This is a genomic window from Burkholderia sp. NRF60-BP8, from assembly GCF_001522585.2.
GTDB lineage: Bacteria > Pseudomonadota > Gammaproteobacteria > Burkholderiales > Burkholderiaceae > Burkholderia.
This window is the reverse complement of the sequence record NZ_CP013373.1, coordinates 2894596-2951504: the sequence shown is the minus strand read 5'-3', so window position 1 is coordinate 2951504 and position 56909 is coordinate 2894596. Positions and strand designations below refer to the sequence as shown.

Here is a 56909-nt window from a genome sequence, read left to right as displayed (position 1 = left end):
CCTGATCCGCGAATCGGCGAATACGTCGGCCGCGCCGTTCGACGAGGTGTGGAACCTGTCGAAGTCGGGCGGTCAGGGCTGGCTGCTCGCGGGTATCCAGCAGATCAACACGCACTGAGCGTGGCCGGCGGCCCGCGCCGCCGGTACCCGGGCGACGGCCGCCGCACTGCGACCGCTTGCCGCCCGGGTGTACGGTCAGGCACGGTCCGCCGCCGATCCGACGTTACAATAGAAACCCGCGTGGGCGCCCGGCCTGCGCGGGTTTTTTCTTTCCCAGCCCGATGACCTTTGCCGCCAAGCCTTTTGCTGCTGCCGTCAATCACCTGCTCGCGCGCGAATCATGGGCGCGCGATCGCCTGATTCCCTATGCGGGCAAGACTGCCCGGATCGACGTGTCTCCCGTCACGCTTACGCTGCTGGTGCAGCCCGACGGCTATCTGTCGGCCGTCGACGCGCACGATGCGCAACGGGTCGACGTGTCGATCGCGCTTGCCGGCGACACGGTCGCCGCGTTCCTGCAGGGCGGCCAGGCGGCCGTGATGAAGCACGTGAAGATCGAAGGCGACGCGGAATTCGCGACGCAGATCGCGAAGCTGGCCGAGCACCTGCGCTGGGAACCGGAAGAAGATCTCGCGAAGCTGGTCGGCGACGCGGCGGCGCACCGGATCGCGACGGTCGTGCGCGACGCCGGCGCGCGCGCACGCCGCACCGGCCGCAACGTGCTCGATTCCGTCGCCGAATACTGGCTCGACGAGAACCCGCAAGTCGTCCGGCGCACGTCGCTCGGCGGTTTCGACGCCGAACTGGCGCGCGCGCGCGATGCGCTCGCGCGGGTCGAAAAGCGGGTCGAGCGACTCGAACAAAAAATCGGCGCGCGCACGGGTTCCGGCCCGCGCGGCGCGCACTGAGGGCCGCAGGGCATGCGCATTTTCCGTTTCATCAAGATCGTCTACACCGTCATCCGCTTTGGTCTCGACGAAGTGATGCTGTCCCGGATCGACGACCGGCGCGTGAAGCTGCTGTTGCGGATCACGACGATCGGCCGCCGCTACTCCGATCCGCCCGCCGTGCGGTTGCGCCACGCGCTCGAAAGCCTCGGCCCGATCTTCGTGAAGTTCGGCCAGGTGCTGTCCACGCGCCGCGACCTGCTGTCGGTCGATTTCGCGAACGAGCTCGCGAAGCTGCAGGACCAGGTGCCGCCGTTCGATTCGGCGGTCGCGATCGCGATCATCGAGAAGTCGCTCGGTGCGCCGGTCGACGAGCTGTTCGACGAATTCGAGCGCGAGCCGATCGCGAGCGCATCGATCGCGCAGGTGCATTTCGCGAAGCTGAAGCAGGGCGCGCATGCGGGCAAGGCCGTCGCCGTCAAGGTGCTGCGCCCGAACATGTTGCCGGTGATCGATTCCGACCTCGCGCTGATGCGCGACATCGCGACGTGGACCGAGCGCATGTGGGCCGACGGCCGGCGCCTGAAGCCGCGCGAGGTCGTCGCCGAATTCGACAAATACCTGCACGACGAGCTCGACCTGATGCGCGAGGCCGCCAACGGCAGCCAGCTGCGCCGCAACTTCGCGGGCCTCGACCTGCTGCTCGTGCCCGAGATGTTCTGGGATTTCTCGACGTCGCAGGTGCTCGTGATGGAGCGCATGACGGGCGTGCCGATCAGCCAGGTCGAGACGCTGCGCTCGGCCGGCGTCGACATCAAGAAGCTCGCGCGCGAAGGCGTCGAGATCTTCTTCACACAGGTGTTCCGCGACGGCTTTTTCCACGCGGACATGCACCCCGGCAACATCCAGGTGAGCCTCGATCCGAATACGTTCGGCCGCTATATCGCGCTCGATTTCGGGATCGTCGGCGCGCTGTCCGATTTCGACAAGAATTACCTCGCGCAGAACTTCCTCGCGTTCTTCAAGCGCGACTACCATCGCGTCGCGACGCTCCACCTCGAATCGGGGTGGGTGCCGCCCGAGACGCGCGTCGAGGAGCTCGAAAGTGCGATCCGCGCGGTGTGCGAGCCGTATTTCGACCGCGCGCTGAAGGACATCTCGCTCGGCCAGGTGCTGATGCGGCTGTTCTCGACGTCGCGCCGCTTCAACGTCGAGATCCAGCCGCAGCTCGTCCTGCTGCAGAAGACGATGCTGAACGTCGAAGGGCTCGGCCGCTCGCTCGACCCCGAGCTCGACCTGTGGAAGACCGCGAAGCCGTATCTCGAGCGCTGGATGACCGAGCAGATCGGCCTGCGCGGCTGGTACGAGCGGTTCAAGGTCGAGGCGCCGCAGTGGAGCAAGACGCTGCCGCAACTGCCGCGCCTGATCCACCATGCGATGGCCGCCCGCCACGACGCGCCGCGCGCCGCGAGCGAGGAGTTGATGCGTCAGATTCTCGTCGAGCAGAAGCGGACGAACCGGCTGCTGCAGGCGTTGCTGGTCTTCGGCCTGGCCGTCGGCGTCGGCGCGCTCGTCGCGCGCGTGCTGCTCGCGCTCGCGTACGGCGCTTGATCGAAAGGAGCACGGCGATGTCCGATCCGAAGCGACCGGCCGCACCGTCGGCCGCCGATTTCGCGACGCGCGACCCGGGCAGCGCGTCGTTCTGGGACGAGCGCTTCGAACGCGGCGTGACGCCGTGGGAGTTCGGCGGCGTGCCGGACGGGTTTCGCGTGTTCGCGCATCGGCTCGAGCCGTGCGCGGTGCTGATTCCCGGCTGCGGCAGCGCGCAGGAGGCCGGATGGCTCGCGCAGGCCGGCTGGCCGGTGCGTGCGATCGATTTCGCCGCGCAGGCGGTCGCTGCTGCGAAGGCGCAGCTCGGCGCGCATGCGGGCGTCGTCGAGCAGGCCGATTTCTTTCAGTACCGTCCGCCGTTCGACGTGCAGTGGGTGTACGAGCGGGCGTTCCTGTGCGCATTGCCGCCGAGCCAGCGCGCCGGCTATGCGGCGCGGATGGCCGAGCTGCTGCCCGCGGACGGATTGCTGGCCGGCTATTTCTTCCTGGTGGCGAAACCGAAGGGGCCGCCGTTCGGGATCGAGCGGGCGGAACTCGACGCGTTGCTCGCGCCGCACTTCGAGCTGGTCGAGGATTTGCCGGTGACCGATTCGCTGGCCGTGTTCGACGGGCATGAGCGCTGGCTCACGTGGCGTCGCCGCTGATGCACGGGCGCCGCGACCATTGCCGGAGCGCGCCGGGGTTTCGGCTATAATTCAAGGTTTTGCAAGCCGTTTCCAGTTTCTGCGGGAAAAATATCATGCCGATCTACGCCTATCGATGCGAAGCGTGCGGTTTCGCGAAGGACGTGCTCCAGAAGATGAGCGACGCGCCGCTGTCGCAATGCCCTGAATGCGGGAAGGATGCTTTCCGCAAACAGGTGACCGCCGCCGGTTTCCAGCTGAAGGGTTCGGGGTGGTATGTCACCGATTTCCGCGGCGGCTCGGGCGGCGCCAGCGCACCGGCGACGGCGTCGGGCGACGCGGCGCCGGCAGCACCCGCGGCGCAAGCCGCACCCGCCGCGGCCGCGCCGGCTGCGGCGAGCGGCTCGGGCAGCACCACGACGACGAGCGCCGCGCCGGCTCCGGCCGCGACGCCCGCCGCCGGCAGTTGACCGTCGCGGCCCGGCCGGGCCGCGACCAACCCGCGCTTCCGGCGCGGTTCATTGACGGCAGATGATGAAAAAGACGACCCTGAAAACGGTGTTCCTGACCGGCCTGCTGGTTCTCGTCCCGCTCGCGATCACGCTGTGGGTGCTCGGCCTCATCATCGGCACGATGGACCAGACGCTGCTCCTGCTGCCCGAATCGTGGCAGCCCGAGCGGATGCTCGGCTTCCATCTGCCGGGAATCGGCGCGGTGCTGACGCTCGCGTTCATCTTCGTGGTCGGGCTGGCCACGCAGAACTTCATCGGCCAGAAGCTCGTCACGTGGTGGAACGCGGTCGTGCGTCACATCCCGGTCGTCGGGCCGATCTACACGAGCGTCAAGCAGGTATCGGACACGCTGCTGTCGAGCAGCGGCAATGCGTTCCGCAAGGCGCTGCTGATCGAATACCCGCGCCGCGGCTCGTATACGATCGCGTTTCTGACCGGCACGCCCGGCGGCGACGTGGTCAACCATCTGACGGAAGAGTACGTGAGCGTGTACGTGCCCACGACGCCGAACCCGACGTCGGGCTTCTTCCTGATGCTGCCGAAGAGCGAAGTCATCGAACTCGACATGTCGGTCGATGCCGCGCTCAAGTACATCGTCTCGATGGGCGTCGTGGCGCCTTCGGCGCCGGTTCCGGCGCCCGCCCGCCGTCCCGTCGAGCCGCCGCTGTAAGTAAAGAATCATCGCCCGGGCCGCGCGTTGCGGCGCCCGTTGATCAAACCGAACGAAAGCAAACATCATGTCGATGCGTACTGAATACTGCGGTCTCGTGACCGAACACCTGCTGGGCCAAACCGTGTCGCTGTGCGGCTGGGTGCAGCGCCGCCGCGATCACGGCGGTGTGATCTTCATCGACCTGCGCGATCGTGAAGGCCTCGTGCAGGTGGTGTGCGATCCGGATCGCGCCGAGATGTTCGCGACCGCCGAAGGCGTGCGCAACGAGTTCTGCGTGCAGATCAAGGGTCTCGTGCGCAATCGTCCGGAGGGCACGGTCAACGCCGGCCTGAAGAGCGGGAAGATCGAAGTGCTGTGCCACGAACTGAACGTGCTGAACGCGTCGGTCACGCCGCCGTTCCAGCTCGACGACGACAACCTGTCCGAAACGACGCGTCTCACGCATCGCGTGCTCGACCTGCGCCGCCCGCAGATGCAGCACAACCTGCGCCTGCGCTACCGCGTCGCGATCGAGGCGCGCAAGTACCTCGACGAGCAGGGCTTCATCGACATCGAAACGCCGATGCTGACGAAGAGCACGCCGGAAGGCGCGCGCGACTATCTCGTGCCGTCGCGCGTGAACGCGGGCCAGTTCTTCGCGCTGCCGCAGTCGCCGCAGCTGTTCAAGCAGTTGCTGATGGTCGCGAACTTCGACCGTTACTACCAGATCACCAAGTGCTTCCGCGACGAGGACCTCCGCGCCGACCGTCAGCCGGAATTCACGCAGATCGACTGCGAGACGTCGTTCCTCGGCGAGCAGGAAATCCGCGATCTGTTCGAAGACATGATCCGTCACATCTTCAAGACGACGATCGACGTCGAACTCGACGCGAAATTCCCGGTGATGCCGTACTCGGAAGCGATGGCGCGTTTCGGTTCGGACAAGCCGGACCTGCGCGTGCAGCTCGAATTCACCGAGCTGACCGACGCGATGAAGGACGTCGACTTCAAGGTGTTCAGCACGCCGGCCAACGCGAAGGACGGCCGGGTCGCGGCGCTGCGCGTGCCGAAGGGCGGCGAGCTGTCGCGCGGCGACATCGACGGCTACACGGAATTCGTGCGCATCTACGGCGCGAAGGGCCTCGCATGGATCAAGGTCAACGAGAAGGCGAAGGGCCGCGACGGCCTGCAGAGCCCGATCGTCAAGAACCTGCACGACGCGTCGATCGCGGCGATCCTCGAGCGCACCGGCGCCGAAGACGGCGACATCATCTTCTTCGCGGCCGACCGCGCGAAGGTCGTCAACGACAGCCTCGGCGCACTGCGCCTGAAGATCGGTCATTCGGAATTCGGCAAGGCGAACGGTCTCGTCCAGGCCGGCTGGAAGCCGCTGTGGGTCGTGGACTTCCCGATGTTCGAGTACGACGACGAAGACGCGCGCTACGTCGCCGCGCACCATCCGTTCACGAGCCCGAAGGACGAGCACCTCGAGTACCTTGAGACCGACCCGGGCCGCTGCCTCGCGAAGGCGTACGACATGGTGCTGAACGGCTGGGAAATCGGCGGCGGCTCGGTGCGTATCCATCGCGAGGAAGTGCAGAGCAAGGTGTTCCGCGCGCTGAAGATCGGCGCCGAGGAAGCGCAGGCGAAGTTCGGTTTCCTGCTGGACGCGCTGCAGTACGGCGCGCCGCCGCACGGCGGTATCGCATTCGGTCTCGACCGCATCGTCACGATGATGGCCGGCGCCGATTCGATCCGCGACGTGATTGCGTTCCCGAAGACGCAGCGTGCGCAGGATCTGCTCACGCAGGCGCCGAGCCCGGTCGACGAGCGTCAACTGCGCGAACTGCACATCCGTCTGCGTCAGCCGGAGCAGCCGAAGGCGTAACGCGCTCCTCGCAGGTCGTGTGTGCGGTGACGCCCACACGACACCCATGAAAAAGGCGCAGCGATGCGCCTTTTTCATTTTTTGCGGTACAGTCGCAGCACTTGCCGCACGTTCGGAGCACGGGCCCATGCACGGCCCCGTGCCGCATGAAACAAAGATGACGAAGCCGCCGAAAATCCCCGAATCCGTTCTCGTCGTGATCTACACGCCCGACCTCGATGTGCTCGTGATCAAGCGTGCCGACCAGCCCGATTTCTGGCAATCGGTCACCGGCTCGAAGGACGCGCTCGACGAGCCGCTCGCGCTCACCGCCGCGCGCGAAGTGGCGGAGGAGACCGGCATCGCGATCGGCACGCCGGACGTGCCGGCCACCGCGCTCGTCGACTGGCATCACCGGATCGAATACACGATCTATCCGCAATACCTGCACCGCTATGCGCCGGGCGTCACGCGCAACGTCGAGCACTGGTTCGGCCTGTGCGTGCCGCATCGCGTCGACGTGACGCTGTCGCCGCGCGAGCATGTCGATCATGCGTGGCTGCCGTTCCGCGAAGCGGCCGCGCGTTGCTTCTCGCCGTCGAACGCCGAAGCGATCCTGCAATTGCCCGCGCGCGTGGCGCTCGCGCGCGCGCCGCACGGCTCGTCCGCATGAATGCGGAGACCCGCAAGCGCTTCGCGCAATTGCGGCAGATGTTTCTGCAGGAGCGCGGCTCCGCGTCGCGGCTCGCGTTTACGGCCGGCAATACGGTGCGGCTGTGCGAAACTGGCGGCGCATTCTTCCGGGCGCTCATCGAACGGATCGACGCCGCCCGCGAGCAGGTGATGCTCGAAACCTACATCTTCTGCGACGACGAGGCCGGTCGCCCGGTGTCGGACGCGCTGATTCGCGCGGCGCAGCGCGGCGTGCGCGTGCGCGTGATCACCGACGGCATCGGCACCGCGCGCCTGCCGCTGTTCGACACGTGGGCCGAGTCCGGCGTCGAGCACTGCATCTACAACCGCTACCTGTTCGGCCGCTTCGGCTTCTCGCGCACGCACCGCAAGCTCGCGGTGATCGATCATGCGGTCGCGTTCTGCGGCGGCATCAACATCGTCGACGACTACACGCAGGGCAGCGCGACGCTGCCGTTCCCGCGCTGGGATTTCGCGGTCGAGATGGCCGGGCCCGCGGTGTCCGACGTGCGCGCCGCATTCGAGCTGCAGTGGCACCGGATCCAGTTCGGCCACAAGCCGTATGCGCAGTACGCGGCCGGGCTGCACGGCGGCGAAGCGTTCCCGGACATGTTCCGGCGCTGGATGCGCAGCCACCGGTGGATCAAGGCCGGCGCGCTGCGGGTCGTGACCGAGCCGAGCGTCGCGTTCGTCGCGCGCGACAACGTCGTGAATCGCCGCGCGATCGAGAAGGCCTATCTCGCGGCGATCGGCCAGGCCCGCCAGCGGATCCTGCTCGCGAATCCGTATTTCATGCCGGGCCGCAAGCTGCGCCGCGCGCTGACGGGCGCGGCGCGACGCGGCGTCGACGTGCAGGTGCTGATCGGCCGCAAGGAGTTCGCGGCGCTCGATACGGCCGTGCCGTTCCTCTATCACACGCTGCTGCGCGCGGGCGTGCGCGTCGCCGAATACGACAAGACGATCCTGCACGGCAAGGTCGCCGTGATCGACGACAACTGGGCGACGGTCGGCTCGTCGAATCTGGACGCGCTGAGTCTGATGCTGAACAATGAAGCGAACGTCGTGCTGGTGCGCTACGATGCAGTGACGAACCAGTTGCGCGACGCGATCGCCGCTGCGTTCGCCGAAGGCCGCGAGATCGACGCCGCGCGCTACGCCGCGCGCCCGCGCGTCGAGCGGCTGCTGAACTGGCTCGCGTACACCGCGTATCGTGTCGTGATGAAGGCGCTGACGGTCGGCGGTTACGACTGACGCAGACTAAGCATTCGCTTCAAAAAATCTGTCCGCACGTTCGTGCGGAAAAGCCGCTCCGGTCCCGCCGGAATCGCGCAAAATAGCGGCTCGGTTAGACACCGGTTTCTAATAATTTCCTTGTTTCGCGAGCGGCCGCACTCAATAATAGTACGGCCGTTCGATTTTATTCGAACCCCCGAACGGTTACAGAAAAAGCTATGCGAAAAGGCGAACAGACGCGTGCCGCGATACTCGAAGCTGCTTTGGATCTCGCCAGCCGTGACGGGCTGGAGGGGCTGACGATCGGCCTGCTGGCCGAGCGCATGCAGATGAGCAAGAGCGGCGTGTTCGCGCACTTCGGTTCGCGCGAAGACCTGCAGGTCGAGGTCGTCCGCGAGTATCACCATCGTTTCGAAAACGAGGTGTTCTTTCCGAGCCTGCGCGAGTCGCGCGGTCTGCCGCGTCTTCGGGCGATGCTGGCGCGCTGGATCGAGAAGCGCATCCAGGAGGTGACGACCGGGTGCATCTACATCAGCGGCGCAGTGGAGTACGACGACCGGCCGGACAGCCCCGTGCGCGAGCAGTTGATCGCGAGCGTGACCGCCTGGCGTGCCGCGTTGCTGCGCGCCATTTCGCAGGCGATGGAAGAAGGGCATCTGCGCACGGACACGGATCCGGAACTGATGCTCTTCGAGTTGTACAGCTTCACGCTCGGCCTGCATCACGACGCACGCTTCCTGCATTCGCCGGACGCGGTGCGCCTCACGTGGGCCGCGCTGGAAAAGACGATCGTTTCGTATCAGAGCGAGAGCCGTTAGCGGCGCGTGATCCGCCCGCCAGGAGCTCGAGCCGTTTTGCCCACCTTTGGAGAGAGTCATGGGACAGTACGCCGCGCCGCTGCGCGACATGCAATTCGTGTTGCACGAGCTTCTGAACGTCGAAGCCGAAGTCAAGCAAATGCCCAGGCATGCGGACCTCGACGCCGACACGATCAACCAGGTCCTCGAGGAAGCGGGCAAGTTCTGCTCCGAGGTGCTGTTCCCGCTGAACCAGGTCGGCGACCGCGAAGGCTGCACGTATGAAGGCGACGGCGTCGTGAAGACCCCGACCGGCTTCAAGGAAGCGTATCGGCAGTACGTCGAGGCCGGCTGGCCGGCGCTCGGCTGCGATCCGGACTACGGCGGCCAGGGCCTGCCCGCGTTCGTGAACAACGCGCTCTACGAAATGCTGAACTCGGCGAACCAGGCATGGACGATGTATCCGGGCCTGTCGCACGGCGCGTACGAATGCCTGCACGCGCACGGCGCGCCGGAACTCCAGCAGCAATACCTGCCGAAGCTCGTGTCGGGCGAATGGACGGGCACGATGTGCCTGACCGAGCCGCACTGCGGCACCGACCTCGGCATCCTGCGCACCAAGGCCGAACCGAACGGCGACGGCTCGTACTCGATCAGCGGCACGAAGATCTTCATCTCGAGCGGCGAGCACGACATGTCGAAGAACATCGTCCACCTCGTGCTCGCGCGCCTGCCGGACGCGCCGCAAGGCACGAAGGGAATCTCGCTGTTCATCGTGCCGAAGTTCATTCCGGACGCTTCGGGCGAACCGGGCGAACGCAACGGCATCAAGTGCGGCTCGATCGAGCACAAGATGGGCATCCACGGCAACTCGACGTGCGTGATGAACCTCGACGGCGCGAAGGGCTGGATGGTCGGCGAGCCGAACAAGGGCTTGAACGCGATGTTCGTGATGATGAATGCCGCGCGCCTCGGCGTCGGCATGCAGGGCCTCGGCCTCACGGAAGTCGCGTACCAGAACTCGCTGGCGTATGCAAAGGAACGCCTGCAGATGCGCTCGCTGACGGGCCCGAAGGCGCCGGACAAACCAGCCGACCCGATCATCGTGCATCCGGACGTGCGCCGCATGCTGCTCACGCAGAAGGCCTACGCGGAAGGCGCGCGCGCGTTCACGTACTGGTCGGCGCTGCAGATCGACAAGGAGCTGTCGCACGCCGACGAAGCCGTGCGCAAGGAAGCGGCCGACCTCGTCGCGCTGCTCACGCCGATCATCAAGGCGTTCCTGACCGACAACGCGTTCGAGTCGACCAACCACGCGATGCAGATCTACGGCGGCCACGGCTTCATCTCCGAGTGGGGCATGGAGCAGTACGTGCGCGACGCGCGGATCAACATGATCTACGAAGGCACGAACTCGATCCAGTCGCTCGACCTGCTGGGCCGCAAGGTGCTCGGCGACATGGGCGCGAAGCTGAAGAAGTTCGGCAAGCTCGTGACGGAATTCGCGGAAGCCGAAGGCGTGAAGCCGGAGATGGCCGAGTTCATCAACCCGCTCGCCGACATCGGCGACAAGGTGCAGAAGCTGACGATGGAAATCGGCATGAAGGCGATGCAGAACCCCGACGAAGTCGGTGCTGCGGCCGTGCCGTACCTGCGTACCGTCGGCCACCTGGTGTTCTCGTACTTCTGGGCGCGCATGGCGCGTCTCGCGCTCGACAAGGAAGCGTCGGGCGACCCGTTCTACAAGTCGAAGCTCGCGACGGCCCGCTTCTACTTCGCGCGCCTGCTGCCCGAGACGGCCGCGACGATCCGCGCCGCGCGCGCGGGTTCGAAGACGCTGATGGAAGTCGACGAATCGCTGTTCTGACGCGAGTCCGGGCGGGGCGCGCCGCGCGCCGCCCGAACGCAACGGTTCCTGGTACTCACTTCGCCGTGCAGCTCTCACATTCTGCGCTGCACGACACTATCCGGAGACATCCCGTGAGCAATTTCCTGATTCGCAAGGTCGCCGTGCTGGGCGCCGGCGTGATGGGCGCGCAGATCGCCGCGCACCTCGTCAACGCGCGCGTGCCGGTGCTGCTGTTCGACCTGCCGGCCAAGGAAGGCCCGAAAAACGCGATCGCGCTGAAGGCGATCGAGAACCTGAAGAAGCTGTCGCCCGCGCCGTTCGGCGTGAAGGACGATGCGAAGTACCTCGAAGCGGCCAACTACGAAGACGACATCGCGAAGCTGGCCGAATGCGACGTCGTGATCGAGGCGATCGCCGAGCGGATGGACTGGAAGCACGACCTGTACAAGAAGGTCGCGCCGCACATCGCTCCGAACGCGATCTTCGCGACCAACACGTCGGGCCTGTCGATCACGAAGTTGTCCGAAGGTTTCTCGGACGAGCTGAAGTCGCGCTTCTGCGGCGTGCACTTCTTCAATCCGCCGCGCTACATGCACCTCGTCGAGCTGATTCCGACCGCGCACACGCGTCCGGAGATCCTCGACCAGCTCGAAACCTTCCTGACGAGCGTCGTCGGCAAGGGCGTCGTGCGCGCGAAGGACACGCCGAACTTCATCGCGAACCGCGTCGGCATCTTCTCGATCCTCGCGGTGATCACCGAAGCCGCGAAATTCGGCCTGCGCTTCGACGAAGTCGACGATCTGACGGGCAGCCGCCTCGGCCGCGCGAAGTCGGCGACGTTCCGCACCGCGGACGTGGTCGGCCTCGACACGATGGCGCACGTGATCAAGACGATGCAGGACAACCTCGCCGACGATCCGTTCTTCCCGGTCTACCAGACGCCCGCCGTGCTCGCCGAGCTGGTGAAGCAGGGCGCGCTCGGCCAGAAGACGGGCGGCGGCTTCTACAAGAAGGAAGGCAAGGCGATCAAGGTGCTCGACGCGAAGACGGGCACCTACGTCGATTCGGGCGCGAAGGCGGACGAAACGGTCGGCCGCATCCTGAAGCGTCCGCCGGCGGAGCGCCTGAAGCTGCTGCGCGAGACGAATCATCCGCATGCGCAATTCCTGTGGTCGATCTTCCGCGACGTGTTCCACTACATCGGCGTGCATCTCGAGTCGATCGCCGACAACGCGCGCGACGTCGACCTCGCGATCCGCTGGGGCTTCGGCTGGAACGAAGGCCCGTTCGAAGGCTGGCAGGCCGCCGGCTGGAAGCAGGTCGCCGAATGGGTGCAGGAAGACATCGCGGCCGGCAAGGCGCTCGCGAACGTGCCGCTGCCGTCGTGGGTGCTCGAAGGCCCGGTCGCCGAGAAGGGCGGCGTGCACACGGCCGAAGGCTCGTGGGCGCCGGCGTCGAAGCGCTTCGTGCCGCGTTCGGACCTCGCGGTCTACGACAAGCAGGTGTTCCGTGCGCCGCTGCTCGGCGAAACCGGCCCGTCAGCGGGAGCCGACCCGAAGACGTACGGCAAGACGCTGTTCGAAACCGACGCGGTGCGTGCATGGGTCGACGACCGTGCGGGTGAGGACGACGTCGTGATCGTGTCGTTCAAGTCGAAGATGAACACGATCGGGCCGAGCGTGATCGACGGCCTCGTGCAGGCGATCGAACTCGCGGAGAAGGACTACAAGGGCGTGGTGATCTGGCAGCCGACGTCGCTGAAGCTCGGCACGCCGGGCGGCCCGTTCTCGGCCGGCGCGAACCTCGAGGAGGCGATGCCTGCGTTCATGATGGGCGGCGCGAAGGGCATCGAGCCGTTCGTGAAGAAGTTCCAGGAAGGCATGCTGCGCGTGAAGTACGCGAACGTGCCGGTGGTGGCGGCCGTGTCGGGCATCGCGCTCGGCGGCGGGTGCGAGCTGATGCTGCACAGCGCGAAGCGCGTCGTGCACGTCGAGAGCTACATCGGTCTCGTCGAAGTGGGCGTCGGCCTCGTGCCGGCGGGCGGCGGCCTGAAGGAAGCGGCGCTGCGCGCGGCGGAAGCGGCGACGGCCGCGAATGCGACCACCGACATCCTGAAGTTCGTCACGAAGTCGTTCGAGAACGCGGCGATGGCGAAGGTGTCGTCGTCCGCGCACGACGCACGTGCGATGGGCTACGTGAAGCCGTCCGACACGATCGTCTTCAACGTGTTCGAACTGCTCGACACCGCGAAGAAGGAAGCGCGTGCGCTGGCCGACACCGGCTACCGCGCGCCGCTGCGCGCGAAGGACGTGCCGGTCGCGGGCCGCTCGGCGATCGCGACGATCAAGGCGCAGCTCGTCAACATGCGCGACGGCCGCTTCATCAGCGACCACGACTTCCTGATCGCGAGCCGCATCGCCGAAGCCGTGTGCGGCGGCGACGTCGAAGCCGGCAGCCTCGTCGACGAAGAGTGGCTGCTCGCGCTCGAGCGCCGCGCGTTCGTCGAGCTGCTCGGCACGCAGAAGACGCAGGAACGGATCATGGGCATGTTGCAGACCGGCAAGCCGGTGCGTAACTGAGCGAGCGGACAGAGCGGACAAGGAGTCTGAAATGAGCAAACAATTGCAAGACGCATACATCGTCGCCGCCAGCCGCACGCCGATCGGCAAGGCCCCGCGCGGTGTCTTCAAGAACACGCGGCCGGACGAGCTGCTGGTCCACGCGATCAAGTCGGCGGTCGCGCAGGTGCCCGGTCTCGACACGAAGGTGATCGAGGACGCGATCATCGGCTGCGCGATTCCGGAAGCCGAACAAGGGCTGAACGTCGCGCGGATGGGCGCGCTGCTCGCAGGTCTGCCGCAGACGGTCGGCGGCGTGACGGTCAACCGCTTCTGCGCGTCGGGCGTCACCGCGCTCGCGATGGCGGCCGACCGCATCCGCGTCGGCGAATCGGACGCGATCTTCGCGGGCGGCTGCGAATCGATGAGCATGGTGCCGATGATGGGCAACAAGCCGTCGATGTCGCCGCACATCTTCGATCGTAGCGAAGACTTCGGCATCGCATACGGGATGGGCCTGACGGCCGAGCGCGTGGCGGAACAGTGGAAGGTGAGCCGCGAGGACCAGGACGCGTTCTCGGTCGAGTCGCACCGCAAGGCGCTCGCCGCGCAGCAGGCCGGCGAGTTCGGCGACGAAATCGCCGCGTACACGATCACCGAGCGCTTCCCGAATCTCGCGACGGGCGAAGTCGACGTGAAGACGCGCGAGATCAAGCTCGACGAAGGCCCGCGCGCGGATACGTCGCTCGAAGGCCTCGCGAAGCTGCGCACAGTGTTCGCGAACAAGGGTTCGGTCACGGCCGGCAACAGCTCGCAGACGTCGGACGGCGCGGGCGCGCTGCTCGTCGTGTCGGAGAAGGTGCTCAAGGAATTCAACCTGACGCCTCTCGCGCGCTTCGTGAGCTTCGCGGTGCGCGGCGTGCCGCCGGAAATCATGGGCATCGGCCCGAAGGAAGCGATTCCGGCCGCGCTGAAGGCCGCCGGCCTGAAGCAGGACGATCTCGACTGGATCGAGCTGAACGAGGCGTTCGCCGCGCAGTCGCTGGCGGTGATCCGCGATCTCGGCCTCGATCCGTCGAAGGTCAACCCGGTCGGCGGCGCGATCGCGCTGGGCCACCCGCTCGGCGCGACCGGCGCGATCCGCGCGGCGACCGTCGTGCACGGCCTGCGCCGCCGCAACCTGAAATACGGGATGGTCACGATGTGCGTCGGCACCGGCATGGGCGCGGCGGGCATCATCGAACGCCTGTAAGCGGGACGCGACGAAAAACGACGACGGTGCGCGGGCCACGAGCTCGCGCACCGTTTTTCATTCCGGTAGAGGACAGTTCAAGGAGACGGTTGTGGCCGACATTCAAGTGGAACGCGCCGACGGCGTGATGACGATCACGATCGCGCGCCCGGCGAAGAAGAATGCGCTGACGGCGGCGATGTACCAGACGATGGCCGATGCGCTCGCCGACGCGCAGGAAGACAAGGCGGTCCGCGCGATCCTGCTGCGCGGCAGCGACGGCAATTTCAGCTCGGGGAACGATCTCGAGGACTTCCTGAAGTCGCCGCCGAAGGACGACACCGCATCGGTCTTCCAGTTTCTGGCGCGGATCAGCGGCGCGAGCAAGCCGATCGTGGCGGCGGTGCCGGGCATCGCGGTCGGGGTCGGCGTGACGATGCTGCTGCACTGCGATCTGGTCTACGCGGCCGACACCGCAACGTTCTCGCTGCCGTTCGTGCAGCTCGGGCTGTGCCCGGAAGCGGCGTCGAGCGCGTTGCTGCCGCGCCTGGCCGGCCATCAGGTCGCCGCCGAGAAGCTGTTGCTCGGCGAGGCGTTCGACGCGCTGGAAGCGCACCGGATCGGCATCGTCAATCGCGTGCTGCCGGCGGCCGAACTCGACGCATTCGCGGCGAAGCAGGCGGCGAAGCTGGCGGCGTTGCCGGCGGCTTCGCTGCGTGTGACGAAGGCGCTGTTGAAGGAGACGGGCGGCGTGGCGACGCCCGCGCGGATGGCCGAGGAAGCGCGCCACTTCGCCGAGATGCTGCGCGCGCCGGAGGCACGCGAGGCGATGACGGCGTTCTTCGAGAAGCGCAAGCCGGATTTCCGTCAGTTCGACTGAACGGAGCAGGCCGCGCGGCGGTGCATCGCGCGTTGCGCGGCCGCGACCGCGATCAGGCCGTGCCGTAGTCGACGTAACCCGTTTCGCGGCAGAAGCTGACGAGCCGCAAGCCGGCCGCCTTCGCGATCTCGATCGCGAGCGACGACGGCGCGGAGATGGTCGCGACCAGCGGGATGCCGACCCGCGCGGCCTTGCGTACGAGCTCGTAGCTCGCGCGGCTCGACAGGAACACGAAGCCGTCGGTGGGATCGGCGCGCGACAGCACGAGCGAGCCGATCAGCTTGTCGAGCGCATTGTGGCGGCCGACGTCCTCGAATGCCGTCCGGATCGCGCCTGTTGCGTCGCACCATGCGGCCGCATGCAGGCCGCCGGTCAGTTTCGTGAGCGCCTGGTGTGCCGGCAGCGCATGCGCTGTACGCGCCAGCGCGTCGGGCGCGAGGCGCGCGAGAAAGCCGGTATCGGGCACGCGTTCGGGCGCAAGGTCGAGCAGGTCGATGCTTTCGATTCCGCAGACGCCGCAGCCGGTGCGCCCCGCGAGCGCGCGGCGCCGGTCCTTCAGCGCGGCGAACGCCTGCTGGACGACTTCCAGGTGGACTTCCGCATGCGGCAGCGGCGCGTCGGCGTGCAGGATCACGTCGATGTCCTTGATGTCGCTGCCGCGCGCGACGATCCCTTCCGAGATCGCGAAGCCGACCGCGAACGCTTCGAGATCGCACGGCGTACACATCATCACCGCGTGCGAGATGCCGTTGAAGACGAGGGCGACCGGCCATTCCTGGCCGACGAAGTCGTGCGCGGCCTCGACCGCGCCGCCGCGCGTGCGGCTCACGAGCAGCTCGATCGCGCCGCGCGGTTCGTCGCGAAGTTCGTCGCGCGGTGTGTCTGATTGGGTCGGATTCACGAGCACTCCCGTTGATTCGAAGCACGGCCGGCGACGATCGTGCCGCCGCCCGCGCGCAGAGGTTCTAAAATACCCCAGGCAAGCCGGCCGCGCCGGCATCCGCCACGTCAGGTAACGACCATGGGACTCAGCGACGCTCCGTTGCTCTTCAACTTCGAACACGATTCGTCGGAAAACTTCACGTACATCCCGATGATCGTGCGTTTCAATCTCGACCGCTTCGGGCTGTGGATTTCGCTCGAACAGTGGCAGCTGCTGCCGCTCGAGGACCGCAAGCTGCTCGCGCGCTTTCCGGCCGACGACGACACCGCGATCGAGCCCAACTTCGATCACGCGCTGTTCGAAATGCTGCGCACGCACGCCGACCTCGAACCGTCGTGGTTCCAGCCGGACCAGCAGCCGAGCTGGCGCGCGACCGACACCGTGCCGGACGCGCTCGTGCAGCAGAGCGCGCTGGCCGGGCTGCCGGCGCCCACGCTCGAGCAGTGGCAGCGGCTCGCGCCGTTCCAGCGCTACGTGCTGACGAAGCTGTCGCGCAAGCCGACGCTCAATCACGACTTCGTGCCGGCGATGCGGGAGTTCGGGCTGACGGCCACGCACTGACGGGCCCCTGGGGAGCGCCGCGCGGACGGACCGGTCGGCGCCGCGCCGGTACGCGGTTACAGCGGCGGCAGTTGCCGCGGCTTGCGGTCGGGGCCGGTCGCGACGTACGTGAGCGTCGCTTCGGTGACCTTCACGATTTCGCCCATCAGGCGCATGCGCTGCGCATACACCTCGACGTCGACCGTGATCGACGTGTTGCCGGTGCGCGTGATGGTCGCGTAGAAGCTCAGCAGATCGCCGACGAATACCGGCTGCTTGAACACGAACGAATTGACCGCGACCGTCGCGACGCGGCCGTTCGCGCGCTGGCTCGCGGGGATCGAACCGGCGATGTCGACCTGCGACATGATCCAGCCGCCGAACACGTCGCCGTGAACGTTCGCGTCGTGCGGTTGCGGGACGACGCGCAGCGCGGGCTGCTTCTGCGGGAGTTCGAGGGTCGAATCGGTCATGGCGGGGCTTTCATCCTGTAATAAATGGGCCGCCGCGCGCAGCGTGGCCGGCGAGGGCGCCGGCAGCGGCGCGAAGCGGCTTCTGCGACAATACAACGTTCGCAAATTGTACGAGAAAGCGCGCGAGCTGGCCGCCGATCCGCGCGGCCCGTACCGCCGCACAACCCTTCCCCCATGCGCCGATTTCCCGCTTCCGGCGAGCCCGCGCCGGCTTCGACCGGGCCTCGCAACGACTGGCAGACCATCCGGTCGCTGCTGCCGTACCTGACCACCTACAAATGGCGCGTCGCACTCGCGCTCGGCTGCCTGATCGGTGCGAAGGTCGCGAACCTCGGCGTGCCGGTCGTGATGAAGCGCATCGTCGATCATCTGTCCGCCGTGCAGCAGCTCACCGCGCTCGGCCGTGCCGAGCAGTCGGCCGGGATCGTGCTCGCGGGCGGCGTCGGGCTGCTGGTCGTCGCGTATGCGCTCGTGCGGCTGTCGACGTCGCTCTTTACCGAGCTGCGCGAAATCCTGTTCTCGAAAGTCACCGAGAGCGCGGTGCGCCAGCTCGCGCTGCAGGTGTTCCGGCATCTGCACGGGCTGTCGCTGCGGTTTCACCTCGAGCGCCAGACGGGCGGCATGTCGCGCGACATCGAGCGCGGCACGCGCGGCATCCAGCAACTGATTTCGTATTCGCTGTACAGCATCCTGCCGACGCTCGTCGAGGTCGGGCTCGTGCTCGGCTTCTTCGTGGTCAAGTACGAGGCCTACTACGCGTACGTGACGTTCGCGGCGCTCGTCACGTACATCGTGTTCACCGTGAAGGTCACCAACTGGCGCACGCATTTCCGCCGCACGATGAACGAACTCGATTCGCGCGCGAACTCGCGGGCGATCGACTCGCTGATCAACTACGAGACGGTGAAGTACTTCGGCAACGAGGAGTGGGAGGCGCAACGCTACGACGAGAACCTGAAGCGCTACCGGAAGGCCGCGATCCGTTCGCAGAACTCGCTGTCGGTGCTGAACTTCGGCCAGCAGGCGATCATCGGCACGGGGCTCGTGTTCATCCTGTGGCGCGCAACCCAGGGCGTGCTCGCGGGCAAGCTGACGCTCGGCGATCTCGTGCTGATCAACACGTTCATGCTGCAGCTGTACATTCCGCTGAACTTCCTCGGCGTCGTCTATCGCGAGCTGAAGCAGAGCCTGACCGACATGGACCGGATGTTCGGGCTGCTGTCGGCGCCGAAGGAAGTGGCCGACCGGCCCGATGCGCCGCCGCTCGCGGTGGCCGGCGCGCAGGTGCGCTTCGAGCACGTGAACTTCGCGTACGAGCCGTCGCGGCAGATCCTGCACGACGTGACGTTTACGATCGAGGCCGGCACGACGACTGCGGTGGTCGGCCACAGCGGTTCGGGGAAGTCGACGTTGTCGCGGCTGCTGTTCCGCTTCTACGATCTCGACCGGCAGGCGGGCGGCGCGATCCGGATCGACGGCCAGGACATCCGCGACGTCACGCAGGAATCGCTGCGCGCATCGATCGGGATCGTGCCGCAGGACACCGTGCTGTTCAACGACTCGATCTACTACAACATCGCGTACGGCCGGCCGACGGCGACGCGCGACGAAGTGGTCGCGGCCGCGCGCGCCGCGCACATCCACGATTTCATCGAGGGGTTGCCGAAGGGCTATGACACGCCGGTCGGCGAGCGCGGGCTGAAGCTGTCGGGCGGCGAAAAGCAGCGCGTCGCGATCGCGCGGACGCTGCTGAAGGATCCACCGGTGCTGCTGTTCGACGAAGCGACGTCGGCGCTCGATTCGCGCTCGGAACGCGCGATCCAGCACGAACTCGACCAGATCGCGCGGCATCGCACGACGCTCGTGATCGCGCACCGGCTGTCGACGGTCGTGCACGCGCAGCAGATTCTCGTGATGGACCACGGGCGGATCGTCGAGCGCGGCACGCACGACGAACTCGTGCGCGCCGACGGGCTGTATGCGCAGATGTGGGCGTTGCAGCAGCGGAACCGCGAGCAAGCCGAGTATCCAGCGGGCTATTGAGCAGCAGCGTGTCGGTCTAGACCAGCGTTTGCAGTCTAGCGCGAGCGCGTGACAAGCTTGGCGAACGCGCGGACGCTCTTTCCGGGCACCATGCAGTGCTGATCAATTGGCTTAGTCGAGCGTTGTACCCGAAGCCTTGCGAGGAGACACTGCCTTGGGAAACAACCAAGTCGTCCCGTACGTCGCGGTGCGCTTTTTGAGCCAATGCTAGCAACGTCTGCTTAGGGTCTGCTAATTCGTCAGGGGTTTGCGGAAGTTTCGAAACCTTAGGCCCCAGCAACGTTCGCATGGCTACGTGGTCAGCAAGTATCCAGGACTCAATTTCACGAACCGCTACTCTGAACACCAAATTCTTGGATGGTTTTTTCGTGCCGAGCCATTCCTTGATCAAAATTTTCGGATGGGCGATCTGATCAAGATCCGTGATTAATAAAACGGGTTGCTGCTCGGACATTTGGCATAGGTTTGGAATGCGCTTCCTTAAATATCCATTGCCCTGCTTGCCTATACAAAGACCGACCTCAAGGCCGGCCTCCTGTGCCAAACGTTTTCCGATCTGCTCACTTACCTCATCTTCCGTTGCTATAACTAGCCACGTCATTGCCACAGTCCCAATTGTTCGGCGGTTTTGGGGTGCGTTTTAGGAAGCACTACTTCTGCGACCGACAGCCCATTTTTAAGCGCGAATTCTTCCTGTGCATTGATAGGTCGAACACGAGTTCCCTCTTGCGCAGGCTCAAGTAGCAGAACTCCGCGGCCATCGATGGCAGGATTGCTCAGCAGCGCCTCGCTGTGCGTGCTAATCAGCACTTGCCGGGGACGCCGCTTTCTATCTCGTTGAATGCGATGCAGTAGCCGAGGGATTTCGCGGACAATGGCGTCATTTAGAGATAGCTCTGGTTCCTCTAGCAGCAGTAAAGAATCTCCCTCAAGGAGCACCCATAGAAGCGCTAGTAGTCGCAGGGTGCCATCTGAAAACTGCTCTTCACGCTGCCATCCGGCATTTGGTCGATAGTGCGAATATTTTGCTTCCAAATGTGGTCGGCCGTTTATTTTGTCAGGAGCGAAGCGCAATTCTTTGAACTGAGGAACAGCCAACTCTAAAGCAGCACCAATTTTTTTTAAGCGTGAATCGCGCGTTTTTTCGGGTGTTTTCGCGATGCGCTCAAGGAAGCCTTGTCCAAAAGGATCTTCTTCGAGACGTTGTCCGCCAATTTTGTCACCGTACTTGAGTAGTTGAGGAACGAGATGCAGATAGGTCGTTTCTGCGAAGAATGCGGCGAGTTCGCGGAACTTTGCATTACCCTGGATTTGCTCGAGTGCTGTCTGCGTTAAACGGACTGCGTCCTTTTTGTCGTTCTCATCTGGTCGATTCAGTAAACATTTTTCGCCTTGCCATACCTGCTCTATCGAAATCAGTGTGCGTTGGGCGCCTTTTCCTTCGGGTTTAAATCCCAATATATATCGCCAGAGTGGTTTGTCGTCGTCCACATTTTCGGCGACATGGACTTCGATACTAACTTCCGGGTCCCTGCGTGCATGCAGGCAGCGGAGTTTCTGAATTCCCTCGCGATCATGAATGGCCTTTTGTAGTCCGCCGCCTTGCGGCTTGCTCACATCTCTCAGAAACCGAAATGCATCGAGTAGATTCGATTTTCCGGAAGCGTTTGCTCCGAGTAGGTAGGTGCGGTCACGTAGTGGAACGTCAACTTCGCGAAAATTGCGCCAATTTTTTAATTTGAGATGAGTGACGATCATGAAGGCTTCCTCGATGGAGGAGGTGATTATAAGCTTACTGCCATTCTAGCGTTACGAGGTTGTCTCAAATTAGTGTGCAAGAAGGGGCGATTTAGTTCGAGTTCAACGAATCTTTGAGTTTCCGATCCAGCTCGCCGAGCTGCGCGGGCGTGCCGACGTTCTCCCAGATCCCTTCGTACAGCTCGCCGCTCGCGCGGCCGGCTTCGATCGCCGCGCGATAGTACGGCGTCAGCGCGCGCCGCGTGCCGGGCGCGAGGTCGCGGAACATCCGCGTGTCGTACAGGCCGATGTTGCCGAACGTGAAGCGCGCGGCGCCGTCGAGCGCGAGACGGCCGTCGTCGCCGAGCGCGAAGTCGCCGGCCGGATGGAACGGCGGGTTCGGCACCATCACGAGGTGCATCGCCGGCGTGTCGAGCGCGGCCATCCGGGCGGCGCGCGGCGCGAGCGTCCGGTAGTCGAACGCGCAATACACGTCGCCGCTGACGGCCGCGAACACGGCCGGCTGTCCGTCGCGCTCGAGCAGCGGCAGCGCCTGCGCGATGCCGCCGGCGGTTTCCAGCGCGTCGCCCTCGGCCGAATACGCGAGCCGCACGCCCCAGCGCGAACCGTCGCCGAGCGCGGCCTCGATCTGCTCGCCGAGCCACGCGTGGTTGATCACGATCGTCTCGATGCCCGCACGCGCAAGCGCCTCGATCTGCCAGACGATCAGCGGCTTGCCGCCGGCTTCGAGCAGCGGCTTCGGGCAGGTGTCGGTCAGCGGGCGCATCCGCTCGCCGCGTCCGGCGGCGAAGATCATCGCCGTGGTCAGGGTAGGGCTCATGTTCGACGAGGCGTGAGGACGGTCAGAACGTATAGCCGACGTCGGCCGGCGCGTTGCCCTCGAGCTCGTCGAGCAGCTTCGCGAACGGCACGAGCGGGCGATAGCGCAGCGCGACCTTGCGCGCATACGCGAGAAAGCGCGGCAGGTCGTTCAGATAGTGCGGCTTGCCGTCGCGGTAGTTGATGCGCGCGAACAGGCCGAGGATCTTGATATGGCGCTGCAGCCCCATCCATTCGAGCTGGCGGTAGAACTCGCCGAAGTCGGGATCGACCGGCAGGCCGGCCTTTTTCGCCTTTTCCCAGTAGTACGCGAAGCAGTCGAGCTCGAACTCTTCGTCCCAGCTGATGAATGCGTCGCGCAGCAGCGACACGACGTCGTACGTCAGCGGCCCGTACACGGCGTCCTGGAAGTCGAGCACGCCCGGGTTCGGCTCGCACACCATCAGGTTGCGCGGCATGAAGTCGCGCAGCATGAAGCCTTGCGGCTGCGCATGCGCGCTCGCGACCAGCAGCGCGAACGTGCGGTCGAGCGTGCCGCGCATCGCGTCGGTGACGGGCTTGCCGAGGTGGCGGCCGACGAACCATTCGGGCAGCAGCTCCATTTCGCGGCGCAGGAACGCTTCGTCGAACGGCGGCAGCACGTCCGGCTTCGACGTGAGCTGGAAGCGGATCAGCGCATCGAGCGCGGCGCGCATCAGCGTTCGCGCGGCGGCCGGATCGGCCGGATCGAGCACCGAGATGTACGACGTGCGGCCGAGGTCGGTCACGAGCATGAAGCCCGCGTCGAAATCGTGGGCCAGCACGTCCGGCACGTGGTCGCCGGCCGCGGCGAGCAACTGCGCGACCTGGACGAACTCACGGCACTTCTCGGGCGGCGGCGCATCGACCGCGATCAGCGTGCCGCCCGCGCTGGCGGCCGATGCGACGCGGAAATAGCGGCGGAAACTGGCGTCCGACGACGCGGGCGCGAGGGTCGACAGATCGAGCGCGTAGCGCTCGGCGAGCGGGCGCAGCCACGCGGTGAGCGCTTCGAGGCGGGCGTCGGGCTGGGATGCGGCGGATGGGGGCGTCATGAAACTCGGCGGAGGGGGGAACGTCTTGCCATATAATACCCCACGACTTTTTTGACGCGCCCCGCGTCAGCTTCCGCCGTGCAGGCTCGCCGCCTGTCGCGCCGCCCGTGCGATCGCCTCCCCGGTTTGCGAAGAGCCGCAGTCGCGGCTCGACGGCGCGGCCCGCCGCGCGACGGTGCCGCGCAGGCGCGGTTGACAAGGGGCGATTCGCCAAACGATAGATGCCGCCCAAACCGCTATTCCCGAATGTTTTCCCCGGTGACGGGGCGCCGCGCAAACGGCGGCTCGCGCTCGCGCTCCTGGCTGTGCCCGGCCTCGTGCCGGCCGTGTCGTACGCGCAGCTGACGGGTGCGGCTGCGCAGCCGCAGCCGCTCGACTCGCCGTGGGATCTGCGTCTCGCGCCCCAGCTCGAGGATCATCCGCTGAAGGACGGCGCGAAGCCGGCCGCTTTCGTGATCGCCGACCACACGAGCGGCACCGCCGAGCAGGACCTCGCCGCGAAGGGTTCGGCCGAGCTGCGGCGCGGCGACGCCGTCGTGAAGGCCGACGCGATCCACTACGATCAGGATACCGACATGGCCGATGCGTACGGCCAGGTCAAGGTGGTCAACGGCGGTACGTCGTTCGCGGGCCCCGAGGCGCACCTGAAGATCGAGGCGAACCAGGGCTTCATGACCGCGCCGAAGTATCACTTCAACGTGACGGGCGGGTCGGGCAGCGCGGAGCGGGTCGACATGGTCGACAACGAGCGCTCGGTGTTCGTCAACGGCACGTATACGGCGTGCCAGTGCTCGACGAACCCCGCGTGGTACATCAAGGGCAGCCGCTTCGATTTCGATACGGGCGCCGACGAGGGCACCGCGCGCAACGGCGTGCTGTTCTTCCAGGGCGTGCCGATCTTCGCGAGCCCGTGGATGACGTTTCCGCTGTCGGGCGAGCGGCGCAGCGGCCTGCTGCCGCCGACGTTCTCGATGAACTCGAGCAACGGCTTCGAGCTGACGCTGCCGTACTATTTCAACATCGCGCCGAACCGCGATCTCACGCTCACGCCGCGCATCATCTCGCGGCGCGGCGTGATGACCGAAGCGACGTTCCGCTACCTGTCGCCGTCGTATTCGGGCACGTTTACGGCCAATTACCTGCCGGATGACCGGCTCGCGCACCGCAACCGCTACGCGATCTACTGGCAGCACCAGCAGAACTTCGGCGGCGGTTTCGGCGGTTACGTCTACTTCAACAAGGTCTCGGACAACACGTATCCCGAAGACCTCGGGTCGTCGAACCAGTTCATCAACGGCACGCAGACGCTGTACCAGCAGGAAGCCGGCCTCACGTACAACAACGGCCCATGGTCGGTGCTCGCGCGCTACCAGCACTGGCAGACGCTGCCGCCGTCGATCGCGCCGTACAGCCGCGAGCCGCAGTTGAACGTGAAGTACACGAAGTACAACGTCGGCGGCTTCGACTTCGGCGCGGAAGCCGACTATTCGCGGTTCCGCATCACGACCGCCGATGCGACCCAAGGCGACCGGATCGTCTTCAACCCGTACATCGCGTACGGCGTGTACGGCCCCGGCTACTTCGTCGTGCCGAAGGTCCAGTATCACTTCGCGTCGTACGACCTGAACTACCTGTCGTCCACCACGCCGAACAACCCGAAGCGCTTCACCGAGTCGATCCCGACCGTGAGCTTCGATTCGGGCCTGATCTTCGATCGTTCGGTGCGCCTGTTCGGCCAGGACTTCATCCAGACCCTCGAGCCGCGCCTGTACTACGTGTACACGCCGTATCGCGATCAGTCGAACGCGCCGCTGTTCGACACCGCGGAATCGGACTTCGGCCTCGCGGAGATCTACCAGCCGAACACGTTCGTCGGCAACGACCGGATCGCCGATGCGAACCGGATCACGGCCGGCCTCACGTCGCGCTTCATCGATCCGCGCACCGGCGACGAGCGCGCGCGCTTCGTGATCGCGCAGCAGTATTACTTCGCCGATCAGCGCGTCACGCTGAACCCCGGGCAGAGCGCCGTGCTGGCGCGCCACTCGGACCTGATCGTCGGCGCCGCGCTGAAGCTCGGCTCGGGCTTCATGTCGGAAACGGCGTTCCAGTACAACCAGAACAACAACCAGCTCGTGAAGTCGAGCGTCGGTTTCGGCTACAGCCCGGGCGAGCGCCGCGTGATCAACGTCGGCTACCGCTATACGCGCGCGAACACCACGCTCGACAACCAGCCGATCAACCAGTTCCTGGTGTCCGCGCAATGGCCGCTCACGCGCCGCCTGTATGCGATCGGCCGTTTCAACTACGACCTCGCCGGAGATCGCGTGGTCGACGGTCTGGTCGGCTTACAATACGACGCGGATTGCTGGGCGCTCGGGGTCGGGGTGCAGCGGGCCGCGAACGGCATCAATTCGTCGGGACAGCAGAACTCGTCGACGCGATTCATGATGCAGCTGACGCTCAAGGGCTTGTCGACCATCGACAACGGCCTCGTGTCCGCATTCCGCGCCGGGGTGCCGGGCTATACGCCGTTGCCGCCGCCGCCGCCGCCGATGTCCCGCTTCAGCAACTACGAGTAACGCCGGCATGTCTGCACCGGTCAGCACGATTTCAATGGAGTTTCAGTGGCAATGAAGAAAACCCTTCGCTTCGCGGCAGTCGTGTCCAGCCTCGCCGCGTCCGCCGCGCTGCTCGCCGCCGCGCCGGTCGCGGCGCAGGCACTCGGTTCGCAAGGTGCGCAGCTCGCCGACGAAGTCGTCGCGGTCGTCAACAACGACGTGATCACGGGCCGCGAACTCGACCAGCGCGTGGGCCTGATCGCTCGCCGGCTGCAGCAGCAGAACGCGCCGGTGCCGCCGGCCGACCAGTTGCGCGCGCAAGTGCTGAACCAGATGGTGCTCGAACGTATCCAGGTGCAGAAGGCCAAGGACGACGGGATCCGCATCGACGACGCGACCGTGCAGGCCACGCTGCAGCGGCTCGCGCAGGCGAACGGGATGACGCTCGACCAGTACCGCGCGCGTCTCGAGGCGCAGGGCGTGCCCTGGAGCATCTTCACGAACGACGCACGCACCGAACTGATGCTGTCGAAGCTGCGCGAGCGCGAGGTCGACGGCAAGATCACGGTGTCGGACGCCGAAGTCGCGAACTACATCGCGAGCCAGCGCGGGCCGAACGCGTCGCAGCAGCAGGACCTGCGCTTCCAGCACATCTTCATCAAGGCGCCCACCAACGCGCCGCAGGCCGACATCGAAGCCGCGCAGAAGAAGGCCGAGGCGCTGCTGCAGCAGGCGAAGTCGGGCGCCGATTTCGAGCGGCTCGCGAAGAACAACTCCGAAGCGAACGACGCGAAGAAGGGCGGCGATCTCGGCTTCAAGGCGCCGAGCGCGCTGCCGGCCGACGTCGTCGACGCCGCGTCGAAGCTGCGCCCGGGCCAGGTCAACCCGACGCTGATCCGCGTGCCGGACGGCTTCGAAATCGTGCGCCTGGTCGATCGCCGCCAGAGCCAGGGCGCGAGCGCCGCCGCGCCGAAGATCGTGCAGACGCACGTGCGCCACATCCTGCTGCGTGTCGGCGAAGGCAAGTCGGAAGGCCAGGCGCGTCAGCAACTGATCGACATCCGCAACCAGGTCGAGGCCGGCGGCGATTTCGCGAAGTTCGCGCGCACCTACTCGCAGGACGGTTCCGCATCGCAGGGCGGCGACCTCGGCTGGATCAGCCCGGGCGAGACCGTGCCGGAATTCGAGCGCGCGATGAACAACCTGCAGGACGGCCAGATCAGCCAGCCGATTCGTACCGAGTACGGCTACCACCTGATCCAGGTGCTGAACCGCCGCGAGGCGGAAGGGTCGGTGCAGCAGCAGATGGACATCGCGCGTCAGGCGATCGGCCAGCGCAAGGCGGAACAGGCATATGCCGACTGGCTGCGCGAGCTGCGCGATTCGTCGTACGTGCAGTACAAGATCGGCGGCGTCGGCCCGGCGAACTGAGCGAGCATCGAATGACCACGCCCGCGCTGCAGATCGCGATCACGACCGGCGAACCCGCGGGGGTCGGGCCGGAACTGACCGTGCAGGCGCTGCGTGACGCCGCGCAGCGCTGGCCCGACGCGCATTTCACCGTGCTCGGCGATGCAGCGCTGCTCGACGCGCGGGCGGCGGCGGTCGGCGCCGACCCGGCCGCGTGGGCCGGCGGCACGCAGGTGTCGGTCGCGCATCATGCGCTGGCGGTGCCGGCGCAGGCGGGCAAGCTGGACGCGGCGAACGGCCGCTACGTGCTCGGGCTGCTCGACGCGGCGATCGACGGCGCGCTGGCGGGCCGGTACGACGCGATCGTCACCGCGCCGCTGCAGAAGAGCACGATCAACGACGCGGGCGTGCCGTTCACCGGCCATACCGAATACCTGGCCGAACGCACGCATACGCCGCGCGTCGTGATGATGCTGGCGGGCACCGGCGACCGGCCGTTGCGCGTCGCGCTCGCGACCACGCACCTGCCGCTGAAGGACGTATCGGCCGCGCTGACGATCGACGGGCTCGTCGAGACGCTCGCGATCGTCGATCGCGACCTGCGGCGCGACTTCGGTCTCGCCGCGCCGCGCATCCTCGTGACGGGCCTGAACCCGCATGCGGGCGAGAACGGTTATCTCGGTCGCGAGGAGATCGACGTGATCTCGCCGGCGCTGGCCCGCGCGAACGCGCAACGCATCGACGCGCGCGGCCCGTATCCGGCCGACACGCTGTTCCAGCCGCGCCATCTGGCCGATGCCGACTGCGTGCTCGCGATGTTCCATGATCAGGGCCTGCCCGTGCTGAAGTACGCGACGTTCGGCGAGGGCATCAACGTGACGCTCGGGCTGCCGATCATCCGCACGTCGGTCGATCACGGCACCGCGCTCGATCTGGCCGGCACGGGCCGCGCGGATCCGGGCAGCATGATCGCCGCGCTCGATACGGCCGTCACGATGGCGTGCCATCGTCGCGCAGCCTGACGCTGCGGCTTACCCCATTCGTCGTATTTTTCGTTTTACTCAGTCGATGTCGAACAGCAGACAGCACCAAGGCCATTTCGCGCGCAAGCGCTTCGGGCAGAACTTCCTCGTCGATCACGGCGTGATCGACTCGATCGTCGCGACGATCGGCCCCGCGCGCGGCCAGCGGATGGTCGAGATCGGCCCCGGGCTCGGCGCGCTGACCGAGCCGCTGATCGAGCGCCTCGCGACGCCCGAGTCGCCGCTGCATGCGGTGGAGCTCGATCGCGACCTGATCGGGCGCCTGCAGCAACGCTTCGGCGCGCTGCTGGAGCTGCACGCGGGCGACGCGCTCGCGTTCGACTTCCGTTCGCTCGCGGCGCCCGGCGACAAGCCGTCGCTGCGGATCGTCGGCAACCTGCCGTACAACATTTCCAGCCCGCTGCTGTTTCACCTGATGACGTTCGCCGATGCGGTCATCGACCAGCATTTCATGCTGCAGAACGAAGTCGTCGAGCGGATGGTCGCGGAGCCGGGCACGAAGGCGTTCTCGCGGCTGTCGGTGATGCTGCAGTACCGCTACGTGATGGAAAAGATGCTCGACGTGCCGCCGGAATCGTTCCAGCCGCCGCCGAAGGTCGATTCGGCGATCGTCCGGATGATCCCGTACGAGCCGCACGAACTGCCGGACGTCGATCCGGTGCTGCTCGGCGAAATCGTCACGGCCGCGTTCTCGCAGCGCCGCAAGATGCTGCGCAATACGCTCGGCGACTATCGCGAGACGATCGATTTCGATGCGCTCGGCTTCGATCTCGCGCGCCGTGCGGAGGACGTGAGCGTGGCCGAATACGTCGGCGTCGCGCAGGCGCTCGCGGCGCGGCGCCAGGCCGGATGACGCGCGTGGCGCAAGCCCGCCGGCCGTATCGAAGAGGCTGCCCGACCGGCAGCTTTTTTGTTGCCCGCGCGTCCTGCGCCGGTCGTCACGACCGCCGGCGCGGCGGCGCGTTGACGAGCGCGATGCCGGTCAGCACGAGCGCGGCCGCGGACAGGAAGCGCCAGCCGACCGTTTCGCCGAGCAGCAGCACGCCGAACGCGACGCCGAACAGCGGCGACAGGAACGTGAAGACCGACAGCCGGGACGCGCTGTAGCGCGTCAGCAGCCAGAACCACGACAGGTAGCTGACGAACGCGACGATCACCGACTGGTACGCGAGGCTCGCGATCGCGAGCGGCGTGACCTGCGCGAACGACATCTGCCCGAGCAGCGCGGCGAGCGCGACCAGGACGACCGCCGATACCGCGAGCTGGTAGAACAGCGTTTTGCTTGCGCTCGCCCGCGCGAGCGTCGTCGAACGCACGACGACCGTCGTCGCGGCCCACATCGCGCCGCCGAGGATCCCGAGCGCGTCGCCGGCGAGCCCGGCCAGCACGGACGCGCCGGGCGCGCGCGGCTTCAGGAAGCCGTCGGCGAACGCGAGCGCAATGCCGGCGAATGCGAGGCCGACGCCGGCCCATTGCGTCCGCTGCAGCCGCTCGCCCGGGGCGAACAGGTGCAGGCCGAGCGCGGTGAAGCACGGCGCCGTGTACAGGAAGATCGCCATGTGCGACGCGCTCGTCAGCGTCAACCCGAAGAACACGCAGACGAATTCGCCGGCGAACAGCGCGCCGGCCGCGAGCCCCGCGCCGAACGTGCCGTCCGCCCGAAACAGCGGTGTGCCGCGCGTGCGCGCCCAGCCCCATAGCAGCAGCGCGGCGATCACCGAGCGCAGCCCGGCCTGGAACATCGGCGCGATCGCGGCGTTCGTGCTCTTGATCGCGACTTGCTGGAAACCCCAGATCGCGCACAGCAGCAGCATCAGGCCGACGGCGCGCGTATCGAGTGCGCGGCGCACGGGGGCGGCGGCGAGCGCGGTCATCGGCGCACCTCGCGGAGGCGGTACGGTAGCGGCGCGCTCGGGTGGGCGGCGCGCCCGGCGCGCTCGAATCGGCGGTTTCGCACGGCAGTGGGGCGTACGGAAGAGTAGGTGGTCGCGGTCGGGGCAGGATGCATGCCCGATTTTGGTGCGAAGTGGAAGGATGTTACCCGATCGGCGCGGTGGCCGGCGAGCCGGATCGTACCGTTTTTCGCCGCGACGCTCGTGCGCGCGAGCGGGCAACCGATGCACCGCGTCGGCCGCGCCCCGGCCAGGTGCATCGGGCCAGGCGCTCGCGGCTAGGTGTCCCCGACCGGACGCCCCCGGCTAGGCGCCCCCGGCTGGGCGCCCCCGAACTAGGCGTCCCCGACTAGGTGTCCCCGGCGAAATTCACCCGACTCCGGTAGAATTTCCGGCTCTGGAAAGTCCCCACAGGAGTACAACACATGCGTTTGCTGCATACGATGCTGCGAGTCGGCGATCTCGACCGCTCGATCAAGTTCTACACCGAATTGCTCGGCATGAAGCTGCTGCGTCGCGAGGATTATCCGGAAGGCAAGTTCACGCTCGCGTTCGTCGGCTACGAAGACGAGAGCACGGGCACCGTGATCGAGCTGACCCACAACTGGGAGACGCCGTCCTACGATCTCGGCAACGGCTTCGGCCATCTGGCGGTAGCGGTCGACGATGCGTACGCGGCCTGCGAGAAGATCAAGGCGCAAGGCGGCAAGGTCACGCGCGAGGCGGGCCCGATGAAGCACGGCACGACCGTGATCGCGTTCGTCGAGGATCCGGACGGCTACAAGATCGAGTTCATCCAGAAGAAGTAAGCGCGCGATGAACGGGGCCGCGGCATGCGATGCCTGCCGCAGCAGCGAACGAAACAGGGCGGTGCGGGGTAACCCGCACCGCCCTGTTTCGTTGGCGGCGAAGCCGTGCGCGTCAAAGCGACGGCAGCAGCTCGGGCGGGTGATGCTTGAGCGTGTGCCGGGCTTCGCGGAACTCGGGGAAGATCGATTCGACGGTCTGCCAGAAGGCCGGGCTGTGGTTCATCTCGCGCAGGTGCGACAGTTCGTGCGCGACGACGTAGTCGATGATCGACATCGGAAAATGGATCAGCCGCCAGTTCAGGCGGATCTTGCCGTCGCTCGAGCAACTGCCCCAGCGCGTCGCGGCCGACGACAGCGCGTACATCGAATACGTGACGCCGAGCCTTTCCGCGTAGACCGCGAGGCGCTCGCCGAAGATGCGTTTCGCTTCGCCTTGCAGCCAGCCCTGCACGCGATCCTTGATCTGCTGCATGTCGGCCTGCACGGGCAGCGGCAGCGACAGCCGCAGCGCATCGGCATCGAAGCCGACGGCGCCCGCGCCGAGCGCGATCGTCACCGTCTTGCCGAGATACGGCAGTTGCGCGCCGTCGCGCCAGTCGATCTGCGGCAGCGCGCGCTGCTCGGTGCGTGTCTTCCACTCCGCGAGCTTCGCGAAGATCCAGCGTTGTTTCTCGGCGATCGCCGCTTCGATGTCGGCGAGCGTGACCCAGCGCGGCGCGGTGATCGACAGCCCGCTACCGTCGATCGTGAAGCCGATCGTGCGGCGCGCCGAGCGCTTCAGCCGGTATTCGAGCACGCGACTGTCGAGCGCGAACGTGCGCACGCGTGAGCGATCGCGCACCGGGCCCGGATCGAGCGGCGCGGCGGGCGCGGCTTCGGGCGGCGCCGGCGGCGCGGCAGGCGCCGACGGCGCCGCGGCCGGCCCGTCGAAGAGCGGCAGATCCATCTGGCGATGATCGAGGGCCACGACGGCAGGCCGTGGCCGCGGACGCTGTTTCATCAGTTCGCTTCTTTTTGTCGTACGCAACGGCTGCAATCCGGGGCTTCAGGCGCGTGCGGCATCGCGGGTGCCGGCGTTGCCCGCCGGACGATACGCATCGGGATCGATGCGGCGCATTTCCGCTTCGATCCATGCTTCGACCTGCGAGTTCAATACGTCGGGCGTCTTGCCTTCGACCGGAATCGGCTTGCCGATCGACACGGTGACGACGCCCGGGAATTTCGTAAACGAATTGCGCGGCCACACATGACCTGCATTGTGCGCGATCGGCACGACCGGCGTGCCGGTTTCGATCGCGAAACGCGCGCCGCCCGTCTTGTACTTGCCTTGCTTGCCGACCGGTGTGCGCGTGCCTTCGGGGAACATGATCATCCATGCGCCTTCCGACAGGCGCTTCTTGCCCTGGCGGATCACCGACGCGAACGCGTTCTTGCCTTCCTTGCGGTTGATGTTGACCATGTGCAGCAGCCCGAGCGCCCAGCCGAAGAACGGCACGTACAGCAGCTCGCGCTTGAACACGTAGCAGAGCGGCTTGGGCATCAGCGCCGGAAACGCGAGCGTCTCCCACGCGGACTGGTGCTTCGACAGCAGCACGGCCGGGCCGTCGGGCAGGTTCTCCATCCCTTCGATCCGGTAGCGGATGCCGTTCAGCCAGCGCACGACCCACAGCGTCGACTTGCACCAGCCGGCCGCCATCCAGTAGCGCGCGTCGGGGCGCATGAACGGAAACGCGATGAAGCACGCGGTGGCGTACGGCACCGTGTACAGGATGAAGTAGATCAGCAGCAGCAGGGAGCGGACGAAGCGCATCGGCGTGAGTCTGGCGTTGGGGAGGATGCGCGCGGCAGCCGCATCACTCGTGTTCGAGTGAAAGAAAATCGAGCGCGAAGGCGCGCAGGTCGTCGTGGACTTTCGTGCCGTCCGGCAGATTGCCGGCGGCGAGCGTCTTCTTGCCCTTGCCGGTCAGCACGAGGTGCGGCTGGAAGCCGACCGCGACGCCGGCCTGCAGGTCGCGCAGCGAATCGCCGACGACCGGCGTGTTGGCGGGATCGATCTCGAAGCGCTCGGCGATCATCTGCATCATGCCGGGTTTCGGCTTGCGGCAGTCGCAGCGATCCTCGGCCGTGTGCGGGCAGAAAAACACCGCGTCGATGCGCGCGCCGACCGCGGCCGCCGCGCGATGCATTTTCAGGTGCATCTCGTTGAGCGCGGCCATGTCGAACAGCCCTCGACCGATGCCGGACTGGTTGGTCGCGACGACCACGCGGTAGCCCGCGTGGTTGAGCCGCGCAATCGCCTCGAAGCTGCCGGGCAGCGCGATCCATTCGTCGGGCGTCTTGATGAACGCGTCCGAATCGACGTTGATCACGCCGTCCCGGTCGAGGACGACGAGCTTTCGGTTGGGGCTGATCGGCATCGTGCGGCCCTTATGCGGCGAGCTTCGAGATGTCGGCGACGCAGTTCATCTGCTGGTGCAGCGCGGACAGCAGCGCGAGACGGTTCGCGCGCAGTGCCGGATCTTCCGCGTTGACCATCACGTCGTTGAAGAACGTGTCGACCGGCGCGCGCAGCGCGGCGAGCGCCGACAGCGCGCCCGTGTACGCACGTGCCTCGAGCTGCGACTGCACGCGCGGCGTGACGGCCGCGAGCTGTTCGTGCAGCGCCTTCTCGGCGGCCTCGACGAGCAGCGTCGACTGCACCGCGCCGTTCGCGACGCCTTCCGATTTCTTCAGGATGTTCGAGATCCGCTTGTTCGCGGCCGCGAGCGCTTCGGCTTCCGCGAGGCGCGTGAATTCGCGCACCGCGTCGAGGCGCGCGACGAGATCGTCGATGCGCGTCGGGTTCAGGCTCAGCACCGCGTCGATTTCGCCGGCCGAATAGCCGCGCTCGCGCAGCAGGCCGCGCAGGCGATCCATGAAGAACGCGAAGATCGCGTCGGTCGATTCGGCGACGCCCGGCACGTCGTCAAAGCGTGCATGGGCCGTGCGCAGCAGCGCCACGAGATCGAGCGGCAGCTGCTTTTCGAGCAGCAGGCGCAGCACGCCGAGCGCGTGGCGGCGCAGCGCGAACGGATCCTTCTCGCCGGTCGGCGCGAGGCCGATGCCCCAGATGCCGACGATCGTCTCGAGCTTGTCGGCGAGCGCGACGGCGGTCGACACGGGCGTGGTCGGCAGCGCATCGCCGGAGAAGCGCGGCTGGTAGTGCTCGGCGCAGGCGAGCGCGACGTCGTCGGCTTCGCCGTCGTGGCGCGCGTAGTACGTGCCCATCGTGCCCTGCAGTTCGGGGAACTCGCCGACCATGTCGGTCAGCAGGTCGGCCTTCGCGAGACGGGCGGCGCGCTTCGCGTGCGCGGTGTCGGCGCCGATCGCCGGGGCGATCTCGCCGGCCAGCGCCTCGAGGCGCTCGACGCGTGCGAGCGCCGAACCGAGCTTGTTGTGATAGACGACGTTCGCGAGCTGCGGCACGCGCTCGGCGAGCGGCTTCTTCTTGTCCTGCTCGAAGAAGAACTTCGCATCGGCGAGGCGCGGGCGCACGACGCGCTCGTTGCCTTCGATGATCTCGCCCGGCGTCTTCGTCTCGATGTTCGACACGATCAGGAAGCGCGAGCGCAGCTTGCCGCTAACGTCGGTCAGCGCGAAATACTTCTGGTTCGTCTGCATCGTGAGGATCAGGCATTCCTGCGGCACCTGCAGGAATTCGTCCTCGAAACGGCACGGGTAGACCACCGGCCATTCGACCAGCGACGTCACTTCGTCGAGCAGCGATTCGGGCATCACGACCGTGTCGCCGTTCGCGTGTTCGTTCAGCTGCGTGCGGATCGTTTCGCGGCGATCGGCGAAATGCGCGATCACGCGGCCCTTGTCGCGCAGCGTGTCGGCGTACGCGCGCGCATGCTGGATCGCGACGAGGCCGTCGGACAGGAAGCGGTGGCCGAGCGTGGTGTCGCCGGCGTCGACGCCGAACGCGGTGACGGGCACGACGCGGTCGTCGTGCAGCACCGTCAGGCGATGCACCGGGCGCACGAACTTCACGTCCGAGCCGTCCGGGCGCTGGTACGTCATGAATTTCGGGATCGGCAGCTTCGCGAGCGCTTCGTCGAGCGCGGCCTGCAGGCCGTCGGCGAGCGTGGCGCCGGCCGCCGAATAGTTGATGAAGAACGCTTCGGCCTTGCCGTCCTGCGCGCGCTCGAGATCGGCGATCGACAGGTTCGGGTGGCCGAGCGCCGCGAGCTTCTTCGCGAGCGGGGCCGTCGGCTTGCCTTCGGCGTCGAGCGCGACCGACACGGGCAGGACCTTTTCGCGGACCTGCCGGTCGGGCGCGACGGCGCGCACGTTCTGCACGACGACCGCGAGGCGGCGCGGCGTGGCGTAGCGTTCGAACACGAGTTCGCCTTCGACGAGGTCGCGCGCCGCGAGGCGTTGCGCGAGACCTTCGGCGAATGCGTCGCCGAGGCGCGCGAGGGCCTTCGGCGGCAGCTCTTCGGTCAGCAGTTCGACGAGCAGGGGGGCGGGATGATTATGCGTCATGGTTGGAATGAATCTCGTCTCGTCAGTCCTGATCGATCTTGCGTTCGACCTTGAGCGGCGGCGCCCATGCCGGCTGCGCGGCGTCCTGGGCGTCGGTGGTGAGGCCCGGCACGCCCGGCGGGTTGCCGAGCATCGGGAAGCCGAGCTTCTCGCGCGAGTCGTAGTAAGCCTGCGCGACGAGACGCGACAGCGCGCGGATGCGGCCGATGTACGCCGCCCGCTCGGTGACCGAGATCGCGCCGCGCGCGTCGAGCAGGTTGAACGTGTGGCCGGCCTTCAGCACGAGCTCGTACGCGGGCAGCGCGAGCTGCGCGTCGATCATCTTCTTCGCTTCGGCTTCGTAGCTGTTGAAGAACGTGAACAGCAGGTCGACGTTCGCGTGCTCGAAGTTGTAGGTCGACTGCTCGACCTCGTTCTGGTGGTACACGTCGCCGTACGACAGGCGGCGCAGCTCGGGGCCGTTCGGGCCTTGCTCCTCCCACTCGGTCCACACGAGGTCGTACACGTTCTCGACCTTCTGCAGGTACATCGCGAGGCGCTCGAGGCCGTACGTGATCTCGCCCAGCACCGGCTTGCATTCGAGGCCGCCGACTTCCTGGAAATACGTGAACTGCGTGACTTCCATCCCGTTCAGCCACACTTCCCAGCCGAGCCCCCACGCGCCGAGCGTCGGGTTCTCCCAGTCGTCCTCGACGAAGCGCACGTCGTTCTGCTTCAGGTCGAAGCCGAGCGCTTCGAGCGAGCCGAGGTACAGGTCGAGGATGTTTTCGGGCGCCGGCTTGAGCACGACCTGGTACTGGTAGTAGTGCTGCAGGCGGTTCGGGTTTTCGCCGTAGCGGCCGTCCTTCGGGCGGCGCGACGGCTGCACGTACGCGGCGCGCCACGGCTCGGGGCCGACCGCGCGCAGGAACGTGTGGACGTGCGACGTGCCCGCGCCGACTTCCATGTCGATGGGCTGGAGCAGGGCGCAACCCTGCTTGTCCCAGTAGGACTGCAGCGTCAGGATGATTTGCTGAAACGTAAGCATGAAGAGCCTTCGTGGCGCTGGCGCTCCGTTGCGGACGGCGCTCCGGGCGGGCCCGGAGGGTCGGCTCGCGCGGCGGCGCGGCTTGTTAGTGTGCTGAAACGCGTAATTTTACCGGATCGGCGACCGGATGCGGCCGGAAGGCGGATGCGGGCACTGCCGGGCCGTTTCCGGCGGCCTGCGCGTCGACGGCCCGTATGCGCCGCGCGGCCGCGTGTGGCCCCTCGCGACGGGCGTGCCGCCGCGCGTCGCGCGGGGGGTAAGATGCGCGTATTGCGGCGCGCGCCATGCGTGCCGCGTCACCGCTTGCCGACGCTCACTGCATGGACGAACCGACCGACATCCTGATTCCGCTGCTTCCGCCGTTCCTCGCGCTGCTCGAGCGCGCCGCCGACGCGCAGGCGCGCGGCGAGCGCCCCGCGCACGATCTGTGGCTCGCCGCCGCCGCCCATCTGCACGCGGTCGATGCGGCGGCGATCGCGCAGCTCACGGCCGCGCTCGCCGCGCGGCAGCGCATGGACGATGCGGTTGCGCTTGCCGAATGCGCGGCGCGTGCGCAGCCGGGCGCGCACGCGTACTTCAACCACGGCTACGCGCTGCAGGTGGCCGGCCGTCACGCGGACGCCGTCGCGCCGTACCGCGCGGCGCTCGCGCTCGATGCCGGCCTGCCGTCGCTGCGGAACAACCTCGCGATCGCGCTGCGGCTGTCGGGCGGCGACCGCGCGGACGAGATCGCGCTGCTCGACGCGGCCGTGAAGCACGATCCGCACGACGTGCAGGCGTGGACCAACCTCGTCGTCGCGCGGATCGCGACGCACGATCTGGACGGTGCGCTCGCGTGCGCCGCGCGGCTCGCCGAGCTCGCGCCCGACAACGCGCTCGCGATGAACAACGTCGCGATGGCGATGAAGGAGGCGCAGCGCTGGGACGATGCCGAGCGCCATGCGGCGCGGGCGTGCGAGCTGGCGCCCGACGATGCGTCGTTCCGCTTCAACCTCGCGATCATCCAGCTGGTGCGCGGCAACCACGCGGCGGGCTGGCGCGGCCACGAGGCGCGCTGGGACGGCGCGGGCGAGTTGCGCGGCCGCCGGCCGGCGTTGCCGGGCCCGCGCTGGCAGGGCGAGCCGCTCGCCGGCAAGACGCTGCTGGTGTGGGGCGAGCAGGGGCTCGGCGACGTGCTGCAGTTCTGCCGCTTCGTCGCGCCGCTCGCCGAACGCGTGCATCGCGAGGGCGGTTGGCTCGCGTGGAATACGTTCCCGGCGCTCGGCACGCTGATGCAGCGCAGCCTCGGCGCGCACGCGGACACATTCAGCGCGGGCGGCGGCGTCGACGCGCTGCCGGCATTCGATTACGAAGTGCCGCTGATCGGCCTGCCGCTGATGCTCGGCATGGAGGCATCGACGCTCGCCGAGTCGGTGCCGTACCTGCGCGCCGAGCCGGGCGCATGCGACGCATGGCGTGCGCGGCTCGCGGGCGACGGCCGGCCGAAGGTCGGGCTCGTGTGGACGGGCAGCGCGGGCCATCAGCGCAATCCGTTCCGGCGCGTCGGGCTCGAGCGCTATGCCGACGCGTTTCGCGACATCGACGGCGTCGCGTTCTATTCGCTGCAGCCGGGCGCGGACGCGGATGTCGCCGCCGCGCGCGCGACGGGTTTCGCGATCGAAGACTACACGGCAGAACTGAAGAGCTTCGACGATACGGCGGCGTTCATCGGCGCGCTGGATCTCGTGATCACCGTGTGCACGTCGGTCGCGCACCTGGCCGGCGCGCTCGGCGCGCGTACCTGGGTGCTGCTCGACGTGAATCCGCACTGGCCTTGGCTGCTCGATCGCCGGGACAGCCCGTGGTATCCGACCGCGACGTTGTACCGGCAGCCGACGTTCGGCGCGTGGGCGCCGGTGATGGAGGAAGTGAGCCGCGACCTTCGGCGCGTCGCCGCGCAGTCGGAACCATCGGATCGATCGGGCCAATCGGACCAGTCGGCCCGGCGGGCCTGACCCGACGGCCCGCTCGCGCTCACGGGCCGCCGCGCTCGACGGCGGCCCGTTGCGTCATTGCGCTTCGTCGTCGCCGTGGCGTCGGCCGTTGCGCCGGCGCAGCCCCGGCCCGAACGTGAAGCCGAACGCGAGCAGCACGAACGACACCGCGAGCACGATGTTGTTGCCGCTCGTCACGTACGGCGTGAAGCCGCTCGTGCCTTCGATCCGCACGTCGAGCGAGCCGATCGTGAACGGCTTCAACTGACCGAGCACGCGGCCGTGCGCGTCGATCGCGGCCGTCATCCCCGTATTGGTCGAGCGCAGCATCGGCCGGCCCGTTTCGAGCGAGCGCATCCGCGCGATCTGCAGATGCTGGTCGAGCGCGATCGTGTCGCCGAACCACGCGAGATTCGTCACGTTGACGAGCACGCCGGGCGGCTGCGGATTGTCGCGGATCGTCGCGGCGATTTCCTCGCCGAACAAATCCTCGTAGCAGATGTCGGCCATCACCGGCTGGTTGTGCACGAGGAACGGCTTCTGCACGGGTGCGCCGCGCGCGAAGTCGCCGAGCGGCATCTTCATCAGATTGACGAACCACCGGAAGCCCCACGGAATGAATTCGCCGAAGGGCACGAGGTGATGCTTGTCGTAGTGATAGATGTCGCGCGAGTTCGGCGTCACGCCGTACAGGCTGTTCGTGTAATCGACGTAGCGGCCGTCCTCGGTCACCGACGCGCCGACCGCGCCGAACAGCACCGCCGAACCGGTCGTGTCGCTGAACTTGCGGATCGCGACGGCGAACGGTTCGGGCAGTTCCTGGATCATCACCGCGATCGCGGTCTCGGGCGTGACGATCAGGTCGGCCGGCTTCTCGACGATCATCTGCTGGTACATCTTGATCGCCGCGTCGATGCCTTCCTGCTCGAACTTGATGTCCTGCTTCACGTTGCCTTGCAGCAGCCGCACGGTGAGCGGCGCGTTCGCGGGTACGGTCCACGTGACCTGCGACAGCGCGAGGCCGGCCGCGACGAGCGTGACGGCGATGCCGGCCGGCGCGGCGATGCGCACGCGCGCGTTGCCGCTCGATGCGCCGTCGCCGCCGACGCGCAGCGGCGACGGGCGCGCGGCGAGCGCCTGCACGACCAGTGCGGCGAACAGCGCGAGCACCCACGCGATCCCGTACACGCCGACCACCGGCGCAAAGCCCGCGAACGGGCCGTCGACCTGCGGGTAGCCGCTGCCGAGCCACGGAAAGCCGGTGAACACGGTGCCGCGCAGCCATTCGCCGAGCGCCCACGCGCTCGCGAACGCGAATGCGCCGTGCCAGGTCGGCGAGAACGGCCGCGGGTCGGGCTCGCGGCGCTGCCACGCATGGCCCGCGCAGAACGACCACAGCCCGGCCGAGAACGCCGGGTACAGCGACAGGTACAGCGAGAACAGCACGAGTGCGCCGCCCGCGAGCGGCGCGGCCATCTCGCCGTACACGTGCATGCTGATGTAGAGCCACCAGACGCCGCTGATGAAGTTGCCGAAGCCGAACGCGCCGCCGGTGAGCGCGGCGCCGCGCCAGCTCGACGTGCGCGTCAGTTGCGCGAAAAACCAGACGAATACGACGAGCTGCAGCCAGCCGCCGTGCGGCGTGGGTGCAAAGCTGAGCGTATTGGCCGCACCGGCGAGCAGCGCGGCCGGATAGTGCCAGCGCGGCAGCGCGCGGCCGGGCGCCGGCGCGAGAAGGCCGCCAGCCGGGCGGGACGGGATCGGATCGTCCATGTGAAGCGGAAGAGGGCGAGCGGTTGAAGGAAGCGCGGCTGGCGCGGGGCGGTCAGTCTTCGTGCGAGGTTTCGGCGCGACGGCTGGCGAGCGGGTTGCGGCGCACCAGCAGCACATGAACCTGGCGCGCATCGCCGCGCTGGATTTCGAACACGAGGTTGCCGAGCTGCAGCTTCTCGCCGCGGTGCGGCACGCGTCCGAAATGATGGGTGATCAGCCCGCCGATCGTGTCGACTTCGTCGTCGGAGAAATCGGTGCCGAACACCTCGTTGAACTGCTCGATCTCGGTGAGCGCGCGCACGCGGTAGCGGCCGTCCGGCCCCGAGATGATGTTGCCGGCTTCCTCGTCGAAGTCGTACTCGTCCTCGATGTCGCCGACGATCTGTTCGAGCACGTCCTCGATCGTGATCAGGCCCGCGACGCCGCCGTATTCGTCGACGACGATCGCCAGGTGATTGCGGTTCACGCGGAAGTCGTGCAGCAGCACGTTCAGGCGCTTCGATTCCGGAATGAACACGGCCGGGCGCAGCATCCCGCGCACGTCGAACTCTTCCTCGGCGTAGAAGCGCAGCAGATCCTTCGCGAGCAGCACGCCGATCACGTTGTCGCGGTTCTCCTCGTACACGGGATAGCGCGAGTGCGCCTTTTCGAGGACGAACGGGATGAAATCCTCGGGCTTGTCGGCGATGTTGATCGCGTCCATTTGCGCGCGCGGCACCATGATGTCGCGCGCGCACAGATCGGATACCTGGAACACGCCTTCGATCATCGACAGCGAATCGGCGTCGATCAGGTTGCGTTCGTGGGCGTCCTGGAGGATTTCCAGCAACTCGCCGCGGGATTCGGGCTCGGGCGAGATGAAGTCGGTCAGGCGCTCGAGCAGCGAGCGCTTTTCTTGCGGTTTGTCGGTTGGCTTACGACTGGGATACGAATCGTTCATGGTGGTGCGCCCGGGTCATGCCGGGGCGCGCGGTCACGGAGTAGGCAAGGATACACCAAGGGCACGACGCGGCCGTGTCACCCGGCCGCACGGCCAGGTCGGGCGGCTCGCGCTGCCCCGCTCGCGGACGGTCGCGCCGGCCGCGCCGGGCGCGGCGGCGTCCTCGGGCTCATCCTATCGCAGAAAGAGCCGGCGGGGCGCGGCGGCCAAAAAACGGCGGCGGGAAGGGCGACGCGGCCCGACGCGGGAAACGGCCGTGACGGCGGCATTCCGCCGCAGACGGGCGCCGCCGGCGCGCGGTTCAGAACCGCATGCCGGCCGAGCAGCCGCCGGCGGCCGCGCCGTTGGTCGCGGCGCCGCCGCAACCGAGTATTCCGCAGCCGGACAGCGCGACGCTCGCGGCGACGAGCAGCGCGGCGATCCTGCAACGTGACCGGCGTGACGGTTTCATCGGCAGTGTCCTCGTGCGAAAGCGTGGGCGGCGCGGTGTCGCATGGACGCGGCAGCCCGGATGTCGGGTCGAATCATCGGCATCGCGCCAGCAACCCTTCCAGCGCGCGGTCGGGGATGCCGCTCGCGCGCAGCGCGTCGACCGTGCGGCTCACGTAGTCGAGCGTCGTGCCGTAGCGGCCGGCCGCGCAGCCGAACACTTCCTTCACGACGGAGTCGGTCAGCTTGCCCGTATAGGTCGGTGCGTCGCGGCGCATCACGAACGCGAGCGCGGTCACGCGTTCGCCGGTCTCGAGCGAGCACGGCAGCCACGCGGGCCGGTACGAGCCCATCGGCATCTCGCGCTTCCACAATGTCTCGAGGTGCGGCTGCGCGGTCGGCCCAGAGAGCCGGAATGCGATGCCCGCGCACGAGCCGCCGCGATCGAGCGCGAGCACGAGGCCCGGCCGTTCGGGGGTGCCGCGGTTCACGCGCGACCACAGGTAGAGCCCGCGGTGATAGCCGTGCACCTTGCCGCGCACGGCGGCGACGGTCGGCAGCCCGGGGTTCCAGATCAGCGAGCCATAGCCGAACAGCCAGAGATCCTGCCGGCCGTCCCAGTCGCGCATCGTATGCGCGAGCGACGCCGCGAGCTCGTCTTCCGTCAGCAGACGGCCTTCGCCGATCGACGGCGGGTAGGCGGGCGGCAGCATCGCGGCGTGACGCATCGGGCGGAACGCTTACTGGTACGGGTTCGGGAAACCCAGTTTCGCGAGGATGTCGACTTCGAGCGCTTCCATTTCGGCCGCGTCCTCGTCGCTCGTCTCGTGATCGTAGCCCTGCGCGTGCAGCGCGCCGTGCACCAGCAGGTGCGCGTAATGGGCCATGAGCGGCTTGCCCTGGTCGTGCGCTTCCTTCTCGACCACCGGGCAGCACAGCACGAGATCGCCGATCACGGTGCCGTCGGGCGCCGGGTCGTACGCGAAGGTCAGCACGTTGGTCGGGTAGTCCTTGTGGCGGTAGCCGGCGTTCAGCGTACGGCCTTCGTTTTCGCCGACGAAGCGCACGGTGAACTGCGCGCTCGCGAACAGCGCCGGCTCGATCCATTCGGCGATCAGCTTGCGCTTGGGCAGCGTCTTGCGCAGCTCGCTCGTGATCTCGTCGCCGTACTGCACGGACAGGTCGAATTCCAGCGCGCGCGGCTCGTCTTCGGGGTCGTCCTCGCGCGGAGCGAATTCGGCGCCGACGTGCAGCGTCACGCTGTCGTAGTGCTCGGGCTGCAGCGCGAGCTTCGCGCGCATCGCCGGATCGTTGTGCTGCGCGACGATCGCGACCGCCGCGTCGCCGGAGCTGCCCGACAGGTCGAACATCAGACTGCGGCCGTCCGGGAAGTCGATCCGCAGCCCTTGTGCGTTGACGGTCCGGGCCTTGCCCTTCGCGTCGAACAGCGAAAGGCGGGGGGAGTCGGACGCGGCGGACGAGGCGCGGCCGGATTTGCGGGAACGAGAGGATTTCATGACGCGTGCGGCGATTGGGACGCGTTGAGGATACACCAAACGGCCGATCGCGCCCGAATTCGCCCGGGCGAAAAAAAGCCCGGCGCGCCGTCTGGCGGGCCGGGCCGGCAGGCCGGGGCAGCGCGCCGCCGCTCAGCCGTCCTGGTGCTGCGCGTGGAATTCGTCGTACGCCTCGACGATGCGCGCGACGAGCGGATGGCGCACCACGTCCGCGCTCGTGAAGCGCGTGAGCGCGATGCCGCGCACGCCGCCGAGTACCTGCTGCGCCTCGACGAGGCCGCTCTTGTGGCCGCGCGGCAGGTCGACCTGGCTCGTGTCGCCGGTCACGACCGCCTTCGAGCCGAAGCCGATCCGCGTGAGGAACATCTTCATCTGCTCGGGCGTCGTGTTCTGCGCCTCGTCGAGGATGATGAACGCGTGGTTCAGCGTGCGGCCGCGCATGTACGCGAGCGGTGCGATCTCGATCATCTGGCGCTCGAACATCTTGGCCGTCTTGTCGAAGCCGAGCAGGTCGTACAGCGCGTCGTACAGCGGCCGCAGGTACGGGTCGACCTTCTGCGCGAGATCGCCCGGCAGGAAGCCGAGCCGCTCGCCGGCCTCGACGGCCGGGCGCGTCAGCACGATCCGCTTGACCTGGTCGCGCTCGAGCGCGTCGACCGCGCACGCGACCGCGAGATAGGTCTTGCCGGTGCCGGCCGGCCCGATGCCGAACGTCACGTCGTGCGACAGGATCTGCTTCAGGTATTCGCGCTGGGCGGGCGTGCGGCCGCGCAGGTCGGCGCGCCGCGTGTAGAGCTTCGGCGCCGGTTCTTCGTCCGGCTCGTCCGCGTCGATCTGCACGACGGGTTCGTCGAACGGATGGTCGGGGTCGCCGCGAAAGCGCACGTCGAGCGGTTCCTGGCGGCCGTTGCCGGCCGTGTGGCGCACTTCGACCAGCGCGAGCTGGATGTCGTCGACCGACAGCGGATCGCGCGCGCGGTTGTAGAAGTTTTCGAGCGCGGCGAGCGCGAGCTTGGCGCCGCGCCCGCGGATCGTGATCCGGTGGCCGCGCCGCGCGAGCGTGACGTCGAGCGCCTGTTCGATCTGCCGCAGGTTTTCGTCGAGCGGGCCGCAGAGGTTGGCGAGGCGCGCGTTGTCGTCGCGCGGGGCGGTGAATTCCAGTGCTTGGACGGTCTTCAAAGTAGCGTCGGGCTCCTGTCGGGCGTCGGTCGGTCAGTGGGTGGCCGCGCTCGCGTCGTCGCTGACGAGCACGAGCTCGCCGCGCAGCGAGTGCGGGTACGCATGGTTGATCTTCACGTCGATCATCTGACCGATCAGGCGCGGGTGCGACGCGAGCGGCGCCGGGAAATTCACGACCCGGTTGTTCTCGGTGCGGCCCGCGAGTTCGTTCGGGTCCTTGCGCGACGGGCCCTCGACGAGGATCCGCTCGACCTTCCCGACCATCGACCGGCTGATGTGCGCGACGTTCTCCTCGATCGTCGCCTGCAGATGTTGCAGGCGTTTGAGCTTCACTTCGCGCGGCGTGTCGTCGGCGAGGTTCGCGGCCGGCGTGCCCGGGCGCGGGCTGTAGATGAACGAGAAGCTGGTGTCGTAGCTCATCTCGTGCACGAGCGCCATCATCTTGTCGAAATCTTCCTCGGTCTCGCCGGGGAAGCCGACGATCATGTCGGTCGACAGCGACAAATCGGGGCGGATCGCGCGCAGCTTGCGGATCACCGACTTGTATTCGAGCACCGTGTAGCCACGCTTCATCGCCATCAGGATGCGGTCGGAGCCGTGCTGGACCGGCAGGTGCAGGTGGCTCACGAGCTTCGGCACCTTCGCGTAGGTGTCGATCAGGCGCTGCGTGAATTCCTTCGGGTGCGACGTCGTGTAGCGGATCCGCTCGATGCCGGGGATGTCGGCGACGTATTCGATCAGCGTCGCGAAATCGGCGATGTCCGACGAGCCGGCCGTCAGCGCACCACCGAATTTTCCACGATAAGCGTTCACGTTCTGGCCGAGCAGCGTGACTTCGCGCACGCCCTGGTCGGCGAGGCCGGCGATTTCGGTCAGCACGTCGTCGAGCGGGCGCGACACTTCATCGCCGCGCGTGTACGGCACCACGCAGTAGCTGCAGTACTTCGAGCAGCCTTCCATGATCGACACGAACGCGCTCGGCCCTTCGACGCGCGCGGGCGGCAGGTGGTCGAACTTCTCGATTTCGGGGAACGTGATGTCGACCTGCGCGCGGCCGCTCGCGCGGCGCGCGTCGATCATCTGCGGCAGGCGGTGCAGGGTTTGCGGGCCGAACACGAGGTCGACGTACGGCGCGCGCGACACGATCGACGCGCCTTCCTGGCTCGCGACGCAGCCGCCGACGCCGATCAGGAGGCCCGGCTTCGCTTCCTTCAGCTCGCGCACGCGGCCGAGATCGGAGAACACCTTCTCCTGCGCCTTCTCGCGCACCGAGCACGTGTTGAACAGGATGATGTCCGCGTCTTCCGGCGTGTCGGTCTTTTCGAGGCCTTCGGCCGCGTTGAGCACGTCCACCATCTTGTCCGAGTCGTACTCGTTCATCTGGCAGCCGAAGGTCTTTACGTAAACTTTCTTGGTCATGGGGATTCGCCGTTCGCAGTGGTTGACCTGGGGGCGTCGTCAAGAGTGGGTCGGGACGGCCGTGCGCGGCGCGCGAACCGCGCGCTGCGAGCAGGAAAGGCCGTCGGGAAAGCCTTCCATTATAGCTTTTCACGCCGCGACGGACGGCCGCCCGGTTGCGGGCGCGCGACGCCGGCTCGGGGGGGGCCGACCCCTACATGGCGGCGGGACGGCCGTCAGCGGCACGCGTTCAGCAAGTCGTCGAGCGCCGCTTCCTCGCGCGCGAAGCGTTCGGCGAGAAAATCGAGCAGCACGCGCACGCGCGGCGCCATGTAGCGCTTGCTGTGATAGATCGCGTGCAGCGGCGCATCCTGGTGCCGCCAGTCGGGCAGCAGCACGCGCAGCCGGCCCGCGCGGACGTCGTCGGCGATGTCCCACAGCGACTTCAGCGCAATGCCGTGGCCGCGCAGCGTCCATTCGCGCGTGAGGCCGCCGTCGTTGGTCTCGAACGCGGTCGACACCGGCACCGTGTGGATCTGCACTTCGTCGCCGCGCGTGAAGTGCCAGGTGTTCATCGGGCCGGACGCGATCGTGATCACGTTGCACGGAAAGCGGGCCAGATCGTGCGGATCGGCCGGCACGCCATGACGCTCGACGAACGACGGCGCCGCGCACAGCACGCGCCGGTTGGTCGCGAGCCGGCGGGCGATCAGCGCGCCGTCGGGCGGGGCGGCGAAGCGGATCGCGAGGTCGATCTCGTCCTGCCACAGGTTCGACGACGAATCGGACGCCGTCAGCGAGAACGTGACGCCCGGATGCAGCGTCGTGAATTCGTGAAGCCAGTCGAGCAGCTGGTGGCGGCCGAAATCGGACGTCGACGACAGCCGCACCTTGCCGCTCACGACGTTGCGGCCTTCCTGCAGCATCGCGTCCGCGTCGTCGAGCGCCTGCAGCGCCTGGCGGCAGCAGTTCAGGTACAGCTTGCCTTCGTCGGTGAGCCGCAATTGCCGCGTCGAGCGTTCGAACAGCCGCGTCGCGATCTTCGCCTCCAGCTTCGCGAGCCGCGCGCTCGCGGCGGCCGGCGTGAGGTTCAGCTTGCGCCCGGCGGCGGACAGGCTGCCCAGTTCCGCCGCCTCGACGAACAGCCGGATGTCGCCCAGTCGGTCCATGCGATTTTCCAGAGATATTTGAAAATGGTTCAAATGCCACGCCAATTATCAAATATAGGCGTCTTCGGGACAATGCGCGCACATCCCGCTTTCTTGTGCGGTGCGGCACCGAACCGGCGCCGCGGCCGCCGCCTTCCGGAGAACGTCATGCCCCTTCCGTTACTGGCGCTCGCGATCAGCGCCTTCGCCATCGGCACCACCGAATTCATCATCATGGGCCTCCTGCCCGACGTCGCGCACGACCTGGCCGTGTCGCTGCCGTCTGCCGGCCTGCTCGTCACCGGCTACGCGCTCGGCGTCGCGGTCGGCGCGCCGCTGCTCGCGGTGCTGACGAGCCGCATGCCGCGCAAGGCCGCGCTGCAGGTGCTGATGGCGATCTTCATCGTCGGCAACGTGCTGTGCGCGACCGCGTCCGGCTACGCGATGCTGATGGTCGCGCGCGTCGTCACGTCGTTCGCGCACGGCTCGTTCTTCGGCATCGGCGCGGTGGTCGCCGCGTCGCTCGTGCCGGCCGACAAGCGCGCGAGCGCGATCGCGCTGATGTTCACCGGGCTCACGCTGTCGAACGTGCTCGGCGTGCCGTTCGGCACGTTCGTCGGCCAGTTGCTCGGCTGGCGCGCGTCGTTCTGGATCGTCGCCGCGCTCGGCGTGCTCGCGCTCGGCGGCGTGGCCGCGCTCGTGCCGAACCGCCACGACGGCGGGCCGGTCGGCCTCGGCCACGAAGTGCGCGTGCTGAAGGAGCCGCAGGTATGGCTCGCGCTGCTGATGACCGTGCTCGGCTTCGGCGGCGTGTTCGTCGTGTTCACCTACATCGCGCCGATTCTCGAGACCGTGTCGGGCTATTCGCCGCGCGCGGTCGCGCTGATCCTCGTGCTGTTCGGCGCGGGGCTGACGATCGGCAATACGATCGGCGGCAAGCTCGCCGACCGCGCGCTGATGCCGTCGCTGATCGCGATCCTCGTCGCGCTGATGGCCGTGATGGCCGCGTTCGCGAAGACGAGCCACCTGCCGGTCGCGGCCGCCGTCACCGTATTCGTCTGGGGGATCGCCGCGTTCGCGACGGTGCCGCCGCTGCAGGCGCGCGTGGTCGAGAAGGCCGCGAGCGCGCCGCATCTCGCGTCGACGCTGAACATCGGCGCGTTCAACGTCGGCAATGCGGGCGGTGCATGGCTCGGCGGCCTCGCGCTGGAACACGGCTTCGCGCTCGATGCGCTGCCGTGGGTCGCGGTCGCGGTGACGTTCGCGGCGCTCGTCGTCACGTGGCTCGCGATGCGGCTCGATGCGCGCGGCCCGGCGCGCGGCGCGGCGCAGGCGGCGCAGTGAGCGGCGCCGCGGCGCCTTGCGCGGCGACGCCATGGCGGCAGGAAAAGGTTCGCGAGAAACGCATTCCTCCGCGATGCTGATAACGGTGTGAAGATAACTTCGTTTGCCCGTGCAAGGGCGGGTGATAGCGTCTCGATACGCGCCACGACCGGCGCAACCCGATTCCGGCTTACCCCCTATGCAGGGCCGCGCGGCGGCCCGGAGGCCATGCTATGTCTTCATCCCTGGCGCTCGTGCGCGACGTGTCTTCCTTCGAGTCCGGCAATGCCGCCGACCTGCGCGCGTCCGCGTCGCTCGACGCGCTCGAGCAGGTCGTCGGCGTGAACCTGGCGCGCTTGCGCGCCGAGCGGCAACTGTCGCTCGATGCGCTCGCGCGGCTGTCCGGCGTGTCGCGCGCGATGCTCGCGCAGATCGAATCGGCGCGCAGCGTGCCGTCGATCAAGGTGCTCTGCAAGATCGCGGCGGCGCTGAAGGTGTCGGTCGCCGCGTTCCTGCGGCGCCATGCGGTGAACGGTTTCGAGCATCTGGCGGCCGAGCGCGCGTCGCGCGTGGTCAGCTCGAACGGCCGCTTCTCGGCACGTGCGCTGTACCCGGAAGGCGAGCCGGCCGCGGCCGAATTCCACGAACTGCGGATCGCGCCGCTGCATACGGAACCCGGCACGCGCCGCGCACCCGGCACGACGGTCAACCTCGTCGTCAGCGAAGGCACGCTCGAGGTCAGCGTGCACGACCGCCGCCAGTTGCTCGCGACCGGCGATGCGATCGTGTTCGATGCCGACCAGCCGTACAGCCTGCGCAACCCGGGCGACAGCGAAGCGCGTGCGTTCCGCGTGACGGTGAGCCCCGAGGTGCCGCCGCGCTGGCTCGTGCCGGACGCGGCGCACGCCGCCGCCAACTGATCGCGCGCCGCGCGGCGCGACTGCGTTTCCCGGCCGTCGCGGCGTCGCTTCGCCGGCCGTCGCGGCGTCGCGGGTGGGTCCGCCGGCCGTTTGGACGAGGCCGTTAGACGGAGTCGTCAGTAAGGTTTTACCGGTCGTTCGCTGCGCGTCGCGCGCGGCTGTTGTATGCTTGGCCCGCCGATGACGGGGCGTTCCCGTCCGGCAATCAGTGCGTCTTCAGGGCGGGGTGAAATTCCCCACCGGCGGTAGGCCGGCGTAAGCCGGCGAGCCCGCGAGCGCCCGCGCATCCGCGCGGGGTCAGCAGATCTGGTCGAATGCCAGAGCCGACGGTCACAGTCCGGATGAGAGAAGATGTGCAGATAGTCATGTCCGTCAGGGCCGCTTCGCGCTGCATGCGAAGCGGGTTGTCGTTCTGTCTGTTTGCAATGCCCTGAAACGTTTTTCGCCCAAATCGTATTTGCGAGGAGCGTTTCACATGTCCTTGATGTCCGTTTCGTCGGCGCCTGCCGACGCCTTTGCCGATCTCCCGCTGCTGGATTCCGAACCGGTGCCGCCGCGCATCGCCGCTGCGCTCGACGCGATGCGCGCCGGCCGCGCGGTCGTGCTGCAGGACGACCACGACCGCGAGAACGAAGCCGACCTGATCGTCGCCGCCGAGCGCATCACGCCCGAGACGATGGCGCTGCTGATTCGCGAGTGCAGCGGCATCGTGTGCCTGTGCCTGACCGACGACACGGTGCGCGCGCTCGAGCTGCCGCCGATGGTGCAGACCAACGAAAGCCGCAACGGCACCGCGTTCACCGCGTCGATCGAGGCGCGCGAAGGCGTGCATACCGGCGTGTCGGCGGCCGATCGCGTGACGACGATCCGCGCGGCGATCGCCGACGATGCGAAGCCGTACGACATCGTGCGCCCCGGCCACGTGTTTCCGTTGCGTGCGCAACCGGGCGGCGTGCTGGCGCGCCGCGGTCACACCGAAGGCACGGTCGACCTGTCGATTCTCGCGGGACTGAAACCGGCCGGCGTGCTGTGCGAGCTGATGAATCCGGACGGCACGATGACGCGCGGCGACGACGTCGAGCGCTTCGCGCAACGGCACGGGCTGCCGATGCTGACGATCGCGGAACTCGTCGAGTTCCGCGAGGCGCTGGCGGCGGCGCGCGAACGCTGCTGCGAGCCGGCGTGACGACGCCGCACCGCGCACGCGACCCTGCGGAAATGGACGTTCTCCGATGTCCGGCATGAGGGCGACCTCCTAGACTACCGGACTCCGAAGCATGCCGGCCGTCGATTGTCCGGCCTGCTTCGGGCCTGGATCCGCCCGGCGCCCTATCCGGGCGGGGCGGTCAGTCAATCAACGGAGGAAATACCAGATGCGTGAAATCAATGCGGTCGAATGCGGTCATGTGAGCGGCGGTTTCGATTGGTCGAACGGGAAGCCGATGCCGATGCCGAGCCTGCCCGCTTGCAAGCCCGGCACGCTCCTGAACCTGCTTGCCAACTGGCTGGGGGGCTGGCGCGAGAATGCCCGTCCGACGCCGATGCCGTTCGTGACCGAATGGGACGGGGTGCCGGAGCACTGGCTGCGTCCGTTCGGCCAATAACCATCGGCACAGCACGCGGAATGCGCTGCCGCGTTCCGCCCATCGCCTTTACATTACGGCGCGGTCGCCATTCCCGCGGCTGCGCCGCCCGTCACCACGGCACGTCGCCGAATTCTCCGCGCATGCCGGCTTCGACGAGCGCCGGCAGTTCGTCCATCCTGCGCATGATCCGCGTGATGCCCATCGCGCGCAGCGCGTCCGCGTAGTTGTCGGGGATGTGGCTCGCGCCGACGAACGCGATCGTCTTCATCCCGGCCGCCCGCGCGGCATTCAACCCCGAAATGCTGTCCTCGACGACGATGCAGCGTGCCGGCTCGACGCCGAGCGTGCGCGCCGCATGCAGGTAGACGTCGGGGTAGGGCTTCGGCCGCGCGACCTGTTCGGAGCTGAACACGCGCTCGCCGAAGATCTCGGTGAGCGATGCGCGCTTCAGCGAGCTGCGCACGCGCACGAGCCGGCTGTTCGACACGACGGCGGCCGGCAGCGCGATCTTCAGCAGCGCGTCGCGCACGCCGCTGATCGGCGCGAGCGATTGCGCGAGCGCGACTTCGATGTTGTGCTCGATGGTCTCGATGAAGTTGGCGGGCATCTCGATCCCGAAGCGGGATTCGATGCCGGCGAGGAAGCGCGACGTCTGCTGGCCGAATGCCGACTTCGCGGCGGCTTCGAAATCGAGGTTCGGGAACGTGGCGGACAGCGTGTCGAGCAGCACGCGGTCGGCGATGACTTCGCTGTCGACGAGCACGCCGTCGCAGTCGCAGATGAGGTGATCGAGCATGGTGATGAAAACGCGGGAGATCGGCGACGCCGATCGATTCGCCATCATACGTGCTTTCGCGCGCAGGCCGCGCGACGTAGCGGCAAATTTGCCCGATGCGGCCGTGCCGGTGCGGCACGCCGTGCCGGTCGCGCCGCCGATCGCGTGGCGGCGGCCCGCTTGCCCGGATCGCCGCCGTCGTGTGCTGCGTCACAGCTCGATCGCGCGCCCCGTTTTCCACGACGTCGTCGCGGCTTCGGCCAGTTCGAGCGCGGCGAGCCCGTCGTCGATCGTCGTCCGGACCGGTGTGCCGTCGCGCAGCGCGTCGACGAAATGCGCGATCTCGGCCGCGTATGCGTGCCGGTAGCGTTCGAGGAAGAACGGCTCCGGCACGTCCGTCGCGATGCCGCCCGCGAGCCATGCGCTGACCTCGGTCGGCCGCACGTTGCCGGCCTGCAGCATCCCGCGGCTGCCGAGCAGCTCGAAGCGCTGGTCGTAGCCGTAGGCCGCGCGCCGCGACGTGTTGATCTGGCACAGCAAGCCGCGCCGCGTGCGGATCGTCACGGCGGTCGAATCGATGTCGCCGGCGTCGCGCACGGCCGGATCGGTCAGGCAGCTGCCCGTTGCGTGCAGCGTCTGCGCTTCGTCGCCGAGGATCCAGCGGAACACGTCGAAGTCGTGGATCAGCATGTCCTTGAAAATGCCGCCCGAGCTGCGGATGTAGTCGGCCGGCGGCGCGCCCGGATCGCGGCTCGTGACGACCAGCATTTCCGGCGCGCCGATTTCGCCGCGCTCGACGCGCGCCTTCAGCGCCGCGAAGGTCGGGTCGAAGCGGCGCTGGAAGCCGATCATGCAGGTCACGCCGGTGCGCCGCACGACGTCCGCGCACGCACGCGCGCGTTCGACGGCGAGGTCGACCGGCTTCTCGCAGAACACCGCCTTGCCCGCGTTCGCGGCCGCGACGATCAGGTCCGCGTGCGTGTCGGTGCTCGACGCGATCACGACGGCCCGCACCGACGCATCGCCGAGCGCGCGCTCGATGTCGGCGGCTCGAGCGCCATGCGCGCGGGCGAGGGCTTCCGCCGACGGCGCGTGCCGGTCGATCACGTACTTCAGTGTCGCGCCCGGATGGCGCGCGAGGTTCGCCGCGTGGATCTTGCCGATTCTGCCCGCGCCGAACAAAGCGAATTCGATCATTTCGTGCTCCTTGGGATGATGCTTTTTCACGATACGCGCCGGCGTGGGTCGCGCACCGTCACGACCGTCCGCTCAGCGATCCGCCAGCGCGTCGCGCACATAGTCGATGCTCGCCCGCAGCCGGTCCTCGATGTCGCCGGCTTCGGCGATCTCGCTCGCGAACGGCTCGAACGACAACGCGCCGCGGTAGCCGCGCGCGAGCAGCGCGCGCAGTTGCCGGATGTTGCCGAGCCGGTCGGCGCCGCCGACCAGCACGCGGTGGCCGTCGCGCATGCGGTCGACCGGCAGGTCGGTTTCCTCGACGCCCGAGAGGTGCACGAGGCCCGTCAGGTTCGGGAAGAAAATGTCTTCGCCGGCGAGGTGATGATGGAACGTGTCGTGCACGAGCCGGAACACCGATTCGCCCGCCGCCGCGTAGATGCCCTTCACCGCGTCCGACTTGCGGCGCAGCGCGCACTCCTCGAAACCGAGCGGCTCGATGAAGCCGAGCAGGCCGCGCGCGTCGAGGATCGGCTTCAACGCCTGCAGCGCCGTCACGAGATCCGCATGGCGCGCGTCCGCGCCGCGCGTGTCGCCGCGGCTGTTGGTCGGGCACAGTACCAGCGCACGCGCGCCGCATTGTGCGGCGTAGTCGGCCAGCGCGGTCGCCTCGTCCGCGCGCTCGGCGTTCCATTGCTCGAAGCGCTGCAGCGCGTTGATCGTCAGAATCGTCACGCCGCCGGCTTCGGCCGTTGCGCGTACGGCGGCCGCCGGCGTGCCGTCGGCGAGCTCGACGCCATCGAGATCGTTGCGGATCTCGATGGCATCGACGCCGAGGCGGCGGCACAGCGCGACGTAGCGGTCGAGCGGCAAGCGCGGCGCGCTCATCCGGTTCAGCGAAAAGTGGAAGGCTTGCGTCATCGTTCTGTCCTTGGGGCTCGAGTGGGGCAGGGTCCGGATCGGGTGTCGGCATGCGCGGCAAGCGCTTGCCAGGCGTCGCGCAGCCATTGCGCGCACGCGACGTTGTTGTCGAAGATCGAATAGCGGGCGCCGCCGCCATAGTCGGGAAACGGAATGAACTCGCAACTGATCTGTTCGAGGCGTGCCGGCCGCGCGTCGGCGGGAGCCTGCGCTTGCGCGCGCAGCAACTGGCGCAGCGCGGTTTTCCACGGATCGAGCGACGCCGCCCGCCATTCGCCGTGATAGGCGCCCGGCGCGGGTGCGACGAACGGATACTGGATGCCGCGGCCGGGCCTGCCGTCCGCGCGGCGCATCCAGCGGTTGTCGGGGTTGTTCGGCGTCACGCTGCGCGCATGCGCGTGCCGGACCCAGCCGCGCGCGATCCAGTCGGCGTAGATCGCGGCGGGCGATGCCGGGTCGAGCATCGCGCGGCCGCCGTCGGCCGACTCGCGCAGGCCCGCTGCGTCGAGTTCGGCGCGATTGCCGATCTTGAACAGCAGGTGCGAATGATCGAGCGTGATCCGGAACGGTGCGCCGGCTTGCTCGACGTGCCGTGCGACGCGCGCCACGCGCGCGAAATGCTCGCTCCACATGTCGACGTGCACTTCGAGGCTCGGCAGGCAGCCGACCGGCTCGCCCCACGCGTAGGCGCGCAGGTAGAAATCGGCGACTTCGCGATCCGACAGCGGATGGCCGTCCGCGTGGTGCGCGAACAACTGGCAGTTGAGCACCGTGCTGCCGAAGCGGGCGCCTGCCGCGACGATCTCGGCGACGTGCGCTTCGTCGCGGCCCGCACGCCAGATGCCGCCGATCACGCGAATCGGCAGCGCGTGGCGGTCGACCAGCGCGAAATACGGCGACAGGTCCTCGCCGCGCACCGGATTCTTTTCGACGTAATCGAACACGCCGGCAGCGGCGACCATCCGGAAGCGCTCGGCGGGCGTGGGCGGCGGCAGCCCGTCGTGCTCCAGCACGCCGTCGAGGTTCACGCCGATGAGGATCGGTTCAGCCATCGTCTCCTGTCCGTCGTCGTCTGTTGATGGCTGATCACTGTACGGATGCGCGGCGCGAGCCGCATGACAAACGTTGACGAAATATCGCCAATGCGGCGATCGATTTTTTCGTCGCGAGGTTGCGGCACGCCGTGCGGCGCGATTCACGCGTGCAGGTACGCGCTCGTTCTCACGTTCGCCGGACAGAACACGCGGAATTCGACCGGGTCGTCCGGCGGCGGCTGTTCGACGATGCCGCACGCATGCAGCACGTGCTGCAGCGCGGAAAGCGCCTGACCGTCGGGATCCTGATCGATCGCGAGATCCATCGCGCCGGCTTCGATGAAGGTGCGGTGCAGGTCGATCATCTCGTGGCCGATCCACACGACGCGCCCGATCGCACCGGCCTTGCGCAGCGCCGCTTCGATCCCGGCCGACCCGGCGCCGCTGTTGTAGATCGCGACCACGTCGTCGTGCGCCTGCAGCGCCTTCGACACCGCGCGGTAGCAACGGTCGTCCTGGTCGAGCGTCTCGACCGGCGCGTCGTCGCAGCGCACGGCGGCGAACGCGTCGGCGAGCTGGTCGCGGCAGCCGGCCATCCGGTCGGCGTGCGCGCGGTAGCCCATCCGGCCGCCGAGCAGCAGCACGCGGCCGGGGCGCGCCGCGAGTCGGCCGATGTAGTAGCCGGCCGTGCGTCCGGCGCGATAGTTGTCGATGCCGGCAAAGTGCGCACGGTTGATGCCGCCGATGTCGGTGACCATCGTGACGACGGTCTCGCCGCGCGCGATCGCGCCGGCGAGCGCGTCGCGCATGCGGGCCGTGTCGTGTGCGGTGACGATCAGCGCCGCGCGCCGGTACGCGGGCCGTTCGATCAGCGCGGCGGCGCGCTCGTCGTCGGCGGCGGGCAGGATCGTCCGGTGCACGACCACGCGTCGGTCGAGCATCTGCAGCGAGCGCTGCAGCGCCTGCTGCAACCGGCGGAAGAACGGCGCGTCGGTATCGGGCAGCAGCACGTCGACGTGGATCAGCCCGTGCCGCGTGTCGGGCAGTTGCCGCGGCACGCCGAGCTGCCGAGCGGCCGCCACCACGCGTTCGCGCGCCTGCGCGGAGACGCTGCCGCGTTCGTTCAGCACGCGGTCGACGGTCGTCGTGCTGACGCCGGCGAGCGCCGCGATCTCGTCGAAGCGCGCGGTGCGCTTGCGCCAGCGCGGCCCGGATTCACCTGCCATGGTCGTCTCCATCGTGGGGGGCGCCATCGATCGCGTGGCGTTGTCGGGAACGCTAAAGCGATGGCGAAATTTCGTCAACGTTTCGATTGAGGCGGGGCGGCCGGTCGCCTAATTTCGGTCTTGTTGCGAAGCGCTTGCCGCGCACGAGAACCCGAGGAGACAGAAGTGGCCCATACCGACGACCCGGCACGCGCGAGCACGGCAGCGCGCCGTCAGGAATACCGAATGATCGGCGGCGCCGGCGAGCGCGCGCACGCGGCCGGGCTCGTGAACGCCGCGTGGTACCGCTGCGCGGTGCCGCGGCCGTTGATGAAGCAGCTGATGCAGCGCGGCGATGCGCGTGCGATTCGCGACACGCTGATCTGGTACGCGGCGATCGCGATCAGCGGCGCGCTCGCGTGGCTGGCGTGGCGTGCGCATTCGGCGTGGGCGATCCCGGCGTTCTTCGTGTACGGCACGCTTTACTGCAGCCCGGCCGATTCGCGCTGGCACGAATGCGGGCACGGCACCGCGTTCCGCACGCGCTGGATGAACGACGTGCTGTACCAGGTCGCGTCGTTCCAGGTGTTCCGTCGCGCGACCGCATGGCGCTGGAGTCATGCGCGCCATCACACCGACACGCTGGTCGTCGGGCGCGATCCGGAAATCGCCGCGCCGAAGCCGACCGACTGGCTCGCGCTCGCGCTGAACGTCGTCGCGCTGAAGCACGTGGCCGGCGAGCTGCGCAAGATGCTCGCGGTGTCGGTCACCGGCCGGCTCGACGACGAGGAGCGCACCTACGTGCCCGAATCGGAATGGCCGAAGGTCGTGCGCGAGTCGCGCATTCATCTCGCGATCTACGTGCTCGTGACGGGCGCCGCGGTGTACTGGCGCACGATCCTGCCGCTGCTCTACATCGGGCTGCCGAGCCTCTACGGCGCATGGCTGTATCTGTATTTCGGCCTCACGCAGCACGCGGGCATGCCGGAGAACGTGCTCGATCACCGGCGCAACTGCCGGACCGTGATGATGAATCCGGTGTTCCGCTTCCTGTACTGGAACATGAACTATCACGTCGAGCACCACATGTTCCCGATGGTGCCGTTCCATGCGCTGCCGAAGCTGCACGAAGCCGTGAAGGCCGACATGCCGCCGCCGTACCGCAGCACGCTGGCCGCGTATGCGGAGATCGTGCCGGCGCTGGTCCGGCAGACGCGCGACCCGTCCGACTACGTCGTGCGGCCGGTGCCCGGTGCCGCGCGCGCCTAGCAGTGATCGACTATCCCGACGAAGGAGACACA

General features: G+C 67.7%; 52 protein-coding genes and 1 riboswitch (1 of these 53 running past the window's edge). Of the genes, 27 read left to right on the top strand and 25 right to left on the bottom strand.

All coding sequences use genetic code 11. From position 1 onward, the window contains the following. The 14 genes from WS54_RS27265 to WS54_RS27200 all read left to right on the top strand — a co-directional run. Positions 1 to 118, top strand: the final stretch of a protein-coding gene (locus WS54_RS27265) for a Tim44 domain-containing protein (protein ID WP_034208366.1). It extends 914 nt beyond the left edge of the window; 118 of the gene's 1032 nt are visible here — the last part of the coding sequence; the start codon falls outside the window, past its left edge; the stop codon is at positions 116 to 118. A gap of 163 nt (positions 119 to 281) precedes the next feature. Next, positions 282 to 908, top strand: coding sequence for a ubiquinone biosynthesis accessory factor UbiJ (locus WS54_RS27260; RefSeq protein WP_059780510.1), 627 nt, complete (start codon positions 282 to 284; stop codon positions 906 to 908). A gap of 12 nt (positions 909 to 920) precedes the next feature. After that, on the top strand, positions 921 to 2498 hold the full coding sequence (gene ubiB / locus WS54_RS27255) for a ubiquinone biosynthesis regulatory protein kinase UbiB (RefSeq protein WP_034208364.1): 1578 nt from the start codon (positions 921 to 923) through the stop codon (positions 2496 to 2498). A gap of 17 nt (positions 2499 to 2515) precedes the next feature. Further along, positions 2516 to 3142 (top strand): SAM-dependent methyltransferase, encoded by a 627-nt coding sequence (locus WS54_RS27250; RefSeq protein WP_059780511.1) that lies wholly within the window; start codon positions 2516 to 2518, stop codon positions 3140 to 3142. Positions 3143 to 3237: 95 nt separating this feature from the next. Continuing rightward, positions 3238 to 3591: an FmdB family zinc ribbon protein gene (locus WS54_RS27245; protein WP_059780512.1), complete on the top strand. Its 354-nt coding sequence runs from the start codon at positions 3238 to 3240 to the stop codon at positions 3589 to 3591. A 61-nt stretch (positions 3592 to 3652) separates the two neighbouring features. Next, complete coding sequence (locus WS54_RS27240; RefSeq protein WP_012329208.1) at positions 3653 to 4303, top strand: DUF502 domain-containing protein; 651 nt, start codon at positions 3653 to 3655, stop codon at positions 4301 to 4303. 67 nt (positions 4304 to 4370) lie between these two features. Further along, on the top strand, positions 4371 to 6173 hold the full coding sequence (gene aspS / locus WS54_RS27235) for an aspartate--tRNA ligase (protein WP_006485737.1): 1803 nt from the start codon (positions 4371 to 4373) through the stop codon (positions 6171 to 6173). 157 nt (positions 6174 to 6330) lie between these two features. Next, a complete protein-coding gene (nudB, locus tag WS54_RS27230; RefSeq protein WP_034208361.1) occupies positions 6331 to 6825 on the top strand; it encodes a dihydroneopterin triphosphate diphosphatase in 495 nt (164 codons plus the stop codon). Next, positions 6822 to 8096, top strand: coding sequence for a cardiolipin synthase ClsB (gene clsB / locus WS54_RS27225; protein WP_034208360.1), 1275 nt, complete (start codon positions 6822 to 6824; stop codon positions 8094 to 8096). Before nudB ends, clsB begins: the two co-directional genes overlap by 4 nt. Positions 8097 to 8296: 200 nt before the next feature. Next, positions 8297 to 8896 carry a TetR/AcrR family transcriptional regulator gene (locus tag WS54_RS27220; protein ID WP_006485742.1) on the top strand — a complete coding sequence of 200 codons (600 nt, stop codon included), beginning with the start codon at positions 8297 to 8299 and terminating at the stop codon, positions 8894 to 8896. A 58-nt stretch (positions 8897 to 8954) separates the two neighbouring features. Beyond that, on the top strand, positions 8955 to 10742 hold the full coding sequence (locus WS54_RS27215; RefSeq protein WP_059780513.1) for an acyl-CoA dehydrogenase C-terminal domain-containing protein: 1788 nt from the start codon (positions 8955 to 8957) through the stop codon (positions 10740 to 10742). 113 nt (positions 10743 to 10855) lie between these two features. Continuing rightward, complete coding sequence (locus WS54_RS27210; RefSeq protein ID WP_059780514.1) at positions 10856 to 13303, top strand: 3-hydroxyacyl-CoA dehydrogenase/enoyl-CoA hydratase family protein; 2448 nt, start codon at positions 10856 to 10858, stop codon at positions 13301 to 13303. A 31-nt stretch (positions 13304 to 13334) separates the two neighbouring features. Further along, positions 13335 to 14534 (top strand): acetyl-CoA C-acyltransferase, encoded by a 1200-nt coding sequence (locus WS54_RS27205; protein ID WP_059780515.1) that lies wholly within the window; start codon positions 13335 to 13337, stop codon positions 14532 to 14534. Between the two features lie 91 nt (positions 14535 to 14625). After that, the gene (locus WS54_RS27200) at positions 14626 to 15393 is read left to right on the top strand and encodes an enoyl-CoA hydratase (protein ID WP_059780516.1); all 768 of its coding nucleotides are present in this window, start codon (positions 14626 to 14628) and stop codon (positions 15391 to 15393) included. Between the two features lie 52 nt (positions 15394 to 15445). Here WS54_RS27200 and fdhD read toward each other — a convergent pair whose 3' ends face one another. Further along, positions 15446 to 16300 (bottom strand): formate dehydrogenase accessory sulfurtransferase FdhD, encoded by an 855-nt coding sequence (fdhD, locus tag WS54_RS27195; protein ID WP_108041978.1) that lies wholly within the window; start codon positions 16298 to 16300, stop codon positions 15446 to 15448. Positions 16301 to 16414: 114 nt separating this feature from the next. On the opposite strand from fdhD, the gene WS54_RS27190 reads away from it, so the two are divergent. Then, positions 16415 to 16897: a nitrate reductase associated protein gene (locus WS54_RS27190; protein ID WP_059780517.1), complete on the top strand. Its 483-nt coding sequence runs from the start codon at positions 16415 to 16417 to the stop codon at positions 16895 to 16897. Positions 16898 to 16953: 56 nt separating this feature from the next. Here WS54_RS27190 and WS54_RS27185 read toward each other — a convergent pair whose 3' ends face one another. Then, on the bottom strand, positions 16954 to 17349 hold the full coding sequence (locus WS54_RS27185) for an acyl-CoA thioesterase (protein ID WP_034208354.1): 396 nt from the start codon (positions 17347 to 17349) through the stop codon (positions 16954 to 16956). A 174-nt stretch (positions 17350 to 17523) separates the two neighbouring features. On the opposite strand from WS54_RS27185, the gene WS54_RS27175 reads away from it, so the two are divergent. Further along, positions 17524 to 19392: an ABCB family ABC transporter ATP-binding protein/permease gene (locus WS54_RS27175; RefSeq protein ID WP_059780518.1), complete on the top strand. Its 1869-nt coding sequence runs from the start codon at positions 17524 to 17526 to the stop codon at positions 19390 to 19392. A 16-nt stretch (positions 19393 to 19408) separates the two neighbouring features. On the opposite strand, the gene WS54_RS27170 is transcribed toward WS54_RS27175, so the two are convergent. From WS54_RS27170 to WS54_RS27155, 4 genes are all read right to left on the bottom strand, one after another. After that, positions 19409 to 19993, bottom strand: coding sequence for a DUF4276 family protein (locus WS54_RS27170; protein WP_108041976.1), 585 nt, complete (start codon positions 19991 to 19993; stop codon positions 19409 to 19411). Then, the gene (locus WS54_RS27165; RefSeq protein WP_082725044.1) at positions 19990 to 21150 is read right to left on the bottom strand and encodes an AAA family ATPase; all 1161 of its coding nucleotides are present in this window, start codon (positions 21148 to 21150) and stop codon (positions 19990 to 19992) included. Before WS54_RS27165 ends, WS54_RS27170 begins: the two co-directional genes overlap by 4 nt. 91 nt (positions 21151 to 21241) lie before the next feature. Beyond that, a complete protein-coding gene (gene murU, locus WS54_RS27160) occupies positions 21242 to 21970 on the bottom strand; it encodes an N-acetylmuramate alpha-1-phosphate uridylyltransferase MurU (RefSeq protein ID WP_059780519.1) in 729 nt (242 codons plus the stop codon). 22 nt (positions 21971 to 21992) lie between these two features. Then, positions 21993 to 23042: an aminoglycoside phosphotransferase family protein gene (locus tag WS54_RS27155; protein ID WP_059780520.1), complete on the bottom strand. Its 1050-nt coding sequence runs from the start codon at positions 23040 to 23042 to the stop codon at positions 21993 to 21995. 221 nt (positions 23043 to 23263) lie between these two features. Here WS54_RS27155 and WS54_RS27150 point away from each other — a divergent pair, with 221 nt between their 5' ends. The 4 genes from WS54_RS27150 to rsmA are packed head-to-tail and all read left to right on the top strand — an operon-like array spanning position 23264 to position 28909. Continuing rightward, positions 23264 to 25624, top strand: a complete 2361-nt coding sequence (locus WS54_RS27150) for an LPS-assembly protein LptD (RefSeq protein ID WP_059780521.1) — start codon at positions 23264 to 23266, stop codon at positions 25622 to 25624. 51 nt (positions 25625 to 25675) lie between these two features. Continuing rightward, positions 25676 to 27034, top strand: a complete 1359-nt coding sequence (locus WS54_RS27145; protein WP_034208349.1) for a peptidylprolyl isomerase — start codon at positions 25676 to 25678, stop codon at positions 27032 to 27034. 11 nt (positions 27035 to 27045) lie between these two features. Continuing rightward, positions 27046 to 28035, top strand: coding sequence for a 4-hydroxythreonine-4-phosphate dehydrogenase PdxA (pdxA, locus tag WS54_RS27140; protein ID WP_059780522.1), 990 nt, complete (start codon positions 27046 to 27048; stop codon positions 28033 to 28035). A 46-nt stretch (positions 28036 to 28081) separates the two neighbouring features. Continuing rightward, entirely contained in the window at positions 28082 to 28909 is an 828-nt protein-coding gene (rsmA, locus tag WS54_RS27135) for a 16S rRNA (adenine(1518)-N(6)/adenine(1519)-N(6))-dimethyltransferase RsmA (protein WP_034208347.1), read from the top strand. Between the two features lie 85 nt (positions 28910 to 28994). On the opposite strand, the gene WS54_RS27130 is transcribed toward rsmA, so the two are convergent. Then, positions 28995 to 29930, bottom strand: a complete 936-nt coding sequence (locus tag WS54_RS27130) for a DMT family transporter (protein ID WP_034208346.1) — start codon at positions 29928 to 29930, stop codon at positions 28995 to 28997. 443 nt (positions 29931 to 30373) lie between these two features. On the opposite strand from WS54_RS27130, the gene gloA reads away from it, so the two are divergent. Next, complete coding sequence (gene gloA / locus WS54_RS27125) at positions 30374 to 30757, top strand: lactoylglutathione lyase (protein WP_006477863.1); 384 nt, start codon at positions 30374 to 30376, stop codon at positions 30755 to 30757. Between the two features lie 112 nt (positions 30758 to 30869). Here the strand turns inward: gloA and WS54_RS27120 are convergent, their stop codons facing one another. From WS54_RS27120 to glyQ, 5 genes are read right to left on the bottom strand one after another with little or no spacing between them, the layout of a single operon-like run. Next, on the bottom strand, positions 30870 to 31757 hold the full coding sequence (locus tag WS54_RS27120; protein WP_059780523.1) for a M48 family metallopeptidase: 888 nt from the start codon (positions 31755 to 31757) through the stop codon (positions 30870 to 30872). A 45-nt stretch (positions 31758 to 31802) separates the two neighbouring features. Further along, complete coding sequence (locus tag WS54_RS27115; RefSeq protein ID WP_059780524.1) at positions 31803 to 32567, bottom strand: lysophospholipid acyltransferase family protein; 765 nt, start codon at positions 32565 to 32567, stop codon at positions 31803 to 31805. 43 nt (positions 32568 to 32610) lie between these two features. Continuing rightward, complete coding sequence (gene gmhB, locus WS54_RS27110; protein WP_059780525.1) at positions 32611 to 33174, bottom strand: D-glycero-beta-D-manno-heptose 1,7-bisphosphate 7-phosphatase; 564 nt, start codon at positions 33172 to 33174, stop codon at positions 32611 to 32613. Positions 33175 to 33184: 10 nt separating this feature from the next. Then, on the bottom strand, positions 33185 to 35284 hold the full coding sequence (glyS, locus tag WS54_RS27105; RefSeq protein WP_059780526.1) for a glycine--tRNA ligase subunit beta: 2100 nt from the start codon (positions 35282 to 35284) through the stop codon (positions 33185 to 33187). 22 nt (positions 35285 to 35306) lie between these two features. Next, positions 35307 to 36311 (bottom strand): glycine--tRNA ligase subunit alpha, encoded by a 1005-nt coding sequence (glyQ, locus tag WS54_RS27100; RefSeq protein ID WP_006477868.1) that lies wholly within the window; start codon positions 36309 to 36311, stop codon positions 35307 to 35309. 320 nt (positions 36312 to 36631) lie between these two features. On the opposite strand from glyQ, the gene WS54_RS27095 reads away from it, so the two are divergent. Continuing rightward, the gene (locus tag WS54_RS27095; protein WP_059780527.1) at positions 36632 to 38305 is read left to right on the top strand and encodes a hypothetical protein; all 1674 of its coding nucleotides are present in this window, start codon (positions 36632 to 36634) and stop codon (positions 38303 to 38305) included. A 54-nt stretch (positions 38306 to 38359) separates the two neighbouring features. On the opposite strand, the gene lnt is transcribed toward WS54_RS27095, so the two are convergent. The 8 genes from lnt to WS54_RS27060 form a co-directional block, all read right to left on the bottom strand. Further along, positions 38360 to 40057 (bottom strand): apolipoprotein N-acyltransferase, encoded by a 1698-nt coding sequence (lnt, locus tag WS54_RS27090; RefSeq protein WP_059780528.1) that lies wholly within the window; start codon positions 40055 to 40057, stop codon positions 38360 to 38362. Positions 40058 to 40109: 52 nt separating this feature from the next. Continuing rightward, positions 40110 to 40997: an HlyC/CorC family transporter gene (locus tag WS54_RS27085; RefSeq protein WP_034208339.1), complete on the bottom strand. Its 888-nt coding sequence runs from the start codon at positions 40995 to 40997 to the stop codon at positions 40110 to 40112. 301 nt (positions 40998 to 41298) lie between these two features. Further along, positions 41299 to 41448 (bottom strand): hypothetical protein, encoded by a 150-nt coding sequence (locus tag WS54_RS34040; protein WP_164728356.1) that lies wholly within the window; start codon positions 41446 to 41448, stop codon positions 41299 to 41301. A 73-nt stretch (positions 41449 to 41521) separates the two neighbouring features. Further along, entirely contained in the window at positions 41522 to 42154 is a 633-nt protein-coding gene (locus tag WS54_RS27080; protein WP_059780529.1) for a gamma-glutamylcyclotransferase, read from the bottom strand. A gap of 12 nt (positions 42155 to 42166) precedes the next feature. Next, positions 42167 to 42943 (bottom strand): rRNA maturation RNase YbeY, encoded by a 777-nt coding sequence (ybeY, locus tag WS54_RS27075; RefSeq protein WP_034208337.1) that lies wholly within the window; start codon positions 42941 to 42943, stop codon positions 42167 to 42169. Between the two features lie 132 nt (positions 42944 to 43075). Next, entirely contained in the window at positions 43076 to 44122 is a 1047-nt protein-coding gene (locus WS54_RS27070) for a PhoH family protein (RefSeq protein ID WP_034208336.1), read from the bottom strand. Between the two features lie 33 nt (positions 44123 to 44155). Beyond that, a complete protein-coding gene (miaB, locus tag WS54_RS27065; RefSeq protein WP_059780530.1) occupies positions 44156 to 45541 on the bottom strand; it encodes a tRNA (N6-isopentenyl adenosine(37)-C2)-methylthiotransferase MiaB in 1386 nt (461 codons plus the stop codon). A gap of 215 nt (positions 45542 to 45756) precedes the next feature. After that, on the bottom strand, positions 45757 to 46689 hold the full coding sequence (locus WS54_RS27060) for a LysR family transcriptional regulator (protein WP_059504496.1): 933 nt from the start codon (positions 46687 to 46689) through the stop codon (positions 45757 to 45759). A gap of 147 nt (positions 46690 to 46836) precedes the next feature. On the opposite strand from WS54_RS27060, the gene WS54_RS27055 reads away from it, so the two are divergent. The 4 genes from WS54_RS27055 to WS54_RS27040 all read left to right on the top strand — a co-directional run bounded on the left by WS54_RS27055 (position 46837) and on the right by WS54_RS27040 (position 50515). After that, the gene (locus WS54_RS27055) at positions 46837 to 48012 is read left to right on the top strand and encodes an MFS transporter (protein ID WP_034208333.1); all 1176 of its coding nucleotides are present in this window, start codon (positions 46837 to 46839) and stop codon (positions 48010 to 48012) included. A 212-nt stretch (positions 48013 to 48224) separates the two neighbouring features. Continuing rightward, positions 48225 to 48911, top strand: coding sequence for a helix-turn-helix domain-containing protein (locus tag WS54_RS27050; RefSeq protein ID WP_034208332.1), 687 nt, complete (start codon positions 48225 to 48227; stop codon positions 48909 to 48911). A 208-nt stretch (positions 48912 to 49119) separates the two neighbouring features. Beyond that, positions 49120 to 49268: riboswitch (FMN riboswitch) on the top strand. A gap of 118 nt (positions 49269 to 49386) precedes the next feature. Beyond that, entirely contained in the window at positions 49387 to 50097 is a 711-nt protein-coding gene (gene ribB / locus WS54_RS27045) for a 3,4-dihydroxy-2-butanone-4-phosphate synthase (RefSeq protein ID WP_059780531.1), read from the top strand. Between the two features lie 187 nt (positions 50098 to 50284). Further along, positions 50285 to 50515, top strand: coding sequence for a hypothetical protein (locus WS54_RS27040; RefSeq protein WP_059780532.1), 231 nt, complete (start codon positions 50285 to 50287; stop codon positions 50513 to 50515). A 91-nt stretch (positions 50516 to 50606) separates the two neighbouring features. On the opposite strand, the gene WS54_RS27035 is transcribed toward WS54_RS27040, so the two are convergent. The 5 genes from WS54_RS27035 to WS54_RS27015 form a co-directional block, all read right to left on the bottom strand. Then, positions 50607 to 51293 carry an HAD family hydrolase gene (locus WS54_RS27035; RefSeq protein ID WP_059780569.1) on the bottom strand — a complete coding sequence of 229 codons (687 nt, stop codon included), beginning with the start codon at positions 51291 to 51293 and terminating at the stop codon, positions 50607 to 50609. Between the two features lie 189 nt (positions 51294 to 51482). Next, positions 51483 to 52469, bottom strand: a complete 987-nt coding sequence (iolG, locus tag WS54_RS27030; protein ID WP_059780533.1) for an inositol 2-dehydrogenase — start codon at positions 52467 to 52469, stop codon at positions 51483 to 51485. Positions 52470 to 52541: 72 nt separating this feature from the next. Next, on the bottom strand, positions 52542 to 53369 hold the full coding sequence (locus WS54_RS27025) for a TIM barrel protein (protein WP_059780534.1): 828 nt from the start codon (positions 53367 to 53369) through the stop codon (positions 52542 to 52544). Then, positions 53366 to 54421 carry a hypothetical protein gene (locus WS54_RS27020; protein WP_059780535.1) on the bottom strand — a complete coding sequence of 352 codons (1056 nt, stop codon included), beginning with the start codon at positions 54419 to 54421 and terminating at the stop codon, positions 53366 to 53368. The genes WS54_RS27025 and WS54_RS27020 overlap by 4 nt, the downstream gene beginning before the upstream one ends. A gap of 143 nt (positions 54422 to 54564) precedes the next feature. Continuing rightward, entirely contained in the window at positions 54565 to 55629 is a 1065-nt protein-coding gene (locus WS54_RS27015; RefSeq protein ID WP_059780570.1) for a LacI family DNA-binding transcriptional regulator, read from the bottom strand. 165 nt (positions 55630 to 55794) lie between these two features. Here WS54_RS27015 and WS54_RS27010 point away from each other — a divergent pair, with 165 nt between their 5' ends. Next, on the top strand, positions 55795 to 56877 hold the full coding sequence (locus WS54_RS27010; RefSeq protein ID WP_059780536.1) for a fatty acid desaturase family protein: 1083 nt from the start codon (positions 55795 to 55797) through the stop codon (positions 56875 to 56877). The last annotated feature ends 32 nt before the right edge of the window (positions 56878 to 56909 follow it).

Coding starts and splice junctions, on each gene's coding strand:
- WS54_RS27175 (WP_059780518.1), top strand. CDS start 17,524: ATGCGCCGATTTCCCGCTTCCGGCGAGCCCGCGCCGGCTTCGACCGGG.
- rsmA (WP_034208347.1), top strand. CDS start 28,082: ATGTCGAACAGCAGACAGCACCAAGGCCATTTCGCGCGCAAGCGCTTC.
- WS54_RS34040 (WP_164728356.1), bottom strand. CDS start 41,448: ATGAAACCGTCACGCCGGTCACGTTGCAGGATCGCCGCGCTGCTCGTC.
- WS54_RS27025 (WP_059780534.1), bottom strand. CDS start 53,369: ATGACGCAAGCCTTCCACTTTTCGCTGAACCGGATGAGCGCGCCGCGC.
- WS54_RS27240 (WP_012329208.1), top strand. CDS start 3,653: ATGATGAAAAAGACGACCCTGAAAACGGTGTTCCTGACCGGCCTGCTG.
- WS54_RS27215 (WP_059780513.1), top strand. CDS start 8,955: ATGGGACAGTACGCCGCGCCGCTGCGCGACATGCAATTCGTGTTGCAC.
- WS54_RS27085 (WP_034208339.1), bottom strand. CDS start 40,997: ATGAACGATTCGTATCCCAGTCGTAAGCCAACCGACAAACCGCAAGAA.
- WS54_RS27035 (WP_059780569.1), bottom strand. CDS start 51,293: ATGCTCGATCACCTCATCTGCGACTGCGACGGCGTGCTCGTCGACAGC.
- WS54_RS27095 (WP_059780527.1), top strand. CDS start 36,632: ATGGACGAACCGACCGACATCCTGATTCCGCTGCTTCCGCCGTTCCTC.
- WS54_RS27060 (WP_059504496.1), bottom strand. CDS start 46,689: ATGGACCGACTGGGCGACATCCGGCTGTTCGTCGAGGCGGCGGAACTG.
- ribB (WP_059780531.1), top strand. CDS start 49,387: ATGTCCTTGATGTCCGTTTCGTCGGCGCCTGCCGACGCCTTTGCCGAT.
- iolG (WP_059780533.1), bottom strand. CDS start 52,469: ATGATCGAATTCGCTTTGTTCGGCGCGGGCAGAATCGGCAAGATCCAC.
- WS54_RS27120 (WP_059780523.1), bottom strand. CDS start 31,757: ATGAAACAGCGTCCGCGGCCACGGCCTGCCGTCGTGGCCCTCGATCAT.
- WS54_RS27155 (WP_059780520.1), bottom strand. CDS start 23,042: ATGACGCCCCCATCCGCCGCATCCCAGCCCGACGCCCGCCTCGAAGCG.
- pdxA (WP_059780522.1), top strand. CDS start 27,046: ATGACCACGCCCGCGCTGCAGATCGCGATCACGACCGGCGAACCCGCG.
- WS54_RS27020 (WP_059780535.1), bottom strand. CDS start 54,421: ATGGCTGAACCGATCCTCATCGGCGTGAACCTCGACGGCGTGCTGGAG.
- WS54_RS27115 (WP_059780524.1), bottom strand. CDS start 32,567: ATGCGCTTCGTCCGCTCCCTGCTGCTGCTGATCTACTTCATCCTGTAC.
- WS54_RS27015 (WP_059780570.1), bottom strand. CDS start 55,629: ATGGCAGGTGAATCCGGGCCGCGCTGGCGCAAGCGCACCGCGCGCTTC.
- WS54_RS27260 (WP_059780510.1), top strand. CDS start 282: ATGACCTTTGCCGCCAAGCCTTTTGCTGCTGCCGTCAATCACCTGCTC.
- lnt (WP_059780528.1), bottom strand. CDS start 40,057: ATGGACGATCCGATCCCGTCCCGCCCGGCTGGCGGCCTTCTCGCGCCG.
- WS54_RS27055 (WP_034208333.1), top strand. CDS start 46,837: ATGCCCCTTCCGTTACTGGCGCTCGCGATCAGCGCCTTCGCCATCGGC.
- WS54_RS27040 (WP_059780532.1), top strand. CDS start 50,285: ATGCGTGAAATCAATGCGGTCGAATGCGGTCATGTGAGCGGCGGTTTC.
- WS54_RS27170 (WP_108041976.1), bottom strand. CDS start 19,993: ATGACGTGGCTAGTTATAGCAACGGAAGATGAGGTAAGTGAGCAGATC.
- WS54_RS27190 (WP_059780517.1), top strand. CDS start 16,415: ATGGGACTCAGCGACGCTCCGTTGCTCTTCAACTTCGAACACGATTCG.
- gloA (WP_006477863.1), top strand. CDS start 30,374: ATGCGTTTGCTGCATACGATGCTGCGAGTCGGCGATCTCGACCGCTCG.
- WS54_RS27245 (WP_059780512.1), top strand. CDS start 3,238: ATGCCGATCTACGCCTATCGATGCGAAGCGTGCGGTTTCGCGAAGGAC.
- gmhB (WP_059780525.1), bottom strand. CDS start 33,174: ATGCCGATCAGCCCCAACCGAAAGCTCGTCGTCCTCGACCGGGACGGC.
- ybeY (WP_034208337.1), bottom strand. CDS start 42,943: ATGAAATCCTCTCGTTCCCGCAAATCCGGCCGCGCCTCGTCCGCCGCG.
- WS54_RS27205 (WP_059780515.1), top strand. CDS start 13,335: ATGAGCAAACAATTGCAAGACGCATACATCGTCGCCGCCAGCCGCACG.
- WS54_RS27220 (WP_006485742.1), top strand. CDS start 8,297: ATGCGAAAAGGCGAACAGACGCGTGCCGCGATACTCGAAGCTGCTTTG.
- murU (WP_059780519.1), bottom strand. CDS start 21,970: ATGAGCCCTACCCTGACCACGGCGATGATCTTCGCCGCCGGACGCGGC.
- clsB (WP_034208360.1), top strand. CDS start 6,822: ATGAATGCGGAGACCCGCAAGCGCTTCGCGCAATTGCGGCAGATGTTT.
- aspS (WP_006485737.1), top strand. CDS start 4,371: ATGTCGATGCGTACTGAATACTGCGGTCTCGTGACCGAACACCTGCTG.
- nudB (WP_034208361.1), top strand. CDS start 6,331: ATGACGAAGCCGCCGAAAATCCCCGAATCCGTTCTCGTCGTGATCTAC.
- WS54_RS27165 (WP_082725044.1), bottom strand. CDS start 21,150: ATGATCGTCACTCATCTCAAATTAAAAAATTGGCGCAATTTTCGCGAA.
- WS54_RS27130 (WP_034208346.1), bottom strand. CDS start 29,930: ATGACCGCGCTCGCCGCCGCCCCCGTGCGCCGCGCACTCGATACGCGC.
- glyQ (WP_006477868.1), bottom strand. CDS start 36,311: ATGCTTACGTTTCAGCAAATCATCCTGACGCTGCAGTCCTACTGGGAC.
- WS54_RS27080 (WP_059780529.1), bottom strand. CDS start 42,154: ATGCGTCACGCCGCGATGCTGCCGCCCGCCTACCCGCCGTCGATCGGC.
- WS54_RS27250 (WP_059780511.1), top strand. CDS start 2,516: ATGTCCGATCCGAAGCGACCGGCCGCACCGTCGGCCGCCGATTTCGCG.
- ubiB (WP_034208364.1), top strand. CDS start 921: ATGCGCATTTTCCGTTTCATCAAGATCGTCTACACCGTCATCCGCTTT.
- WS54_RS27050 (WP_034208332.1), top strand. CDS start 48,225: ATGTCTTCATCCCTGGCGCTCGTGCGCGACGTGTCTTCCTTCGAGTCC.
- miaB (WP_059780530.1), bottom strand. CDS start 45,541: ATGACCAAGAAAGTTTACGTAAAGACCTTCGGCTGCCAGATGAACGAG.
- WS54_RS27185 (WP_034208354.1), bottom strand. CDS start 17,349: ATGACCGATTCGACCCTCGAACTCCCGCAGAAGCAGCCCGCGCTGCGC.
- WS54_RS27150 (WP_059780521.1), top strand. CDS start 23,264: ATGCCGCCCAAACCGCTATTCCCGAATGTTTTCCCCGGTGACGGGGCG.
- WS54_RS27145 (WP_034208349.1), top strand. CDS start 25,676: ATGAAGAAAACCCTTCGCTTCGCGGCAGTCGTGTCCAGCCTCGCCGCG.
- glyS (WP_059780526.1), bottom strand. CDS start 35,284: ATGACGCATAATCATCCCGCCCCCCTGCTCGTCGAACTGCTGACCGAA.